Consider the following 57,671-nt stretch of genomic DNA (forward strand, 5'->3'; position numbering starts at 1 on the left):
CCAAAACAACCTCTGACATCCTTCTACTGCAATCTTTCAAATCTTCTTCACTGTATCTCTTTCAACTAACCCTTCCTCCGAAGCGGGATGCAAAAGTAACAAAAATAACCCACCCTGCAAACAATAATACCTTTATAATTGTATCAAACACCTAACTGCATGACCCACAGTGCACAAATCGTAAACACGAATTACTAAGGAAGACCTGATCCTAAAATCACAACTAAGCCCAGTGATAAAGACAATCTATGAACCCATTATCCGCCAATAATAATGAATAACTGAACTAAACCAGTTCCGGGACGGCAATAAGGATAAACCTGTAATACCTATATAGTATAGTCAAATGTTTAAAGCTAACAACAGCCTTTAAAAAGCAACAAATCGACGAAAGACTGTTATTCTACACCTTATATATACTTACAAAGACCCATCCTGGCTTCTGCCTCAAAATGCATAACGTTACTAATTGTAGAATAGACCAGTCGAGCTAAAAAAATACAGCACTAATACTGCCCTGTCGACAGTAAAACCAGTGTACAAGCTTCTACCGGCTCTATATTGTTTTCTTTCAAAAGAGTCTCCAGTTCTTCATTTTCTGTTCCCGGATTAAAAATCACTCTTTTAGGTTTGGTTTGAAGAATATAATCGTAGTACGTATGCTGTATATCTTCTCCTATATATAAGGTAATGGTATCTATATCCTCATGCAAAGTTCCGGGTTGTTCGATTGCTACTCCGGCAACCTCCCCTTTTTTTATGCCAACATTAATAATGGGATGCCCTTTTGCCTTCAACATGTGAGCAGCCTTATAAGCATAACGCATAGGATTTGGGGAAGCCCCGATAATTAATGTATTTTTCATGATGCAAATATTTAACGATAACAGTATTAAAAAAAGCTGGGTTAGCCCGATATTCCCAGGGAATTTACTCCGCAAAAAATCAAAAGAAATCAGCGGCAGGCTAAACTTATTAAAACCAGGTCAAATCATTTGAAATAAGTCTTCAGCCACCAGGAAGCAATACTCCCGACCAGATAAACAACAAAATCAAAGATCTGTTTCTACTAAGATATTTTAAGAATGGCATTTGCACAATTCACCCCGTCAATTGCGGCCGAAACAATACCACCTGCATAACCGGCACCTTCCGCACAAGGGAATAAACCTGCTACTTGCGGATGCTGATAAGTCTCTTTATCTCTTGGAATACGCACTGGCGATGAACTTCTACTTTCTACACCTACAAGGATTGCCTCATTGGTATAATAACCTTTCATTTTCTTACCAAAAAGAAGTAAAGCATTTCTTAAGCTTGAAGCTACAAAATCAGGTAACGTATCTTTTAGCATCACACTTTTCGTTCCTGGCAGATAAGAGTTTTTAGGCAAATCAATTGACACCCTATTTTCTACAAAATCTACCATCCTTTGTCCTGGTGCTACAAGATTACCTCCTCCTAACTGGAAAGCTGTCCGTTCAATCTCTGCCTGAAAATTCATCATCCTTAGTGGATCAGTTCCTTTTACATCATCCAGAGTGATCTGTACGACCGTTCCTGAATTTGCGAAAGGGTTATTTCTTTTAGAAGGAGACCAGCCGTTCACTACAATTTCATTTTCATGCGTAGCACAAGGGGCAATAATACCACCCGGGCACATACAAAACGAAAATACGCCTCTGCTTCCAACCTGTTCTACTAAACTATAATAAGCAGGAGGCAGAAACTCACTACGAATATCGCAGTGATATTGAGCGGCATCGATAATGGCCTGGGGATGTTCAATTCTAACACCCAATGCAAAAGGTTTCGCTTCAACAAGGATATTTTTACTGTTTAACAATTCATAAATATCTCTCGCGGAGTGACCGGTAGCCAGAATAACAGCATCAGCCATCAATTTCTCTTCGCCGTTTATCACCACCCCTTTGATCTTTCCGAAATTGATCAGGATATCCGTTACCTTCTGATCAAAGCGCACCTCACCACCGGCATTCAGGATACGTTCTCTAATCGCGGTTATAATTTGCGGAAGTTTATTTGTCCCAATATGAGGACGGGCATCCACTAAAATATCTTCTGTAGCCCCATGTTCCACAAAAACCTGTAATACCTTATTGATATCACCGCGTTTATTAGATCGGGTATAAAGTTTACCATCAGAATAAGTACCTGCACCACCTTCACCATAGCAATAATTGGATTCAGTATTCACGATACCCTCCTTATTGATGGCGGCCAAGTCCCTCCTACGCTGTTTCACATCCTTACCACGTTCCAAAACAATAGGTTTAAACCCATTTTCGATACATTGTAAAGCGGCAAACAGACCAGCTGGGCCGGCTCCGACAATAATCACCGGTTTTTTATCACTAACATTTGGGTAATTCACTTCAAAAACCTCATTTAAAGGTTCTTCATCAATAAACACCCTCACTTGAAGTCGAAAGATCACTCTTCTTGAACGTGCATCGATAGATCTTTTTAAGATCTTATATCCTTTAATTCGTGTGGTTTTTACTTCTAAGACCTCAGATAAGGCATTTTTTAATATCGCTTCCTGTTCAACATCTTCAGGAGCCAGGGTAATTTCTATTTCTTTCTGCATAAATACGTCAGGTATTTATCCTGAACCGCTACAAATATACAAAATCCTGAGGTGTTGTCAGAAATCATGATCCCGGGAAATAGCTAGTAGCTGAGCTTGAAAAGCGGCTAATGAACTGACAAAAATGCCGCTTAACCCCGAATTACAGGTTGATTCGTCATATTTATAAAAACCTGACCTATTTTTATACGGATTAGAAACAAAGGTACGGAAATTGAGTTCTTATGTGTAAATTAACACTTAGAAAACAAAACGCAAAACCTGAGCATAACAAGCGTTAACGATCAGGGCAATTAAAAACAGAAATTATGAAAAAAACAGTATTAGCAATAGTCGGTATTTTAGTTTTAATGGTATCCCTAAGCTCATGTGGCTATAATGGCCTGGTTAAATTAGATGAGGATGTTAAGGCGAAATGGAACCAGGTAGAAACTCAATACCAAAGACGTTCAGATCTAATTCCTAACCTTGTCAACACCGTTAAAGGTGCTGCTAAATTCGAGCAATCCACTTTAACTCAGGTTACAGAAGCCCGTGCTAAAGCTACTCAGGTAACTGTTGACCCTGATAAATTAACACCAGAGAACATTGAGAAATTCCAGGCTGCACAAGGACAGGTAAGTCAGGCTCTTGGACGCTTATTAATGGTGACAGAAAACTACCCTGAATTAAAAGCTACCGAACAATTCAGAGATGTTTCTGCTGAACTTGCAGGAACAGAAAACAGAATTGCAGTAGCGCGTAAAGATTTCAATGAAGCCGTACAGACTTTCAATACTAAAGTAAGGTCTTTCCCTACTAACCTAACTGCTGGCCTATTTGGTTTCAGTCAAAAAGCAGGCTTTAAAGCAGATGCAGGCGCAGAAAAGGCACCAAAAGTAGAATTCTAAAATACCGTCACAACATTTAAGGGTAATCAGTGTTTTAGTAAAAAAACGGATTACCCTTATCTTTATCCAGTCATCCTATTATGGGAATTTTCACAGAACAAGAACAAGAATTAATAGCCAATGCGATTTCAGAAGCTGAAAAAGCGACTTCCGGCGAAATCAGAATAGCAGTAGATAAACATTGCGAGGGCGATCCATTGGAGAAAGCAAAATCCTACTTTTCAAAACTAGGAATGGAAAAGACCTCCAGACACAATGGTGTCCTGATCTACCTGGCCTATATTGACCATAAATTTGCCATCATTGGCGATAGTGGTATTAATAAAGTAGTACCGGAAGATTTCTGGGAAACAACCAAGGTTGCGATGAAGGCACATTTCTCTGGCGGCAACCTGGTTCAGGGCATTATTGCCGGAATCGTACTCGCGGGCGAAAAACTGGCCACCTTCTTCCCATTTGAGGGGGGCGACATCAATGAATTACCTAATGAAATTATCTTTATGGACCAACATAAATCAGCAAAGCCATGAAGCAACTAATCATAGCTTTCTTATTTACACTAATGTCCGGTTTAGGTTTCGCTCAGGAATTCCCTCCGAAGCCAAACAAACTGGTTAATGACTATACAGGAACACTTACAGCCAGTCAGCTACAACAATTAGAGCAAAAACTCGTAGCCTTTGATGACTCCACATCTACACAAATCGCGATTGCTATCGTAAAATCGGTAGGCGATTATGATATCGGGGAATATGCATTGGAACTAGGCCGTAAATGGGGCGTAGGTGGTAAAAGTAAAAACAATGGTATCATGATCGTTGCGGCACTGGGGGATAGAAAAATCTCCATCCAAACAGGTTATGGTGTAGAAGGTGCACTTCCGGATTTATACGTCCGCAGAATTATAGACAACGATATCAAGCCTTATTTTAAAACTGGCGACTATTATGCCGGACTTCAGGCAGGTACCGATGCCATCATCCGCTATACTAAAGGCGAATACAAGAATGACAAACCTAAAGTTGGCCAAAATCAGGGAGGTGGTGCCGCTGGTATTATCATAATTATCATCATCGTTATTGTGGTCATCGTGATCCTTAAAAAAGGTGGTGGAAGCGGCGGTGGAGGTCAGGTTATCGGCGGTCGCGGCGTTGCAGATGCCCTATTCTGGAGTATGTTACTTAGCGGAGGCAGAGGATCTGGCGGAAGCGGTTTCGGTGGCGGCAGTAGTGGCGGCGGCGGATTTGGCGGTTTCGGTGGAGGTAGTTTTGGTGGGGGTGGTAGTAGTGGTAGCTGGTAAATCTTATGCTTAGAAGAGACTTAATGACTGCCGAGATGCAAAAACTTGCACAGGTACTCGCCCGGATTATGGGCCTAAAGCTGGAAGGTAAATTAGAAGAAGCCGACGATCTTTTCAAAGAATCCTTGTTAAAGGAATTTGAAATAACGGAGGAAGACCTGTTATCCGATTCCAATACTAAATTCAACACCTTACTTCAACAAAAAGAATATCCGGCTGAGAAGCTGGATACGCTGAGTCAATTTCTTTATGCAGACTTATCTCCTTCCCATGAACCGGAGCGGAATAAGTTGATTGCAGAGAAATTACTCTTGATTTATAAAATGCTGGAAGAGCAACATCATATCATCAGCATGGTCAATTTGGATCGGCAAAAAAAGATCCAACGATACCTTTAATCCCTAAAATGGAAATATTAAAATGGCAAAAGCTTTCATCAAACTACCTGGTGAAAGAAAAATGGGCAACCTTACGCGTAGACACTTGTGAGCTCCAGAATGGAACCACTAAAGATGATTATTATGTACTCGAGTACCCCAATTGGGTGAATGCAGTTGCATTAACAGCAGACAACGAAATCATTATGGTTCGTCAATACCGTCATGGTGCGGACATCATTTCACTGGAAATCCCGGGTGGGGTGATTGATGGCGATGAGAAACCAGAAGATGCGGTAAGAAGAGAATTACTGGAAGAAACCGGTTATACGTTTAAAACGATCAGTCATTTGGCAACGCTTTATCCCAATCCGGCAACATCAGACAATGTCACCTTTACCTACCTCCTTACCGGAGGCGTTAAAACACAGGAACAAGATTTAGATGAACATGAAATTCTAACGGTAGAGAAATACAGCATTCCAGCGGTCAAACAATTACTGATGGACAATCAGATTGCTCAATCTTTACATGCTTCAGCGCTATTTTATGGCCTGATGAAGCTGGAAGCGATTAAATAATAATAAAACCTTCCACAAAAAAAGCTCCCAAAAAGTACCGTACTTTTTGGGAGCTTTTTCATTAAACAACCTTTGGTTAGGTCATTTTAAGTTTCTTTTGAATATCATGGACATAACCTTTGAAATTCTTGTCTGTATCAATAAGATCTTCTACCGTCTGACAGGCATAAATCACGGTTGAATGGTCTCTACCACCAAAAAAAGCACCGATAGTTTTCAAAGAAGATTTAGTATGACTTTTAGAAAGGTACATCGAAATCTGCCTTGCCTGCACGATTTCACGTTTTCTGGTAGGAGATTTCACCATATCTACAGGAACCTCAAAATATTCACAAACTAATTTCTGAATATATTCCATAGAGATTTCCTTTGAAGTGTTTTTAATAAAGTTCTTCAACATCTGTTTCGCAAGATTCAGGTCAATATCTTTTTTATTTAAGGTAGAGTGTGCCAACAGAGAAACCATTGCACCTTCCAGCTCACGCACATTATTATCAATATTATGGGCTACATATTCTACTACTTCGTTGGGCAGTTCGATTCCATCAGCATACATCTTTTTCCTCAGGATGGCAATTCTGGTTTCCAAATCAGGAATTTGCAGATCGGCAGACAATCCCCATTTAAAACGGCTTAACAAACGTTCTTCTAGTCCGGCTAAATCTTTCGGGGCTTTATCAGAAGACAGGATCACCTGTTTCCCGGACTGGTGTAAATGGTTGAAAATGTGGAAGAATATATCCTGAGTTTTTTCTTTACCTGCAAAATTATGGACATCATCCATGATAATCACATCCATTGCCTGGTAAAAATTCACAAAATCATTGATGGTGTTATTTTTTAACGAGTCTACGAACTGCTGACAAAATTTCTCACAAGAAACATAGATCACCAGTTTATCCGGAAGGTTTCGTTTAATCTCATTGCCAATTGCCTGCGCCAAATGGGTCTTCCCCAATCCTACGCCGCCATAAATCATTAAAGGATTAAAGGAAGTGCCGCCGGGTTTAGCTGCAACCGCATATCCAGCGGAACGTGCCAAACGGTTACAATCACCCTCGATATAATTGTCGAACGTATAATTAGGATTCAATTGAGGATCTACCGTTAGCTTCTTCAATCCAGGAATAATAAATGGATTTCTGATGTCTTTATTGATAGAGACCGGAATGGGCATAGATTGGAACTTAGCTTCCGCGCCATTGCCGTTACTTGGCATATTGGTGGTATAAGGACTTTTCGAAGACTTGTCTACTACAATATTATATTCCAGTCTTCCCTCCTCACCCAATTGCTTCTTGACCGTCTTTCGGAGCAGTCCAACATAGTGTTCTTCCAGCCATTCATAGAAGAACAAACTCGGTACTTGTATTGTTAAAACATTGCCATCCAATTTGAGAGCGGATATCGGCTCGAACCAGGTTTTGAAACTCTGGCCGGGTATGTTATCCTTTATAATCTGGAGACAGCTTTTCCATACTTCGGTACAAGTTTTTTCCATTTTTATGATACAATTAGTTGGTTAACAGGGACGATACAGGCACATTGACTATGCCCTTTCGCGATACCGAATATTCAAAAAATTATCAACAAAAAAAACTAAAATCTCATATATTCAGTAAGCACCTAAACAGCAGATAATTAGCATAGTTAACCTGAATTTTTTATGTGGATAACTATTTTTTAACATACCGCTTAGTATTCCCCAAAAACACTACGTAAAACATCCGAGACCTCACCGAGTGTGGCATAGGCTTCTACAGCTACCAGAATAAAAGGCATCAGGTTCTCCGTCCCTTTAGCAGCAAGCAATAAATCGTTCAAAGCTTTTTCCACAGCTACCGCATCCCGTTCCGATTTTAGCTTATTTAACTTGTCTGTCTGAATGGTTCTTATCGATTCATCAATGGTAAATACATCATTGATCCCCTCCTTTTCCTGTGTAAATTTATTGACCCCAACAATTACCCTACTGCCATCTTCAATTTCCAGTTGATACTGGTAAGCGGCATTGCCGATTTCATTCTGGATATATCCGTTTTCGATGGCATTCACCGACCCGCCCATCGCATCAATCTTATCGATGTACACCTGTGCGGCAGTTTCAATTTCATCCGTCAGGTTTTCCACGAAGAAAGAACCGGCCAATGGATCAACCGTATCCGTGATTCCAGTTTCAAAGGCGATCACCTGTTGGGTACGCAGGGCGATTTTGGCTGCTGCTTCAGTGGGAAGCGACAAAGCCTCATCATAACCATTTGTGTGTAAGGACTGTGTGCCCCCCAGCACCGCTGCCATTGCCTGACTGGTTACCCTGATCACATTGTTCAAAGGCTGTTGTGCCGTTAGCGTAGAGCCACCCGTTTGGGTATGGAAACGTAACATCTGAGCTTTTTCATCTGTAGCGCCTAAATCTTTCGTGATTTTGGCCCACATCCTCCTTGCTGCGCGAAACTTAGCGATCTCTTCAAAGAAATTATTGTGACAATTGAAGAAAAATGAAAGTCGCTTTGCAAAAATATTGATATCCAGTCCTTTTTCTAAAGCCGCGTTTAAATAAGCCTTACCATTTGCGAGCGTAAAAGCTAGCTCCTGTACTGCTGTAGAACCTGCTTCCCGGATATGATAACCAGAAATAGAAATGGTATTCCATTTTGGCACCTCCTGACTACAAAATTCAAAAATATCGGTAATGATCCTCATGGAGGATTTTGGCGGATAGATATAAGTACCTCTTGCCGCATATTCCTTCAGGATGTCATTCTGTATTGTTCCGGAAATCTGTCTGATATCTGCGCCTTGCTTTTTGGCCAGGGCGATATACATCGCTAACAACACCGAAGCCGTGGCATTGATGGTCATTGAGGTGGTAATCTTCTGAAGTTCAATCCCATCGAATAAAATCTCAATATCTTTCAGAGAATCAATTGCGACACCAACCTTCCCTACTTCTCCTTCTGCCATTTCATGATCGGAATCATATCCAATCTGAGTAGGCAAATCAAAAGCCACCGATAAACCCATTGTCCCCTGTTTCAGCAGGTAATGGTAACGTTTATTCGACTCTTCGGCAGTAGAAAAACCAGCATATTGACGCATGGTCCACAAACGGCCTCTATACATATCCTTTTGAATCCCTCTGGTATAAGGAAATTCTCCGGGTAATTCCGTTACCGGTTTCGCAGTCGTATATAATTCTTTAATTTCTATACCTGAGGTCGTCGTAATCTTCTTCTCTTCCATAATTAAAACAATTGATGAATATCCTTTTTAATCAGATCCAGCGTCAAATCGTAAGGATTATCCGCAATTTCCGCCATATGTTGCAATACTTTTTTACTTAAATCCATGCCGGTAGCTTGTTCAGGTAATCCCTGTGCGCCATGATTTACCATGGCTAAGGTATCATCTTTAAGTTTACGGATCACATTCCATACCCTTTCAGACACATACAATTGCTGCGTCACATTATGTTGATACTCAGATCGGATTTCATTTGATACCAATGCCTGCAATTCCTTTACAGAAATGCCGGGTGTATACAGGCGCAGAAACAAATTAGCGGGGTTGATCCTTTCCACAAACACAATCAGGCGTTCATGCGCCTGGAGACGTAGGGCTAAGATCTGCGTTTTATCCTCTTTTTTGGGGGCAAACCTCAATCTAAAATATTTATCAATATCATTCTTGATCAGGTAATAACCTACCGAAACGGTGACTACGCCGGCAACTGTTATGGGTACTACTTCTATTAATAAAGACTCTATGCTCATTCCTTTGTTTAAATACCGTAATAATTAGCGATTAACCCGACAAAAATGTACATTTTATTTATATTTGTTCTTCCTAATTTTAAATAACATGAGTAATACAGTTGACACCGCATTTGCACCGGTTACCTTTACAGAAACTGCTGTGAAAGAACTTTTTAAGTTAAAAGACCAACAAGAAATCGCTGAAGACTTCGGCTTACGTGTAGGAGTAGAAGGTGGTGGCTGCTCAGGAATGAGTTATGTTTTAGGTTTCGATCAAAAGAAAGAAGGCGATCAGGAATTTATCATTGATGGCATTAAAGTTTTCATGAATAAAGCACACCAAATGTATTTGATGGGTATGCAGGTTGATTGGCAGGACGGATTAAATTCAAGAGGCTTTACCTTCAACAATCCAAATGCAACCAGTTCATGTGGTTGTGGCACTAGCTTTTCAGCATAAATAGATTTTTATACAGGGAGTTTATTTAGGCATCCTTTGTAACATTATAACAGGTCTCGTTGTCTTAACAACGGGACTTTTTATTTTTATCCCTTTAAGAATCTTATTTCTAAAGAATGACCTATACAGAAAACGTCAGAATTGCCCTACAATCTATAAAAAGTAATCGGTTACGTACCATGCTGACTGCCTTGATCATTGCGATCGGCCTATCTGCTTTAGTAGGAATTCTTACCACGCTGGATGCAGTAAAAACCAGTATGACAGAAGCTTTTTCGAGTATGGGTGCCAACTCCTTTACCATCAGAAACCGCGGTGTGGGTATCCGGATCGGCGGCGGCGGCAAAAGACCAAAGCCATTCAAGAGCATTCGTTACGAAGATGCAGTAGCCTTTAAGAATCAGCTCAATACACCGGCAAAAGTGGCCATTAACGTGATGGTAACTTACGGCGCTACCATCAAATATGGGGCGGAAAAAACCAATCCAAACATTAACATTCAGGGAATTGATGAGAACGGCTTGCCTTCCATGGGACTAGAGCTTACTGCAGGTAGAAATTTCAGTAAAACGGAAGTTGAAAACGGGAATAATGTCTGCATCATCGGAAGTGAGGTTAGTGAGAAGTTATTTAAGAAAGAATCTCCAATAGATAAGATCATTAATGTAGGCGGAAACCGGCTAAAAGTTATCGGGTTATTGGCTTCAAAAGGTTCCAGTATGGGATTCAGTGGAGACAGGGCTGTATATGTTCCGCTATTAAAAGCTAAGAAAATCAATTCCAACGGGAATCCTTCTTATAATATTGTGGTGATGGTTCCAAGCAATGACATGCAGGAAGACATCATTGGCGAGTCCACCGCACAATTCAGGAACATCAGAAAAGTTAAAGTTGCAGAGCCTAATAACTTCGAGATCATTAAAAGTGATGCCATAGCACAAACGCTGTTTGAGAACTTAAAATATGTGGTATGGGGTGGAATTGCGATTGGTGCGATTACCCTCATTGGCGCCTCTATTGGCCTGATGAATATTATGTTAGTTTCTGTTACAGAGCGAACAAGGGAAATCGGAATCAGGAAAGCGATAGGTGCAAATCCATCTGTGATTCGTAAACAGTTCTTAATTGAAGCCGTGATTATCTGTCTGATGGGGGGGGCATTTGGAATTTTCCTCGGCATTGCCATCGGGAATATCATATCGCTGGCGATGGGTGGTTCCTTTATCATCCCATGGTTATGGATCTTTGGCGGATTTGTACTTTGTGTACTCGTAGGAATTATGTCGGGTTATTATCCGGCTAAAAAAGCATCCAAGTTAGATCCTGTGGAAGCTTTAAGATATGAGTAATTAAAAACCGGTTATAAACAAGAAGGGCCATCTTTATAAAGATGGCCCTTCTTGTTTATGGTATATCTACTTATCTACCCTGATATTGGGTTTCATAGTAAGCTTTGTAGTTTCCAGAAGTCACATTAGAAAGCCATTCTTCATTTTCAAGATACCATTCTACTGTTTTCTCCAGTCCCTCTTCAAACTGAAGACTAGGCACCCAGTTTAATTTATTTTGCAATTTCGAAGAATCAATCGCATAACGTAAGTCGTGCCCCGCTCTATCGGTTACAAAAGAGATCAATTTAGCAGAGTCACCAGGCGTTCTATTCAGTTTACGGTCCATGATATCACATAGCAAATGGATCAGATCGATGTTTTTCCATTCGTTATGGCCACCGATGTTATACGTTTCACCAGTTGTTGCTTCATGAAAGATCACATCAATTGCACGTGCATGATCTTCTACCCAAAGCCAGTCTCTCACATTCTCCCCTTTTCCGTAAACAGGAACAGGCAAATTGTTTTTGATATTATTGATGGCTAATGGGATCAGTTTCTCTGGAAAATGGTGAGAACCATAGTTATTTGAGCAATTAGAAATTACAACATCCAGTCCATAAGTATCATGGTAAGCGCGCACAAAATGGTCAGAAGACGCTTTTGAAGCAGAGTAAGGACTATGCGGATCATAGGCGGTTGTTTCAGTAAACATTCCGGTTTCACCTAAAGCGCCATATACTTCATCAGTAGATACATGGTAGAAACGTTTCTTGTCATAATCACCTTTCCAATGTGCTCTTGCGGCATTTAAAAGGTTAACCGTACCGATTACATTGGTCATTACAAAAGCAGTTGGATCTGCAATAGAGCGGTCAACATGAGATTCGGCAGCCAAATGGATCACCGCATCAAAATTCTCTTGTTCGAACAAATCGTTCATAGCTACCGCATCCGTGATATCAGCCTTTACAAAACGATAATTCGGCAAATCTTCTACATCAGTTAAGTTGGCCAGGTTTCCGGCATACGTTAACACATCAAGATTCAGGATTTCATAATCCGGATAATTGCTCACAAACCGGCGTACCACATGTGAACCAATAAATCCAGCGCCACCTGTTATTAATATTTTCTTTTTCATTTCAATAGGTTTCATTTTTAAAACTTCGGACATCCCTTAAATCTCTTTAGGTAAGCCCAATTCTTCAGCAACAGGAGCTGTTTTATGTTCATATAATTTCGCCAGAACCTCATTAAATCCTTGTTTCAGGTCGAACTGAGTTTCTTCATGCATTTTCAGATACTTATTATATACTGAAAATACAGATTTAGCAAAGTAGATCATTAACTTTTCATTGAACTTATGCAACGTAGAAAACACACCCTCATTAAAATCAATGGGAATTCCTTTGAAAAGATGAATCCGTAATTCTATTTCGCTGTTCAAATCTTTAGTGACCTTAAAATGGTGGGTTATGCTTCCGTTTAGCTTTCTCATTTTAAGTAAAGCTTCTTTAGCATTCCTCCTTTTATTGAACATCAGCTCCTCGATTTCCTCGTCAATCTTTGCCGTCAGTTGCTCCTGTCTGTCCACCAAATCCTGCTCCCCTTCCATTAATAAAAAATGCAAGTGTTCCGTCAGGATTTTATCCTTCGCGATCAACCGGAGCAACAGCTTATCCTTTTCCTTTTCAGGAAGGGATTTAATTTCCAGCTTGAGGTCTTTATGCTCGCTTAGTAACATCTAAAAAGGGTTGTCTTTTAAGTATTTTTCCCAATTCCATGCAGAAGACATCATTACATTGATATCACGTTCAGCAGTCCAGCCTAAATCTCTTGCAGATTTAGTCACATCACCCCAAACTTTTTCGATATCACCTTCTCTTCTTGCACCAATAGTATAGCTTAATTTTTCGCCGGTTGCTTTTTCAAAAGCTTCAATTACCTGTAGTACGGTTGTACCTGTACCTGTTCCTAAATTGAAAACTTCATAATTAGTATCCGCTTTTTTGCTTTCCAAACGTTGGATTGCTGCAACGTGTGCTTTAGCTAAATCTACAACGTGGATATAATCTCTGATTGCACTACCATCCGGAGTATCATAATCATTTCCATAAACTGTAATCGGGCCACGTTTACCAATAGCCGACTGTGTAATGAAAGGAACCAGATTTTGAGGAACACCAATTGGCAATTCGCCGATTAATGCAGAATCATGTGCACCTACCGGGTTAAAATAACGCAGGGCGATTACATTCATTTCCGGAGTTACAGCACAACTTTCCTGCAAAATCTCTTCTGCGATCTGTTTGGTATTACCATAAGGTGATTCTGCTTTTTTAACTGGAGCAGCTTCGGTAACCGGTAATACATCTGGCTGACCATAAACTGTACAAGAAGAAGAAAATACTAAATTTATCTTGCTGTTAAAGCCATTGATGACATTAATCAGGGAGTAAAAATTGTTTCTATAGTATTTTAAAGGCTGTTGAACAGATTCTCCTACCGCTTTGAAAGCTGCAAAATGAATTACACCAGCGATATCAGTATTTGCTTCAGCGAAGGCTTTAACTTTTACTTCATCACATAGATCTAATTCTACAAATTCAGGAACTCTTCCAGAGATCGCTTCGATTTGTTTAAGGATTTTTGGATTAGAGTTAGAAAAATCATCAACGATCACTACATCATATCCTGCATTGTAAAGTTCAACCACGGTATGTGATCCAATAAAACCGGTACCACCAGTTACTAGTATTTTCGACATTATTATTTATTAACGGTTATAAGTTGTAAAATCTTTGTGTTCATTATTCACCAACGCTTCTGCTGGTAAAGACTTGAAATACTCGTAAGTAATTTTCAAACCTTCGGCCCTGCTCACTTTAGGCTCCCAGCCTAAAAGCTCACGGGCTTTCGTAATATCCGGACGTCTTTGTTTCGGATCATCCACTGGTAAATCGCGCAATACCAGTTTTTGAGTTGTACCGGTTAACTTGATAATTTCTTCACCAAATTGCTTGATGGTAATTTCATCAGGGTTACCAATATTCACTGGCATGGCATAATCGCTCAGTAGCAACCTGTAAATACCTTCTACTAAATCATCCACATAACAGAAAGAACGGGTTTGAGAACCATCACCAAATACGGTAAGGTCTTCACCACGTAAAGCCTGTCCGATGAAAGCAGGTAAAACCCGACCATCATTCAGTCTCATTCTTGGACCATAAGTATTAAAAATCCTTACAATTCTGGTTTCTAAACCATGGAAAGTATGGTAAGCCATCGTCATTGCTTCCTGAAAACGTTTCGCCTCATCGTATACCCCTCTCGGGCCAACAGGGTTTACATTACCCCAATATTCTTCCGGCTGAGGGTTTACATTTGGATCACCATACACTTCCGAAGTGGAAGCGATCAGCATTCTGGCATTTTTACTTTTCGCCAGACCTAATAAATTATGGGTTCCTAATGAACCTACTTTCAGCGTTTGAATTGGTATTTTCAAATAGTCAATCGGACTTGCCGGTGAGGCAAAGTGTAAGATATAATCTAATTCACCTGATACATAAACGAATTTTGAGATATCATGGTGTGCAAACTCGAAATTTTCCAGTTTAAACAAATGTGCAATATTCTCCAGATCTCCGGTGATCAGGTTATCCATTGCAATCACATGATAATCTTCTTTGATAAAACGATCACATAAATGTGAACCCAGGAAACCTGCGGCTCCGGTAATTAATACTCTTTTACGTCCCATTAAACTATTAATTTACGACCAATACTATTATAATAATACCCTAGCTCGATCATTTTCTCCAGGTCGTATAAATTACGTCCGTCAAAAATCACCTTATTGCTCAGGTTTTCTTCCATTCTTTCAAAATCAGGATTTCTAAAAACCGACCATTCTGTAGCGATTAATAAGGCATCTGCATTTTTTAAAGCTTCATACTGATTCGCTACGAAGCTGATTTTATCTCCTAAAAGACGTTTCACATTCTCCATTCCTTCCGGATCGAAGGCAGCAACTGTTGCGCCATGTTTCAGTAACTCATCGATAATATATAAAGCTGGTGCTTCACGGATATCGTCAGTTTCCGGTTTGAAAGCCAATCCCCATAAAGCAAAATGTTTGCCTTTCAGGTCGCCTTTATAATATTTAAGCAGTTTCTCTACCAGAACTGTCTTTTGTTTCTCATTTACATCCATCACCGCTTTCAGGATCTGGAAATCATATTGATGTTCATCGGCAGATTTAGCCAAAGCCTGAACATCTTTCGGGAAGCAGCTTCCACCGTACCCGATACCCGGGAAAAGGAAACGTTTACCGATTCTGGCATCAGAACCAATTCCTTTACGAACGGCATCAACATCTGCCCCTACAATTTCGCAAAGATTTGCCACCTCATTCATGAAGGTGATTTTTGTAGCCAGGAAAGAGTTTGCCGCATATTTTGTCAGCTCAGAAGAACGCTCGTCCATAAACAGGATTGGATTTCCCTGTCTCACATACGGGCCATATAATTCGGCCATCAGTTTCTGTGCTCTTTCACTTTTAGTACCGATCACTACGCGATCAGGTTTCATGAAATCTTCTACCGCTACGCCTTCACGAAGAAACTCAGGGTTAGACACCACATCAATTTCTATATCGGTATTGGCTTCAAAAACAGCACGTACTTTATCTGCTGTTCCAACTGGTACAGTAGATTTGTTGACGATTACTTTATATTCCGTAACTAATTTAGAAATATCCTTTGCTGCACCCAGGATATAAGAAAGATCGGCAGCACCATCACCACCCGGAGGCGTAGGTAACGCCATAAATATAATCTGTGCATCCTGAATACCATGTGCCAGATCAGTTGTAAAAGTTAACCTGCCCTGAGCGATATTTCTATGAAATAATACATCAAGTCCTGGCTCATAGATTGGCACCTCACCATCCTGCATTTTCTTTACCTTTGCAGCATCTATATCCACACAAATTACTGTGTTTCCTGTCTCTGCAAGGCAGGTACCAGTAACTAAACCCACATATCCTGTTCCAATAACAGCTATTTTCATATATTAATTACGTTTTAATTTTAATGAAGTATCTTCGGCTAAGATAATAAATAAACACACAAAATGCTTTGGCTTTATAATATAGGAATCTCTTTTTATGGATTAGTGGTGGGCGTATTTTCCTTATTTAATGAAAAGGCAAAACTGTTTATCAGGGGCAGATCCCAGCTTTTCCATCAGATAGAAAACACACTTGATCCTGCGAAAACAAACATCTGGTTTCATTTCGCCTCCCTTGGCGAATTTGAACAGGGAAGACCTGTTTTGGAAAAGATTAAAGAACAGTATCCGGCTAAGACTATAGTGATCACTTTTTTCTCTCCTTCGGGCTATGAAATCAGGAAAAACTATGCCCTTGCAGCGGGTGTTTTTTACCTGCCATTAGATACTGCGTCGAATGCCAGAAAATTCATTGCGGCAATCAAACCTGAAATCGCCATCTTCACCAAATACGAGTTTTGGTATCATTATTTCAACGTATTAAACCAGCAAAACATACCCTTATATATCATCTCCGGAATTTTCCGTCCGGACCAGCTATTTTTCAAATGGTACGGTTCCTTTCATCGGAAGATCCTGAGTTTCGTCACGCATTTTTTTGTGCAAAACCAACAGAGTGTCGACTTATTAAAAACCATCCAGCTGGAGAACGTGAGTCTTAGCGGGGATACCCGTTTCGACCGTGTTGCAGAAAACGCAGCATCGCCAAAAACGATTCCCGAAGTCGCAGATTTCTGCGGATCAAATCCGGTATTTATTGCCGGGAGCAGCTGGCCGGCCGACGAGCGTTTGATTGCTGGCCTGGTTGCGCAACATCCAGACTGGAAGTTCATCATTGCACCACATGAAACAGATGCCCAACATATCGAAGAAATCAAAAAACTTCTTCCCACAGCCCTTACCCATTCTTCCTTATTAAAAGAGCAGCACACCGATCTCTTAAAAACACAGCACAGCGAGGCTCAAACCTTAATCATAGACAACATCGGCATGCTTTCTTCCTTATATCAATATGGTACGATTGCTTATATCGGTGGCGGATTTGGCGTAGGCATTCACAACACCCTGGAAGCTGCTGCATTTGGAATCCCTGTTATTTTTGGACCTAAGTATGCTAAATTTCAGGAGGCCAAAGACCTCATTGAGCTGGGTGCGGCCATTAGTATTGAAACAGAAAGCGATCTTTCTACCGCTTTTCTAAAATTCCAAAAGAATGCAGCCGCGGGAAAGATCGCTCAGAAATATGTGGCGGATAAGACCGGTTCTACCCGACAAATCCTGGATTATATCAGTCGTAATTTTTAATTCTTTACCATAGCAACCAGTGCTTCGATAAATTTAGGGTCATCATTTAAGCTGGCTACCAATTGAACCTCTTCACCGCCAAGGGCTCTGAATTCTTCATGGTACTCCACGCTAACCTCATAAAGCGTTTCCAGACAATCGGCCACAAAAGCCGGACAAAATACCAATAGTCTTTTTTTACCTTTTCCGGCAAGGTCTTTTAAAACATCGCTGGTATAAGGTTGTACCCATGGTTCTTTACCCAATCTCGATTGAAAACAAACGGAATATTTTTCAGCAGGGATGTTCAGTTTTTTAGCGATCAATCTGGCGGTATCGTGGCATTGTGCAGAATAGCAAAACTTGTTAACATCTGTCAGAGTGCTACAGCAATCGTCTTTTTTCAGGCAATGTTGTCCGGTATGGTCACATTTCTTTAATTGTCTTTCCGGCAGGCCGTGAAAACTAAATAAAATCTGATCATAGCTTTCCGGCTGATACTTTTGTGCATTTTGAACGAACGTGTCGATCATCAATTCATTATCATGAAAAGAGTTAATGAAGCTGATTGGCGGAACAGTTTGCCATTTGCTCACCAGTTCCATCACTTTTTGCATCACAGAGCCTGTACTTGCAGAAGCGTATTGCGGGAACAAAGGAATCACCTGAATACTTTCTACCAGGCCTGCTTTCAATCTGTCTAAACCGGCATCGATAGAAGGATTCTGATAACGCATAGCCAGTTCTACCTGATATCCATCACCCAATTTCTCCTGAACCATTGCTGCCTGAATTTTACTGAAATACATGAGCGGCGATCCGTTTTCGTCCCAGATTTCTTTATATAATTTAGAAGTCTTAGGGCTACGGAAGGGAACGATAATTCCTTTCACTAATAAAGTTCTTTGAAAAGCGTTGATATCAATCACGCGCTCATCCATCAAAAACTCGTCAAGATATCTTCGTACATCACTTACTTCCGGACTATCCGGAGTTCCTAAATTTACCAGCAGTATGCCCTTTTTTCCCATAATTTTAGCAAAAATAATTAATCAATTGATTATAACCCCGTATCTCTAAGGGGAAAATCAATAATTACTTTTTAATGATGTTATAATGTATTAATAAGATTCTAAACTTGATTTCACCTGTTCCATTAGCCACATTGGTGTGGAGGTAGCCCCGCAGATTCCCACTTTATCATTTGCAGAAAACCAGTTCAGGTCAATTTCTTCCACATTGGAGATAAAGTAAGCATTGGGATTGAACTTTTTGCAGACATCGTATAAGACCTTACCGTTGGAAGATTTCTTACCGGATACAAAGATGATCTTATCAAAATCTACCACAAACTTCTCTAAATCGCCATAACGGTTAGAAACCTGGCGACAAATCGTATCATTTGCTTTCACTTCATAGCCCCTACTCAGCAACTCATCTTTGATGTGGTAAAACTTATCCGTGCTTTTGGTGGTCTGACTATACAAGGTGAATTTGGCAGGTAAATCTACGTTATCCAATTCTGCAAGGTCTTGAAACACGATTGCTTTCCCATCTGTTTGCCCTTGTAAACCGATAACTTCCGCATGGCCGTGTTTTCCGAAGATCAGAATCTGCTCCTCATCGTCATGCGAATTTTTAATCCTGTTTTGAAGTTTTAAAACTACCGGACAAGAGGCATCGATTAAGATCAGCTGATTTTCCATGGCCAGCTTATACGTTTCCGGAGCTTCCCCATGTGCCCTGATCAAAACCTTTTCATTTTTTAAAGTCAGCAGCTGTTCATGGTCGATGATACGAAGACCTTTAGCAGTTAAACGCTTCACTTCTTCATCATTGTGTACAATGTCTCCAAGGCAATACAGGTAATCCTCATGATCCAGAATATCTTCTGCCATGTCGATTGCATATACTACTCCAAAACAAAAACCTGATGCTTTATCTATCGTAACGGCTAAATCGTATTTCATAATTAATTGTATGGAACCTATTGAAGCTACAAAATTACATAAAAAGAGTTTGATATGCTATTTCTTCGGTTTAAGAACTGTAAGGAAGCGGTTCCAGCAGTGGTTAAGCAGCAACCAGGTGAGGCTGATCATTTGAAAAGGGTGGTACAAAATGTATGGAAAAGGCTTTTGGGCGGATAAGTAAGCGATCATCATTCTGGATAAAAAGATGAGACCAAAAGGCAGTACCAGAAATACCGGTGCTAAATTTAGCAACATCACGATAGGCCCGGCAATCACCAATGCCAGATAACCTAAGCCTACGATGGGTTGATTACTGAAATTGAGCATCAAACGTTTAGCGAAAACCGGAAGATCAAGGGTTGATGCTTCCTGGTAAATCAACTTATTTCCCAGCAACAGATCCGTTTTTAACTTTTCCTGTTTCAGGGCTTTCATCATTTCTATAGCGGCCTCCGTAGCGTCTTTACCTCTATGATCCCATTCGTAGCGTTGATAAACCGCAGCATCAAAGAATAAACAGGCCCCGTTAGCCATGGCAAAAGCCGGATGATTGATCAGCCGCACCAATCTTAAAGGGAATAGGTTTAACAAAACAAAATCGCTTAAGGGATAAATACAGCGGGCTAAAAAGCCGGAAATTTTAGGTGTTGGGATCACACTGAGCATGGCCAGATTAAAAACGGTACTCCGGTAAACCAGGCTTTTTATAAAACCCTTTTCAAGGATGGTATTCGCTTCGAGAAACAGCAGGTAGTTACCCTTAGCTTTTGCCGCCACATCAGGGCCATCAGCCGACTGAATCAGTACCTCATAATTCTGGTAATCCTGTGCGGCAATACTGGCCATCAGCTTTTCTGCTTCCTGTTTTTCTTGCAGCACGTTAACTACGATCACTACCTTCCCCGTAAAGGAGCGGCCATAATTCCCCATTTTAGGATTAGAAAGAAAATTAAACAGGGTAACTGAAAAACGCAGGACTAAAAATACGAGTACAATGTAGAGGAAAAAAATCATGCAGATTTTTTACTTTGTTTATGAATGGCTTCGTTATAATGTTTGTTATATTCTCTTTTCAGCAACTGTAAGCTGATGTACTCTTCCGCTACCCAGGCACAGAGATAACTTTTAGCTATCGGCTTCCTTTTGTCGAAATAATCAGTCAGGGTTGCAGAGAACACAATTTGAAACTTCTTCTTAGAGGCATTGATCAATTGCATCACGCCCTTTTCAAATGAAACATTATTGACATAACTGGTGTACAACCTTCCCTGAGGAAATAAAAGCACGAGATTCTTAGGATTGTCTAAGAGTTGTCCGGCATGAATCAGCGTTTCCACCACATCCTTACCTCTGGGTTTCGAAGCAAAAGCCCCCAGATATTTTAAGTACCATTGTCGCTGGTAATCTTCTTCCGTGACCAGCACATGAAAATCCTTTTTAAAGACAACCTTATTCAATTGAAACATTAAGAAACCATCCCACCAGCTAAAATGATTGGCAAGAAGCAATATTGCCTCCTCCTCCTTCAGCTGAAGCCGATCATAAGTATAGCTGGAAAAGTCCTTCTTAATGATATAAGCGATATACCAGGAAAAGAATTGAAAGATTAAATTGCTTTTGCGGGAAGGGTACATAGCTCTAAAATGAGAAAAATAACCCTTAAATGCAAGACTAACTTAAATAAACACGGTCTTCTTCACCTTCCACATCAATCACTACATCAACATGTTCCTTTAAAACGGTAGCCATCTGAAGGCCAACAAAATCCGTTGCAATAGGGAATATTTTATGACTTCTATCGACCAGTACTACAGTTCTGATCTTTTTATGCGGGGTATTCAGGAAAACGCCTAATCCGTAAGCCAATGTTTTACCACTATTGAGTACATCATCTACTAAAATGATCACTTTATTTTTCCAGTGACTTTCATCCAGATCTGTATTGGCAACCAACTTACTATTTAAGCGATCCAGCTCAATCTTCAACATCGTAATCTTCAGATCGGAAATCTTAGCCAATACTTTCTTTAGTCGCAGGGCAACTTTATAGCCACGGTCCCATATCCCAGCCAATACAATTTCCTTTTCATTCAGGTTATCTTCCAATATCTGATAAGCAATCCTGTTAATCTTTTGTTGTATCTGCTTTTTATCAAGAATAAGCAATTGAGATTCTGCCATTTGTTATTTCGTAGTTTATACTACAAAAAGAACGATTTTAAGGGGCATATTCAAATATTTAAAAAATAAAATAGAAATTCTGCAACGTTTAGCCAGGGATCGCGTCTAATCCCTGTAACCATAACTATAAATCGCCATGAAAAGCACCTTCCTATTTAAGACAGCCTTACCTGTACTCCTTGCATTTTCGTTAAATACGATCACTGCAAAGGCACAGCAAAATAAAAATATTGCCTTAACGAACTTCAGTGAGGTCACCGTTTCCAGTGGTATTGATCTATACCTGACCCAGAGCAATTCTGAAAATATTAAAGTTAGCGCCAGTAAAGAGCTTTTAGAAAATGTGGTGATTGAGAAAAGTGGCGCTTCACTAAACATCAAATACAAGGATAATCAGGGCTGGGGCAGAAAATTTAAAGGCCAGAGCATCAAAGTATACGTCAACTATAAAAACCTGACTAGCATTACGGCCAGCGGAGGTTCTGATGTTTTCGGGCAGAACACCCTAAAAACACCAAAATTAAACTTACGCGTTTCTGGCGGTTCAGATGTCACTTTAGACATCTTAGCGGATGATTTACAAGTGACCACGAGTGGCGGAGCAGATGCGAAGCTTAAAGGAAAAGTGAAAAACATGATTGTTCAGACCAGCGGTGGCAGCGATGTTGATGCTTATGAGCTAATCAGCGACTATGCCAAAGTAACTGCCAGTGGCGGTTCAGACGCAAATGTATATGTAAACAAAGGATTGGAAGCGAGTGCCAGTGGTGGTAGCGATATCAACTACAAAGGAGATGCAGCCTTGAATAAAACATCCTCCTCAAAAAGCGGAGATGTAACTCATATCAAATAATTTAGACCATTAGTTTTTAGTTATCCCTACACAGGTAGTTCCTGGTAGGGATTTTTTATGATCTTTTATTTCTTATATGGGTAGTAAATGAAATTTGCGCCTTCCGGAACAATCACAAATACACACATAAATTCTTGTGGTTTTTTATAGCTTTTCAAGAATAGTGCTTTCTTTTCAGGATTAATAATCCCTTTCTGCACAAACTCATCTAAAGTAGAAGCCTGAATAGTCCAATCGGTATTTAGTTCCGTTTTGTCCAGGATCATCTCCCCTATGGAAACCGTATGTTGGTGTGCAACAAAGATCGGATGCGTAGAAATCCCTTCATTGAGAATTGCAATGGAAACCTCTTTGATAGAATCTGAATACAATTCCAGGTCTTTCTCTAAGCTCAACAGCGGACTTATTTTCTTTTTCTCCTCAGATTTTCCTTCCGGATCCTGCAGCGGTAATAATTCTTCAATATCCATTTTTATCTCTAATTTTCTTCTGCTACTTCTACAGGCTTCAGACCGGTAAACTTTAACAAGACTACGTTTTCAACATGTTGTGTATGTGGGAACATATCAACCGGTTTAATACGCACTACTTCATATTTCTCTTTTAACAAGGCTAAATCTCTCGCTTGCGTAGCTGCATTACAACTTACGTAGACGATTTTCTCCGCTTCCATTTCTAACAATCTTGACACTACATCAGCATGCATCCCTGCTCTTGGTGGATCAGTGATCACCACATCAGGCTTACCATGTGTTCCAATAAAGTCAGTTGTTAAAATATCTTTCATATCACCTGCAAAGAAGGTGGTATTGTTGATTCCGTTTAAATCAGAGTTGAATTTAGCATCTTCAATAGCCGTAGGTACATATTCTACGCCGATAACCTGCTTTACACTACCTGCCACAAAGTTGGCAATCGTACCGGCACCAGTGTATAAATCGTAAACCAGTTCGTCTCCGCTGAAACCAGCAAATTCTTTTGTGATTTTATACAATTCAAGCGCCTGGTTAGAGTTCGTCTGATAGAATGATTTTGCACCGATTTTGAATTTCAGGCCATTCATTTCTTCGAAGATATGGTCTCTACCTGCGTAGGTAATCACATCCTGATCGAAAATAGTATCATTTTTCTTCTGGTTGATGATGTATAAAAGAGAAGTCACTTCAGGGAAGGTAACTTTCAGGTATTCCATCATACCGTCTACCTGTGTTTGTTCCACATAAGCAAAAACAACCACCACCATTACTTCACCTGTTGAAGAAGTACGGATGATCAGGTTTCTTAAGCTACCTTCATGGTTACGCAGGTCATAGAAGCTCATGTTATTTTCCAAAGCATAACTTCTCACTTTATTTCTCAAAGAGTTAGAAGGTTCTGCCTGTAAATAGCAATGCTCGATGTCTAAAATCTTATCAAAACGCAGGGGAACGTGAAAACCTAAAGCATTCATTTCCATTTCTGCCTTTTCAGGAGAAGGTACTGTTTCTACCGCTTCGGTTTGAGTTTCGTTTTCAGCAATTTCATCAGCTGCCACTTCTTCTTCGATAACCGGCATATCTGCCTTATTTAACCAGCGCTTATTAGAGAATGTATACTCTAACTTATTTCTATAGTATTTGTTTTCTGCTGATCCTAAGATCGGCTCCATTGATGAAGTATCAATTTTAGCCAGTCTTTGTAAAGCCGCTTCTACGTTTTTTTGTTTAAATGTCAGCTGCGCGCTATACTCCATGTGTTGCCATTTACAGCCACCACAAGTACCGAAATGCTGGCAGAACGGGTCTGTTCTCAGCTCAGATTTTTCATGTATAGTTTCAATTACAGCCTCAGCAAAATTCTTTTTCTTTTTTACGATACGCACATCAACGACATCGCCGGGTACAGCTTTATCCACAAATACCACCAATTCATCTGCTTTACCTACTCCCTTGCCTTCTTCAGCAATATCAATGATACTTAAATTGGGGATAATGGTTACCGTTCCGGATTTTCTATTTCTACTCATTATGCCGCAAATTTAAGTTTTTTTTCATTGCCTTGTAAATGTTTTTCAATGACTGGCAAAGCGGAACTGTAAAAACTAATTTTAGGACATACGATTTCCATGAGGCTGGAACAGCCAATTTAACAAGAAATCTAAATGTTATCTTTTACTTATCAAAAACACGCAGGATAAAACCAAAAACGCCTTCAACGAGATTAAAGCTCATGTCAAACTTCTCATCAACCAAAACAGAAATTTCTAAAACCTCTTTACTCATTGTCTTATACGTTGATAACTAGCCTAATTTAACAATTTCCATACCAAATACCAAAACGGTATATATTATCAATCTCCTATTTTTGAGTAGCAGCCTTTCCGCGCTTCCACCAGATCAAAAATCCGGTGACCGGTAATCCCGCAGCAATCAATCCGGCAAAAAAGGCCAGAATTTTTCCGGTAATGCCCAGTACGCTTCCGGTATGCAGGTCGTAATTGAGGGCAATCAGTTTATCCCCGGCAGACAGCTTTTCAAAACTTAAACCTTTGAGCAAAAGCTGACCGCTATACCTGTCGAACCGGTACTGTTGACGGTCGTACATATGCTTTTTGTCCGGATAAGCAGAAACGTTGACCGTTCCGCTTTTGGCGGCAGGGAAATTAAATAAGAAATAGGCCGTTTCAGGGGAAGCTTTTAAAGCCTGATCCATAATCGGGTCCATCGGAATCAACCCCGGCAATTGCGTGGTATCAGAAAACACCTTTACTTTCTTTTCTGTGGTTAATTCAAAAGACCACATCAATCCAGTTAATGCGATGATCATCAAGACCAGGAAACTATAAAAGCCGAAAACATTGTGCATATCGTAGTTCAGTCTTTTAAACTTCGCATTCCATTTAACCTGGAAACTTTTCTTCAGCTGTTTCAGCTTCCAGTTTTTCGGCCACCAAAGGACAATTCCGGAAAGCAATAAAATCACAAAACAAACCACCGACCAGCGGATGATAAAATGACCGACCAGGTCTCCCAACAGCAAATTCATGTGAAAAGCCAGCACCACCGTAAAAAACTCTGCTTTTGCATTCTCCTGAAACACCACTTTACCGGTATAAGGATTAAGGTAAACCTTATCAAAATACTGGTAATAGTTCCAATAACCGAAAGCCTTTTTATCGACTTTCAAGGCCCGGAACATATACGTACGGCCGGGAGCCTGGGAAAGTTCTGCGCGTGAAATTTTATGGTCTTTACCTATCGCCTCTACTGCGATTGGCAACAACACACTTAATGGCAAACGCGATTTCCCCGGTTCCACATACAAGCGGTCTTTATAAACCAGGTCTTTTATTTCGTACTGAAAAGCATAAGTAGCCCCCGTTATCCCCAATATAAACACCACCAGCCCGGAAGATAATCCGAGCCAGAGGTGTATTTGTCTAATTACTTTTTTAAAATCTGAACGTGACATTTGCAGCAAAAGTTCTTGGCATTTGTGGGCTCAACACCCCCTGACCTGTAAAATATAATTCATCCGCCAGGTTGTCCACTTTAAGTCCCAACCTATATTTTGGCTTGTCGTAAAACACCGTAGCGGTTGCCATCACATAGGCAGGCAAAATAAACACGCCTGTTTTTGCAGAGTTCCCCGTTAAGTGTTTCCCGATATAATTGACCCCGGTACCCAATCCCAATCCTTTCAATTGACCATGCGGTATGGCATAACTAAGCCAGGAATTGATCAGTGTTGCCGGGCCAGCGCCAGCTGGTCTGCGACCTTCCAATGCAGGGTCCGCATTCAGCATTTTGCTATAATTATAGCTGTATCCAGCGATGATGTTTAAACCTTCAATAGGATTGGCAATCAGTTCCAGTTCTACACCCTGACTCTTCTGCGTACCATTTTGTACGGTAATCAGGTAATTCTTCCCATTCACTTCCGTCATCTCCGTGTATAACGTATTCTCCACTTTAATATCATACAGACTGGCCGTAAAACTCAGCTTACCATCAAAAAGATCCGTTTTTACCCCGGCTTCAAACTGATTGGCATGTTCCGGTTTAAAAGTCCCGGAAGCGCCGGAGCCCTCTGGCTGTGTGATTGGCGCTACATTACTAAAGCCATTCATATAATTCCCAAACAGGGAAACCCGATCTTTCAGCAACTGGTATACCAGGCCTAACTTAGGTGATACTGCCGTTTGCATAAATACGCCGGTACGTTTCCCATCATTCAGATTCAAAGTACCTTTATTCTGAAAACGGTCCACCCGAAGACTCAACATCGTGATCAACCGATCCGTAACATTCAATACATTCGAGGCATAAACGCTGTAAACATTGTTTTCTGCCTTGTTCCTGCTGGGTAATAAAGTACTTGCAGCCAGTTTGGCCTCCACAGCTGCGCGCGAAATATTGAAGTAATTCGGATCCGCAGGGTTTGTTCCACTGATGTTGTCGAATACGATATTCGGAGAATTGTTGTTATGAATCGTCTGATTTAAATAATCTAAACCAACCACCATCCGGTTCCGCAGGCCAAACAGCTTGAAATCGCCATTAAAATTCTGCTGTAAATCTGTAGCTGTGTTTTTTGAATCCTGCAAAGAGATCGTACGCTCCAAAAACTCATCTGATGTTGCGCCACGCATAAATTGATATTGGTAGAAACCGTCTGATTTACGGTTATTTCCCGAGACAATAGTTTGTGAAGTCCATTGATCGGACAGCTTATAATTCACCTGCCCTTTAATATTAAAGGTTGGATTTTTCATCGTCAGGTCCTTACTGGTATATGAACGCTTCCAGTCGAAATGTAACTCTTCAGGCCTGGTGGCCATAAACTGACGCGTTCTTGGCAAAAAGATCACCGCCGGACTGGTGCTTTCCAGGTGGGAGAAGCTCGCATTTACGCTCACATTCAACCTTTCATTGAACCTGTATTCTAAGACTGGTGCCACAAAAACCGACTTCCTGAAACCCACATCCTGAAAACTGTTCTGATGCTGATAAGCCGCATTCATTCGGAAAAGAAGTTTCTTGTCTTTCGTTACCGGGCCGTAAACATCCGCAGAAAAACGGTTTAAGCCATAACTACCGGTGGTATAGCTGAGTTCCCCGCCTAAAGTATCTACAGGTTTTTTAGTCACAATGTTGATCAATCCGCCAAAAGAAACCACTGAAGCCCCAAACAAAGTTCCTGATGGACCTTTGATCAGCTCTACGCGCTCAATATTGGCCGGATCTATCTCGCCATTGGTTTGCGAAGGCACCCCATCAGCTAAAGCCGCCTCTACACGAAAACCGCGCATACTGTAAAAAGTAGCACCGCCCGTATTGATGCCTCTGCTCCCCTGGATTTTATAGACCCCAGGGCTATTTTTTAGCGCCATACTAAACTCCGTAACCATCTGTTCATTCAGTAATGCTTTCGGAATTGTGGTATAAACCTGTGGATTCTCCAGATTACCCAGTGGCATTTTTGCCGAGGTGGTTGTTTTCTTTACGGAAAACTTATTGATCCCTCCACCATTGATCACTACTTCATCCAGCTGCTCATTACTTTCCGCCAGGGTAAAATTGACGGAAACAGTTTCCCCAGCTATCACTTTTACCTCTTTCTGTTGAGCTGCCAATCCTACATAGGTAGCAATCAGCTTATAGGTTCCTGCTTCGAGATCTTTCAACAGGTAGTTCCCTTTTGAGTCTACCTGCACACTTTTTAATCCTTTGATCCCTACGGTCACAAACTCCGCAGGTTTTCCGTCTTTGGTTTTCACACTTCCCTTGATACTCCCTTTAGCTCCGGAAGTTTGTATCGTGATCTGTGTCCCATTAACGCTTAACCCTTTCAGCTGGCTCCCCAGTAATTCGGACAAAGCTTCATTCAGCGTCTTATTGTTAAAGTTCAGGCTTCGTTTTTTTTGTAAATCCAGTTGGGTACTGCTATAAGAAAATTGTACACCTGTAGCATCAGCAAGCACTTTTAATGCCTCGCTAAGGCTCACATTGTTCAGTTGTAGGGTCACTGGTTTTTCTAAAACCGACTTTTGCTGCGCATAGCTACTAGAGGGCAGATATAATATACTGAAAATGAATAGCAGTAATTTTACAAATTGTTTCTTTGGGGTACATCCTTTGTACATACTTTTGTTTGTTGTTAAATTGATGATGAGTTGATTTTTCAATAGCCCGGTGTGAAGTTGGCCGACTGAAACCGGGTTTATTTATAGACTAGTTTTGGGGATGATCAATAAAAGATAAAAGTTTGCTGGTCCTGCCTGTAATTGAATTTTACCGCAAAGCTCATACTTTCCAGTACCTGATTTAAGGTTGGATTCTTAAAATTACCGGTATAGCGTTCTTTAGCCAGCGCTGTGTTGCTGATCTTGATTTTCACATTATACCAGCGTTCCAGCGTCTCTGCAACTTCCGCTATCGTTAAATTATCAAGAAGGAGTTCGTTATTTTTCCAGGCGATGTATGCTCCTGTCTCTGCCTCCAGGGAGATCATCATTCGTGCTGATGGTGCAGATTGTTCAAAAACGCCGCGACGATTGGCAGTAAGGATAATTGGTTGTCCTCCGCGTTTCCCGGTAAAACGAACCTTTCCTTCAGCTACTACTACTGATGTACTGCTTTCGCTACCCAATGCCCGTAGGTTAAATCTGGTTCCTAATACCTGGACATTTGTTTTTGCGGTATGGATGACAAAGGGTTTTGATGGATCTTTAGCGACCTCGAAATAGCCTTCCCCGGAAAATTCCAGTTCCCGCTGCTTCCCTTCAAAACTTTCCGGAAAACGTAAAACGCTTTCAGAATTCAGCCATACCAGCGTTCCATCAGGTAACGTTACCTGTAACTTCTGCCCCTTTTTCGCTTTTACCATTTTATAAGCCGGTACCGCTTTAGCATGATGGAGCCCCTCCCGATTCAGCGCATAAAGCGTCGCTATACTGACGAAAACCAGGAAACAAGCGGCAAGCTGTAAAATACGGCGGTAATTGTTCCATTTAAAGGATTGGCTTGCCAGAGCTGGAATCGCCAAATTGTAACGACCAGCAATCTTCTTCCATCCTTTATCCTGCAAAGCAGTCAGATTTACCTGTGTTGGATAACTCATTTCTACCTCATCCGATTCCAGCCATTGTGCAATAGCCTCCTGTTCTTCCGGATTACATTGCCCCTGGTGATAACGTTCAATAAGTTCTTTAGTAATCTGCATAGTTATCGGGCGCTTTTAGCTGCCCATATATACTAAGCTGGATAAGTCGGGTTTTCTCCTGGGTCAATTTTGAAAATAAAACCGTTTATTTCATAACTAACTGTATTCCTGCAAATTATTTCTCAAATAATTCATAGCCTTGTACAGGTGGTATTCTACAGTTTTTTCTGAAATCAATAAGAGGGAAGCGATTGTTTTATTGTTTTTGCCTTGATCCTGGCTTAAACGGTACACTTCCCGACATCTGCAAGGTAACTCAGCCACCAATTGGTTGAGGTTCCCATTTAGTTCATTAAAGAAAACCTGCTCTTCTGTACAGTTTTTTGATCCGCAAATGCTTTTTAAGGCGCAATTGATATGCTCCCTATGGCTGTTGCTGGTCCGTAGATAGTCGAAGGCCTCCAGCTTTGCTGCCCGGTGTAAATATTGCTCAATCGTAGTTTTCAGGATGATTTTTTTCCGGCGTTCCCAGATGGAAGCGAATAAATCCTGACTAATCTCCTCCGCAATTTCTTCATCACGGGTATAATGAAAGATGATGCCATACACACTTTTCCAGCAATCTCTATACATAAGCGCAAAAGATTGCTCATCAATTTGATGTATATTCGTGGAAGTATGTCGATCCTGACTTGATGGAGATCCGGGCACAATGATTAATTTTGCTCAAAGCTAATTAATTACCTGGAACCAGTCTAAATAAAAGAATAATTTTATCAAATAGTTCTATTCCTGTACTTGTTTTGACAAGTAAGCTATCGGGGCCAATCCCTGGCCTTTCCCCGGTGTTGGCGGGGCCTTGACGGGCAGGGAAGCCCATCAACTCCGGCTCAAAATACCATCAGTCCTGCTGCAAATCAGCAGACCATACCATCCCTACCAAACCGCAGCAGCATATCTTTTTAAAATCAAGAAAGCAAGGGCAAAAAGAAAGCCCTCCCGAATGATTCAGAAGGGCTATATAACTATAGAATTCAGATCAGGTTTCCCTGTATCTCTACATATTAATCTTTACAAGGCTGCTTTCACCAGGAATGGCAGCAGTTCTTTTTGGAAGCTCACAAAGTTCTTTCTCACATCAGAATCACTCACCGAAGTAAAGGCAAAGGAGAATACGATGCTTTTGCTTGCTTTCAGTAAGAAGGCAAGTCCTTCTTTGCGGGAAGGGTTATTTTTGAAATGATCCAGTTCCAGGTAGGCAGAAAGTAATAATGATTCCAGCTGATCCGACAGGTGTTTCAAGAATTCCTGAGAGTTTGCATTCTCTCTGACGAAATCCCAACCTATAAATTCATTACAAACGGTATAGGTTAGCCTGCAAGTCTTCATTACCAATGCGGTAAGGTGTTCTTCTTCATTAGAAAACTGCGCCTTATTCTTTAGAATTTCGTGAAGGTTGGTATCCAGATAATCCATTAAAATGGCATCCAGCACCTGCTCCTTACTCTCAAAATACTTATATATGGTCGCTTTGGCTATTCTGGCTTTCTTCGCAATTTCGTTTACACTTGTTTTGTGGTACCCGTATTTTCTGAATAATTCCTTAGCAGCCCTGATTATACTTTCTTTAATTTTCTCTGGTTCCATCAATTAGATACGTTTATCAACCCATCGCTTCCAATAGAGGTGCGATATACCTTTAAATAACGAACAGCCGGCGCTTTCTGCGGACTTCCGTCAAGCAGTAAAAACTTGGCACCACTGCAAGGATCAGTAGCCGTAATGAGGTTATCATCCGGTACTACTTTACAGCGTTGGTCAGGGTTTACTGAACTACATTGATCAAAAGCGACATAACCGGATGGGCCTTGTTTAATAATCATTAAACCTGCTACTCCGATATTAGGTACCACTAGAATACCACTCTTTGCCTTGATGCTAAATTCTGCTTCAGATATCCGGTAATTGACCAGGACATTCGGGATATATACCCCATTATCCTTACCACAGCCTACAAATAGGAGTAAGATGACAAATGCGCCGGTTATCTTTTTGATCATTCAGATTATATCAACGATGTTTTATATTGTTTCAAAAAGCGTGCATCATTCTCTGAGAATAACCTCAGGTCTTTGATTTCGAATTTTAAGTTAGCGACACGTTCGATTCCCATTCCGAAAGCGAAACCGCTAAATTTCTTCGAGTCGATACCACAGTTTTCTAATACATTAGGATCTACCATACCGCAGCCCAGAATCTCTACCCAGCCACTTTGCTTACACAACTGACATCCGGCACCTTTACAAATGGTACAAGAAATGTCCATCTCAGCCGAAGGCTCTGTAAAAGGGAAGTAAGAAGGGCGGAAACGTACTTTTGTTCCTTCACCATATAATTCCTGTACAAAATAGAATAGTGTTTGCTTTAAATCTGCGAATGATACATTCTCATCAACATACAAACCTTCTATCTGGTGGAAGAAACAGTGTGCTCTTGCAGAAATTGCTTCGTTACGATATACACGCCCTGGCATGATGGCTCTGAATGGCGGTTTTCCTTCTTCCATCATTCTCACCTGAACAGAAGAAGTATGGGTACGCAAAGCGATATCCCCTTTTTCTCCACCTTTCCTAATAAAGAAAGTATCCTGCATATCACGTGCCGGATGCTCTTCAGGGAAGTTTAATGCAGAGAAATTATGCCAATCGTCTTCAATCTCCGGACCTTCCGCAACAATAAAACCTAATTTATTAAAGATTTCTACGACTTCTCTTCTCACCAATGCCAGTGGATGACGGGCACCGATCTCGAAACCTTCACCAGGTAACGTCAGGTCTAAACCCAGATCTTTAGTCGTTTCAGTAACTTCAGTTTGATCTTTAAGCGTTTGGTATTTAGCTTCCGCTAATTGCTTAAACTCGTTTAAAACTTTACCCAGGACTCTTTTTTCCTCAGGTGAAACAGCTTTAAACTCATCAAAAATATCTTTGATGATTCCTTTGGTACCAAGGAATCTGATGCGGAATTGCTCTAACTCATCAGCGTTATCCGTAGAAAACGCATTTATTTCAGCAGTATATTGTGTTATCTTCTCTTGTAACATGAGGCCAAATATACAGCTAATTATATAATATTTTTATAATCGCTGAGTCCAAAAATGAACTTGAATAGGATGTCCGTGTAGAAATTGGACTCAGCGATTAAGTTTTAGATTACACCAAGTGCTTTACCTACTTTCGTAAATGCAGCAATCGCTTTATCTAAATGGTGTTGCTCATGAGCAGCAGAAAGCTGTACGCGGATTCTCGCTTTGCCTTGTGCCACTACAGGATAGTAGAAACCAACTACATAAATGCCTTCTTCCAGCATTTTAGCCGCAAATTCCTGCGCCAGTTTAGCATCATAAAGCATTACCGGAACAATCGGGTGAACACCTTCTTTGATATCGAAACCAGCTTCAGTCATTTTCTTGCGGAAATAAACCGTGTTGCTTTCTAATTTATCTCTTAGATCAGTAGTCTCACTTAACATATCTAATACTGCAACAGAAGCACCTGCAATTGCCGGAGCCAATGTGTTAGAGAATAAATATGGACGTGAACGCTGACGTAACATGTCAATAATTTCTTTTTTACCAGCAGTAAAACCACCTGATGCACCACCTAGTGCTTTACCTAAAGTACCAGTAATGATGTCTACTCTGTCCATTACGTTAAAATGTTCGTGAGTTCCACGACCGGTTTTACCGATGAAACCAGTACAGTGTGATTCATCAATCATCACTAAGGCTTCATATTTATCTGCTAAATCACAGATTTTATCTAATGGAGCGATTACACCGTCCATAGAAAAAGCACCATCAGTAACGATGATACGGTGTCTTGCATCTTTAGCCGCAATTAATTGTTGCTCCAGATCAGCCATATCTGCATTTTTATACCTGAAACGTTTTGCTTTACACAAACGCACACCATCAATGATAGACGCATGATTCAATTCATCAGAGATGATTGCATCCTGGTCATTTAAAAGCGGTTCGAAAACACCACCATTCGCATCAAAAGCCGCAGCATATAAAATGGTATCTTCTGTACCTAAGAATTTAGATAATTTCTCTTCTAACTCTTTATGTACATCCTGAGTACCACAGATAAAACGAACTGATGACATCCCGTAACCGTATTTATCAATGGCTTGTTTAGCCGCTTCCGTTACACGTGGATCAGAAGATAATCCCAAATAGTTGTTTGCACAGAAGTTGATCACTTCCTGGCCAGTACTAATTTTGATATCTGCACCCTGTGGGGTTACAATCACACGTTCACGTTTAAATAAACCGTCTTTTTCTATTTGCTCCAATTCTTGTTGAAGAACAGGTTGTAATGTTTTATACATACTATTATTTGCTTGTTGCAACCAAAGTTATAAAAATATCGTCTACCCCGAACAACCTTGTTCAATACCCTTTAACAAACTTTAACAAAAGTTTGCTGTTAACTAAGAATACTTACCCGATATTTAGGCTTTAATCCATCTATGAAGAGAATCCAACTCACGCTTTTACTGATACTTGTGGCAACCAGCGCCCTATTTGCTCAGGATTTTAAATTAAAAGGAAATATTAAAGATACAAACGGAGAAGTCGTTCCTTTTGCCTCTGTTTATGTGAAGAACACTACAAAAGGTACTTCGGCCAATGTCGATGGTATCTACGCACTCTCCCTTCATCAAGGTGCTTTTGTGATTGTTTATAAAGCGATTGGTTATAAAGCCGTCGAAAAAAACCTCAGTATTACCGAAGAAACCACTGAAAACGTGGTCTTAACACCAGAGTCTTATACCCTGTCCGGCGTCACCATTGATGGAAATGCAGAAGATCCAGCTTATGAAATCATCCGCCAGGCGATCAAAACCAGGAAACAACACCTGACTGAAGTCCCGGCTTATACCGCAGATGTCTATATTAAAGGCGTACAGAAATTAGTTGGCGCCCCTAAAAAATTCTTCGGAAGAGACATTCAGAAAACTTTAAACCTGGATACCAACAGAAGAGGAATCCTTTACCTATCGGAATCTACCTCTATATTTTCGTTCGAACTTCCGGATAAAATACATGAAGAGATGATCTCTTCTAAAGTAGCGGGCAGGAACAATGCTTTTAGTTTCAATAAAGCTTCAGATCTGATCATCAATTTCTATCAGAACATACTTTTAGAAAACACCTTGAGCGCCCGTGGATTTGTATCACCGATTGCGGATAATGCCTTATCTTTTTATACATATAAGCTCCTGGGTGTGGCTACTGAAAACGGAAATACCGTCAATAAAATCCAGGTGATCCCAAAAAGAGCTTTTGATCCCGTGTTTAGCGGTGTCATTTACATCATAGACGATACCTGGAACCTGGTGAATGCCGATGTGTACCTGACCAAAAGCTCAGGCATCAACTTAATTGATACGCTGAAAATCTCCCAGCAATTTCTAAAGGTCGAAAATGCCTATATGCCTTCTAACATCAATTTCCAGTTTAACGGAGATGTATTGGGCTTTAAATTTGAAGGGTATTACGCGGGTGTTTACAGCAATTACGACATCCACCCTAAATTTCCTAAGAACTATTTTAACGGGGAGATTTTAAAAGTGACCAAAGCGGTTAATAAGAAAGATTCGCTATTCTGGTTAAACAACAGACCGATCCCACTTACCGCTGAGGAAAGTCGGGATTACATCCGGAAAGACAGCATTGCTGCGCTAAAATTATCGAAACGCTACCTGGATTCCTTAGAAAAAGAAAACAACAAACCGGGCCCATTTAAACTCCTCATTGGTGGTTATACCCTAAACAACCGCTATGATAAAAAAAGTTTAAGGTTTGATCCGATCTTACCGGCCTTATTATACAATACGGTAGAAGGCTTTGGTATGAAGTATGGCGTCACTTATACGAAACGCCTGGAGTATGGCGAATTTTATCAGATCAGGCCGGAAGTACGCTATGGTTTATCCAACAATGAACTGACCGCCTCCCTGAGCGGAACTTACTATTATGACGCCGTTAAACGCGCCAGCATTTCGGCCAGTTTCGGTTCCGGGATCTTCGACCTGAATAATCTGGGAACCATGAGTTTATTAGGAAACTCAGTCAACTCCCTGCTTTTTGAAACCAATTACTCCAAATTTTATAAGAAAGAATTTGCGAACATCGGAACCAGCAGAGAATTAACCAATGGCTTAATGGGAAGTATCAGGGTTAATTACACGAAAAATCACAACCTGGTCAATACCACCAGTTTCACAATAAGGGACCTAAAAGAAGAAGCATTCACGTCCAATAACCCTTTTAGCCCAGATACAGAAACACCTTTATTCCCTACCTACGAATCCTTCACTATAGATGCGTCCTTAAAATATACCTTCGGACAAAACTACATGACGATGCCGGATCAGAAAATCTACCTGCCATCGAAATACCCAAGCATCAGTTTATCTTATAAAAAAGGGATCAAAGGAGTAATGAGTAGCGATGTGGATTACGACCTGATTACTGCGGAGATTTTCCAGGACAGGATTAGCTCCGGATTATGGGGCTATACTACCATAGTAATCGGTGCTGGTAAATTCTTAAACAACAAGCAAATCTATTATCCGGAGTTCAAGCATTTCAGAGGTAATAACTCTTTGTTTGGCTTACCAAATATAAGGAAATTCCTATTCCTTGATTTCTACCTGTTCAGTACAGACCGCGAATATTTCGAAGCACATTTTGAACATAACTTCTCCGGCAGGTTTAGCAGTAAAATACCTATCCTGCGTAAGTTAAAGTTGGAAGAATTGGTTGGCGTGAGCTACCTGAGTCAACCTTTAAAAAGAAACTATACGGAGTTTTACTTCGGGTTACAACGCCTGATCTTCAGAGCCGCTTATGGTTTTGCTTATGACGGTAATAAAAGAATCAATCATGGTTTTAGATTCTCTTACGGATTCTAAAGACCTCTGCTTTTAAAAAGCCTGCCTGTACTTTTTTTAGTATAGGCAGGCTTTTCTGTTAAACAGGTATCAACTCCTGTTGATGCAGGATGCTCATGATCAGTTCAGGTGGGAAATACCGGTAATCCTTATTCTTAATGGTAACCTCTACGGGCAGCACTTTCCAGCCCTCATCCCCTACGATCCGGAGCTCATGAATCACATGAACACATTCGAGCAGTTTCTCCAGATGTTCGTGCATCGGAAAGGAAACATGGCCGTTTTCGCATTCATCAGCCATTGGCGTCTTCGCAAGGCTATAAAACATCACCATATCCAGCTCATCCTGCCATTCCGCTAAAGATTTATAAAGGAATAGCTTTTCAAATACCAACCTGACATTGTTGACTTCCTCGTCCTCTAATACCCGGCAGTATTTCATTTTATCATTTTTCATTCTTTTGTCTACCTCAATAAAGCCTCCCCTTCTCCACATGCCATTAGTTTGAAATAGTGGATTTCCTTCCTTAATCAGCAGGTCAATGTTTTCATTTTTCTGAATCAGCCAGGCCATTTCCAGAAAGCGTGTCAGTACCTGATGGACGCTAATCTGCCTCGAAGCCTCATGGGTTTTCCCGTTTTTATAGGCCTCATTATTAAAGGCAAGCGCAAAAAACATCCGGAGCTCCTGTCTGAATAATTCCAGGTCTATAGACTCAAAGAACTCCTCCGCCACCAAAAGCGGGTTTTCTATCTCATCATCCTGCAAATACCGGAACCCGGGTATCCCCATCATGTCATACCTTCTTCTCATAATACATTTAAATTAATTTATAGTGCAACTGATAAACTTTAAAATATTATATTAGCTAAATAATTAACACAATTCTACGTATAATTAATCAAAAGACAAACTAATTTGCATAAAAATTAAAGCTATGAGGAAAAACATTTATACAGAGAGCGATCAAACCGGCGCCAGACTCAGGGAAATACGTTTCGCGAAACAAATGACCTTATTAGAATTCTATCTTCCCATCACGAAACACATTGGAAATTGCTCTTCCATAGAAAGCGGGAGAAGGAAAATCGGGAAAAGGCTGTCGAAAGACATCATGGATTTCCATAAAATCAACCCAAGATTCCTGAACACGGGCATGGGGGAGATGTTTTTAAAAGGATCAGAGGGAGATGCCAATTTGCCGCAACTGGAAGAAGGGGTGCCTTATTTTAATGTAAACCTTACTGAACTTACGGTAGGAAACCTGAATGTATTTCAGGAGCCACCGGAATACTATGTGAATTACCGTCCCTTTAATGATTGCGATGCTTACCTCCCCGTTTATGGAGATAGTATGTATCCCAAATTTACCAATGGGGAAATCATTATTGTCAAAGAGATAAAAAACAGGGAGATCATTCAATGGGGCGAGGCGTACCTGGTGATTACCGATGAAGTTTCTAACAACATCACCACCGTAAAATTGCTATTTCAGCATCCAGATCCGGAGCTGATTCTCTTACGTTCCTTAAATCCGGAGTATATCGGGGATACGGTATTGAAAAGGAAATCTATTAAACGGATATTTCTGGTAAAGGGCAAAGTGACCCGGAGTCATTTATAGAACTCCGGTTTTAATGGATGTAGATTTCCGGATTTACAGGGCATAAACTTCCGGATTTACCGGAAATGGAATCTCTTCTCCCTTTAGACCTGCGATCACATTTTTGGCCGCCAGGACAGACATGGCCGCGCGGGTTTCCTGTGTAGCAGAGCCAATATGCGGAAGTACGGATACATTGGGCAGCTTTAAGAGCGGATGGTCTGGTCTCATAGGTTCAGGGTTGGTGACATCCAATCCTGCGCCCCAGATCGTTCCTGCTTCCAATGCTTGTAACAAATCATCTTCCTGATGAATGGCCCCCCTTGCGGTATTGATAAAAATCGCGGAGGACTTCATCAGCTGAAATGCGGCCTGATCAAATTTTCCTTCCGTTTCAGGAGTTAAGGCGGTATGCACGGATACGACGTCACTTTGTTGCAGTAATGCTTCAAAAGGCAGCCATTTTGCACCCAACTCTAGTTCCGCAGCCTCATTTCTGGTTCTGTTGTGGTAAATCACTTTCATGCCGAAGGCTGCTTTACAGCATCTGGCCATTTCCAAACCTATTTTCCCCAATCCGAAAATACCAAGGGTCTTACCCCTGAGTTCTATCCCTAGATTAGCGGTAGGCTCAAAAAATCCCCAGTCGCCTTTTTCAATACTTTTATGTAGGTAAAATGCTTTTCTGGAAGTAGCCAGCATCAGCAAAAAAGCAGTATCTGCGGTGGCATTGCTCAATACGCCAGGCGTATTTCCAATGGGAATATTCAGGGCAGTAGCGGCTTCTATATCCACATGGTCGAATCCTACAGAATGCAAGGCAATTACTTTTAAATGTGCAGCAGCTTTCAGGAAATCAGCATCCAATCTCGTGCTTACACTCAAAAGGGCATCAGCTGTTGAACAGTTCAAGATTAATTCTTCCTGTGTTAATGCTCGTTTTTCTTTCCATTCCTGGATTTCAATTCCTGCTTCTGCTAATAATTTTCTGCCTTCTTCCGGAATTACCCGCGTTATAAATACCTTCATAAATATCATTTACTATATAAAATCAACAACCACTTCCCGCCAAATGTTCTGGAAATAAAAAAGGCGGTCCAAAACTGGAACCGCCCTTTCTGCTATCTTTAACGAATTAAAGACTAAGTTTCTTACGAATATCCGAAGGAAGACCTTTTTTATTTAACAGGAACGCTGTGGTTTTGAATTTCACAAAGTTCTTGCTTACATATAGGTAGCCTTTATAGTCGTTAGTTACACCCCATGAGTTTTTCACGATGTAATATTCTTTACCGTTTTGATCTTTCGCGATACCAGTAATCTGCATACCGTGATCATCAGTAGTTTTGTAGTTATCAAAAGCTTCCTGACGCATCTCTACTGTGATTTCTTTTTCTGGTTTAGGACCATTAAACATCGTAGTCTGCTCCTCTTTAGTCATGTTTTCGAAATCTTTTTCCGGAACAAAGGCAACACCATTTTTCCAGCTAAAGCCTTTTTCACTTACATCTGTAGCCCAGGCCACCGTGTAACCTTTTTTCAAGGCATTGTCGATCACCTTAGTGATGTCGTCCATTTGTACATTGTAAACCTGATCGTATGACCAGTTATCCGGCACCATCAATACTGCTTTAGAATAGTAAGGAGCTGAAGTGAAAGAAGAAAGTTCCACATAATCCGCTGGATTGATTCCTACCACTTCTTTAGCGAAAGTTTTTGGCGTATATTCTTTTCCTTCGAAAGTGAATTTCTCAGGAACTGCACCTAAACACGAATCGATAGTAGCGATGTATTTCTTTTTCCAGGAAGCATCAAACTTTCCTGATGGTGCATTTACTGCATTCTCAAGAATGGTTTTAGTCAGCTTGTTCATATCGTCAGATTTGTTCGCCGGAGTTCCGTAGTTTCTACCGTTATAAACTTCCTGTGGCAATGCGCCATATAAAGCGAACATATTGATTACATCATGACAAGCACCACCATCACCTAAAGTTAAGGCACCATGCATACGTACATAGTTGATTCCTTTTTCAATATAAGCATTACGGGCAGTGAAGATATCAGCAAGATCTACTGGTTTTTTACCTGCACGAATCATTTCTGATTCTAAGAATGAGTTGGTACTATAGCTCCAGCATGTTCCTGAAGACTTTTGATTTTTTACGTCAGTTGTTTCTGCATTGATCACTTCTGTAAAAGTGAAGCTGTTTTTACTGTCTTTACTGTGGTTGCTGTTCAAGGCATTTACCAGGTTGTCCTGAGCAAATCCAGTACCTGCGCTAAGTAAAAGGCCTGCGGCCAATAGCACTGGTTTCATAGAAATTTTGGTCATTTTGTATGTTTAAATTTAATCCGTCTCACAAATCACCCGCTGATTTATAATGACGAAGGCAAACTTAACAATATTCCAATAACCCAACAACAGCATAAAAACATTGTTACCTCATTTTTCTTTATTAACTTTGCAGCACGTTAAACGCTGTATGCAACAGTATCAATGCTGATATGAAAAAATTCAAGACCATACTTTATTATTGCTATAGTCCTATAGCAAACGCAGAACAATTTGCTGCCACACACCTTACTTTTTGTAAATCTTTAAACCTTGTAGGCCGTATTATCGTGGCTGATGAAGGTCTGAACGGTACCGTTTCGGGAGATTCAGCGGATGTGGATGCCTATATGGCGGCCATTCATGCCGACGAACGTTTTGCCAAAACAGAATTTAAGATCGACGAAGTTGAAGAACCTTCTTTCCTGAAAATGCACTGCCGTTATAAAGACGAGATTGTGCATTCCGGATTAAAAGATCCGAACATCATCAACCCAAATCAACGTACAGGTAAACACCTGGAGCCGGTAGAATTTCAAAAGATGATCAAGGAAGAGGATGTAATTATCCTTGATGTGCGTTCTAACTACGAACATAACTTAGGCAGATTTAAAAACGCCATTACCTTAGATATTGAAAACTTCAGGGATTTCCCGGAGCAAATCGCCGAACTGGAAAAATACAAAGACAAGAAAGTACTAACCTACTGCACAGGTGGTATCAAATGCGAAAAAGCATCTGCCCTCCTGTTACACCACGGTTTCAATGACGTATACCAGCTACATGGCGGAATCATCAAATACGGTAAAGAAGCCGGAGGAGAAGATTTTGACGGTAAATGTTATGTTTTTGACAACAGAATCGCAGTGGATGTGAACTCGGTAAACCCGAGTATCGTTTCTACCTGTTACTCTTGTGGTGTGGTTACTCCAAAGATGATCAACTGTGCAAATCCGGAATGTAATGAGCACATCACCCAATGTGATGCCTGTGGAGAAGAACTTCAAGGCTGTTGTTCTGTTCCTTGTACTACAAATCCAAGAAAACGTCCGTACGACGGCACCGGATACTACGTTAAAGTACCTCAACAGGTAAACGTTTCCACAAAATAACCAGCGAAGCTATTCCAGCTCGCTTTTAGCTATAAAAATCCCTACTTTACCTTCCGGAGAACCCGGATAGGTAAAGTATGTCTAAACCATTTGAAACCGATACACATGAAGCGATTTTACACCTTACTTTTCTTACTAACCCTCAGTTTCCACCTGGCTACGGCACAGCAAAAACCTGCTTTCTGGAAAGAAATACAAGAATTTAAACAGCAGGACAGTTTAGCTATGCCTGCAAAAAACGGGATCTTATTCGTAGGCAGTTCTTCTTTTGAAAAGTGGAAAGACCTGGAAACTGTTTTTAAAGCATACGGCGCGATCAACAGAGGCTTTGGTGGTTCTACCCTTGCCCAGGCCAATTACTATGTAGCAGATCTGGTATTTCCTTATGAACCCAGACAAGTGGTTATTTATAGCGGAGAAAACGACATCGCCATGGATGGCAAAAGTGCCTTAGAAACCATGAATCGCTTTGCCGCATTTTTTACCAACATCAGGAATAAATTCCCTAATGTTCCGGTTTTATATGTGTCTATCAAAAACAGTCCATCCCGGACTAAGTTTTCCGCAGCAAATGAGCATACCAATCTGCTGATTAAAGACTACTTAAAACACTATCCAAACACTAATTTTGTAGATGTAAACCGTAAAATGTTGCGTCATAAGGCCCTTAGACCGGAATTATTCCTGGAAGACCAGCTACATATGAAGCCGGAAGGATATGAAATCTGGATTAAAGAAATCACCCCTTACCTGATCAAATAAGCAGGTACTACGGGGGGATTCCCACAAAAATCCCCCGTATAAAAACACCATTAATCCAGTATTTCGTTACTTTTAAATGCCTGTCAAATTGTTTAAGTTTGAATTATGAGCCGCATCAAGACAACCTTCTCCCTCCTACTCCTGGTTTGTAGCCTGGGTTTAAAAGCGCAGGATTTTAAGAAATATGATAAAGGAAGCTTTATCAAAGGCAAAGACAGTATTTACTATCGTATACTCTTTCCCGAGAATTTTTCTGCGGATAAGCAGTATCCGATCCTGTTCTTTTTACATGGAAGCGGGGAGCGCGGCAACGACAATGAGAAACAATTGACACATGGCGGAAAGCTATTCCTGAAACCAGAGCTCCGGAAGCAATTTCCGGCCATCATAGTTTTCCCGCAATGTACAGAAGACAGCTTCTGGTCTAATGTGAAGTTTGATCAAAACGCGCAGGGAAACCGGGTTTTCAATTTTCAAAAGAGAGGAAAACCGACAAAATCAATGAAAGCTTTGCTGAGGATGATTGATAACTTTTTAGACAAGCCATATGTGAACAAGGATCAGGTTTATGTTGGCGGTCTTTCTATGGGTGGTATGGGTACTTATGAATTGTTAAGACGTAAGCCTAAGCTATTCGCAGCGGCGATAGCCATTTGTGGTGGCGATAATGTAGCCAACGTCCAGAAATATAAAAATGTTCCTTTATGGATCTTTCACGGGGAGAAAGATGAGGTTGTGCCGGTGGTATTTTCTACCATGATTTCCGATCAGCTGAAAGTATTGGGAAAAGAGCCGAAGCTTACTTTGTATCCAGATGCCCATCACAACAGTTGGGACGCTGCATTTGCAGATCCCAAACTCTTGCCATGGTTATTTTCTAATCAAAAGAAACAATAGCGGTTATTATTCCGCCATATTGTGATAAACGGCCTGAACGTCATCGTCCTCTTCCAGTTTATCAATCAGCTTGAATACATCTGCTGCCTGCTCTTCTGTAACCGGAATGGTAGATAAAGAAATACGCTCTAATTTCGCGCTTTTCATTTCTACACCGATATCTTCCAGTGCTTTTTGCATTTTTCCGAAGTCTTCGAAAGCAGTTTGAACTACTGCAATTTCATTTCCTTCTTCGTCAGCTTCCAGATATAATTCTTCCAGACCTGCGTCAATCAATTCAAACTCCAATTCTTCCAGGTCTTTATCACCAGGGATAAAGCGGAAAACCGACTTGCGGCTAAAGATGAAGTCTAAAGAACCTGTTTTACCTAAAGTACCACCGGTTTTATTGAAATAACTACGGATGTTAGCTACCGTTCTATTGGTATTATCCGTTGCCGTTTCAATCAGGATAGCCACACCATGTTGTGCGTATCCTTCATAAACAAACTCTTCATAACCATTCTCATCTTTGTTGGATGCTCTTTTAATTGCTGCTTCCACAGTATGTTTCGGCATATTCACTGCTTTCGCATTCTGAATTGCGGTACGCAAACGGGAGTTGGTATCCGGCGAAGGGCCATTATCTTTAACAGCCATTACAATCTCTTTACCTATCCTGGTAAATTGTACGGCCATTTTAGCCCAACGTTTAAATTTCCTTTCTTTTCTGAACTCAAATGCTCTACCCATTGTATCTTTTATTTAAGGAATTTCCTTATTAATGATTATTCTGTAAGTTCGTTAACATATCTGTTGTCATCTTCGACAAATCAAACTCCGGCTTCCATCCCCAATCTTTTTGAGCGAAGCTGTCGTCGATAGAACGAGGCCAGCTGTTGGCAATTGCCTGGCGTGGATCATTCTCCGTGTAAGTTAATTTAAAATCCGGAATATGTTTTCTGATTTCTGAAGCTAATACTTCCGGAGTGAAATGTACACCACCGAAGTTATAACTAGAACGGATAGAGATTTTACTGGCTTCAGCGTCCATCAGTTCGATAGTACCGCGGATGGCATCATCCATGTACATCATTGGCAATTCTGTTTCTGCGTTTAAGAAAGAAGCATAGCTACCTTTTGTTAAAGCATCATGGAAAATATGGATGGCATAATCTGTGGTTCCACCACCTGGTGCAGCTTTCCAGCTGATCAATCCCGGGTAACGGATACTACGTACATCTAAACCAAATTTCTGGTGGTAATATTCGCACCAACGTTCACCTGCCAGTTTACTGATACCATAAACCGTATTCGGGTCCATTACACAGTATTGTGGGGTTAAATCTTTTGGAGAATTAGGGCCGAATACGGCGATAGAACTTGGCCAGTAAACTTTTGCTGTTTTATAAACGATAGCAAGGTCTAAGATATTCAATAAGCCATTCATGTTCAGATCCCAGGCTAATTTAGGATTCTGCTCACCGGTAGCGGATAATAATGCCGCTAATAAATAAACCTGAGTCGGCTTATACTTTTGAAATATGCTATTTAAAATGTCCTTTTCAAGTACGTTAACGAACTCAAAAGGGCCTGAATTTTTGATGTCATAATCAGGTCTGCGGATGTCACAAGCGACTACATTACTTTCACCGTAAGTCTTACGTAAAGCGGTTACTAATTCAGTGCCGATCTGACCGTTAGAACCTAATACTAATATTTTCTCAATCATGAATTTTTGTATGGATTTTGACAAAGTTAAAAAAACGAAACAAACCTCTATAAAATGTTTATGATTTATATGTTTTTGTATTTTCCCGGCGTGTTTTTAATCGCCATTTATGGGTAAAAAAGGGCTGAAATGCCCGGAAAAACAAATAAAGAACGAGGTTAAAAATAAGATTGAACTAATTTCTCTGAAATAACGTTTTAGGAGTACAATGAACTGTTAAAAACCACGTTAAATACGCTGCATTTTCTGCACATTTTCAGCTTCTGAACAAGAAAAAGTTGATTAAGTAACAAAAACATGATATATTAGAATTATTGTGTATTTCACACACTAACCATTATTTTTTGCTTATTATTACAAAACAAAACACACTTTAACCATATAAAAACACCTAAACAGCCTAGTATGAACAGAAGAGACGCAGTGAAAAATGTTGCCTTTTTAATGGGAGGCGCATTGTCTGCAACTACTATTGCCGTATTTTTAGATAGTTGTACTTCAACATCTAATAAATCAGCAGCAAACTTACTTTCCGCCGATCATGAGAAGGTTATCACGGAAGTTGCGGATATCATTATCCCTACTACAACTACGCCGGGTGCCAAAGCAGCAGGAGTTGGCCCATTCATCGCCATGATGGTGAAAGAATGCTACCCTGAAGATGCGCAGAAAGCATTTGTGAAAGGCCTGGAGGATCTGGAACAACAGTCTCAGGACACCTTCAAAAAATCATTCCTTGAAATTTCTGTACCGCAGCGCCAGGAGCTCTTAAACAAAGTTAGAGAGACTACGATTGCCGCAAATAAAACAGAAAAAGAGGCTTTAGAGAAACAACAAGAAAACGTCACTCAGAAAAAATCTGAAAAGGAAGCTCCGGGCAACGCAATGACGCCAAAGGACAAACCTAAAACAACACCTCAATTCTTCGCCATCATCAGGGACTTAACCTTACTGGGTTATTTTACTTCAGAAATTGGTGCTACCAAAGCTATGGCTTATGTAGAAATCCCGGGCCGTTACGACGGCGATGTGCCTTTAAAACCAGGTCAAAAAGTTTGGTCATAAACCCTTTTAGAAATTAAACGATGAGCAATTTAAATACGAAAGCAACTGCGCAAAACACTTATGATGCGATTGTTGTAGGATCAGGAATCAGTGGTGGCTGGGCTGCAAAAGAGTTAACAGAGAAAGGTTTAAAAGTTCTGATGCTGGAAAGAGGCAGGAATGTTGAACACATCAAGGACTATACTACGGCGATGAAAAAGCCATGGGAATTTGAGCACCGTGGTAGATTAACGGAAGCACAAAAAGAAACTCACCCTGTACAAAAAAGAGATTATCCTTATCAGGAATTTAATGAAAGCTTCTGGGTAAATGACCTGGAATGCCCATATACTGAGGTTAAACGTTTCGACTGGTACCGTGGTTTCCATGTAGGTGGTAAATCATTGATGTGGGGCCGTCAGAGTTACCGTTTAAGTGACCTGAATTTTGAAGACAATGCAAAAGATGGTCATGGTACAGATTGGCCAATCAGATATAAAGACATTTCGCCATGGTATGATTATGTAGAGAAATTTGCAGGAATCAGCGGCCAGGCAGAAAACTATCCCCACTTCCCTGACGGGCAGTTCCTTCCTCCGATGGATATGAACGTGGTGGAGAAAGATGTCAAGAAAAGAATTGAAAGTAAATGGAATAAATCCAGAATCCTGACCATTGGTCGTACAGCGAATTTAACTGTAGAACATGGCGGAAGAGGTAAATGTCAATACCGTAACCTTTGTAGCAGAGGATGTCCGTTTGGCGCTTATTTCAGTACACAATCTTCTACCCTACCTGCTGCTGTGGCAACGGGCAACTTAACGCTTCGTCCTTACTCCCTGGTGAACACCATCATCTATGATAAAGAAACACAGAAAGCGAAAGGTGTAGTGGTGATTGATTCTGAAACTAATGAGCACATCGAATACTTTGCAAAAATTGTATTCGTGAACGGTTCTACTTTAGGTTCTACGTTCTTATTGTTAAACTCTACTTCTCCTGAACATCCAAATGGATTAGGTAATGGTAGTGGTGAACTTGGACACAACCTGATGGATCACCATTTCCGTTGCGGTGCTTCGGGAAGAGCGGAAGGTTTTGATGACAAATACACTTTCGGCAGAAGAGCCAATGGTATTTACATTCCAAGATATAGAAATATTGGTAATGACAAACGTGATTACGTAAGGGGCTTCGGTTACCAGGGTGGCGCAAGTCGCGGAAACTGGCATGCTGATGTTGCTGAAATGGCATTTGGTGGTGAGTTTAAAGACCAGATGACGGTACCAGGTTCATGGAATATGGGCTTAGGTGGTTTCGGAGAATCTCTTCCTTACCATGAAAACCGTGTGTATATCGATCAGAGTAAAAAAGATAAATGGGGACAACCTGTTTTGGCAATTGATTGTGAATTCAAGGATAACGAGCAGAAAATGCGCGTAGACATGATGAACGATGCTGCTGAAATGTTAGAGGCCGCAGGCATGAAAGATGTAAACACTTACGATAACGGTTCTACGCCAGGTATGGCTATCCATGAAATGGGTACTGCACGTATGGGTCTTGATCCAAAAACGTCGGTATTAAACAAATGGAACCAGATGCACGAAGTGAAAAACGTATTCGTAACTGATGGTTCTTGTATGCCTTCTGCTGCTTGTCAGAATCCTTCATTAACGTATATGGCATTGACCGCAAGGGCTTGTGATTTCGCAGTTTCTGAACTTAAAAAAGGTAACCTTTAATATTAGCCTGCATATTGGTAAAAGCCAGTATGCAGGTTTTATGTTTAAACCTTGCTAAGTCGGTTTAGACACTTTAAAATCAACAAAAAACAAAATATTCTGATGAACAACAGAAAGATGAGAATGGGTATGATCGGTGGTGGCAAAGATGCCTTCATCGGAGCCGTTCACCGCATTGCGGCAAACATGGATGGTCAGGTTGAATTTTGCTGTGGCGCGTTAAGCGTTAACCCTGAAGTTGGCAGACAATCCGGAAAAGAACTTTTCCTGGATGACGATCGTATTTATGCGACTTACCAGGAAATGATTGAAAAAGAAAGTCAGCTTCCTGCCGATAAACGTATGGATTTCGTAACCATCGTGACCCCTAACTTTGCCCACTTTGCTCCGGCAATGCTGGCTTTAGAAAATGGTTTCAACGTAGTGATTGAAAAACCAATCACTTTATCTCTTGAAGAAGCGAAACAATTACAGGAAAAAGTAAAAGAAACAGGTCTTGTATTGTGTCTTACCCATACGTATTCCGGTTACCCGATGGTGAAACAAGCCAAAGCAATGGTAAAAGAAGGAAAACTGGGCGCCATTAGAAAAGTAATGGTAGAATATCCTCAGGGATGGTTGAGCACCTTAACAGAACGCGAAGGCAATTCCGGCGCTGCATGGCGTACCGACCCCACTAAAAGTGGTAAAAGCGGTTGCATGGGCGATATCGGAACACATGCCGCTCAACTGGCAGAATATATCTCTGGTTTAAAAATCAGTAAGCTTTGTGCAGATTTAAATATTGTAGTTCCGGGACGTGGTTTAGACGATGACGGTAACGTCTTGTTAAAATTCGACAATGGCGCTAACGGTGTTTTAATTGCTTCTCAAATTGCAGCAGGTGAAGAAAACGCTTTGAAAATTAAAGTATATGGTGAAAAAGGAGGCTTAGAATGGCACCAGATGGAACCAAATACCTTAATCGTAAAATGGTTAAACGAACCGGCACAAATTTACCGTGCGGGACAAGCTTACCTTTCAGACGCAGCGAAACACAATACCCGTGTTCCTGGTGGTCACCCGGAAGGATACTTAGAAGCTTTCGCTAATATTTACAGAAACTTCGTATTAACGATCGGCGCGATTAGTCAGGGCGAAGAACCTACCGCAGCAATGCTTGATTTCCCTAAAGTGGAAGATGGCGTAAGAGGCATGGCCTTCATTGAAAATGTAGTCGCTTCTTCAGCATCTGATCAAAAGTGGTTCGATTTTAAAATATAAACATCATGACAACAATTAAAGGCCCCGGAGTTTTTCTGGCTCAGTTTATCGGTGATGAAGCCCCATTCAATTCTTTGGATAACATTTGTGAATGGGCAGCAGGATTAGGATTTAAAGGTATTCAGATGCCAACGCTTGATTCCAGATTCATCGATTTGCAAAAAGCAGCAGAAAGCAAGACTTATGCGGATGAGTTAAAAGGAAAAGTAGCGTCATACGGATTGGAGATTACAGAATTATCTACGCACCTGCAAGGGCAACTGGTCGCTGTAAACCCTGCTTACGACCTTGCTTTTGACGCATTTGCTCCGGATCAATATAAAAACAACCCTGCTGAAAGGACCAAATGGGCCGTTCAGCAATTGAAATATGCGGCAAAAGCTTCACAAAACCTGGGCTTAAATGCACATGCTACATTTAGCGGTTCCTTGTTATGGCATATGTTTCACCCCTGGCCACAACGTCCGGAAGGATTGGTAGACGCCGCTTTTACCGAACTGGCTAAAAGATGGTTGCCGATTCTGAACGAATTTGACAACTGTGGTGTAGATGTATGTTATGAGATTCACCCGGGTGAAGATCTGTTTGACGGGATCACTTACGAGATGTTCCTGGAAAAAGTGAACAATCACCCTCGTGCCTGTCTGCTATACGATCCATCACACTTTGTGTTACAACAACTGGATTATATCCAATATATCGATTTCTATCATGAGCGCATCAAGGCATTCCATGTGAAAGACTCTGAGTTTAATCCTACGGGAAAACAAGGAACTTTTGGTGGTTACCAAAGTTGGGCAAACCGCGCCGGAAGATATCGTTCTCCAGGCGACGGACAGGTAGATTTCAAAACCATTTTCAGCAAGCTTGCGCAGTACGATTACAGTGGCTGGGCAGTAATGGAATGGGAATGTGTGATTAAAGATGCACAGGTTGGTGCCAGAGAAGGTGCTGAATTGATCAGCAAACTGATCATTCCGGTAACGGACAGGGCATTCGACGATTTCGCTGCTTCCGGTGGAAATGACGAATTTAATAATAAAATACTAGGCTTATAATACCTGAAAACATCATCAGTTTAGTGCTTTTAAAGGCTAAGCTGATGATCGCTTCATCATTCATAAAAACAATTTATTCCAATGAAAAACACACTATTTATCCTTGCCTGCTTTATTCTGGCTTTTGCTTCCTGCTCAAGCCCGGAATCAAATTCTACCAGTACCACAGCAACTACCGAAAGCACACCAGCAGCTAGTACTGCAACTGAAAAACACCCTGGAGAGAAACTAATTGCAACTTCTGACTGTATCGGTTGCCACAATAAAGTAACGAAAGTAATCGGCCCAACATACGAAGAGATTGCGGCTAAATACACCCTTGATGATGCAACAGTTGAGCAACTGGCGAAAAAGATCATTGATGGTGGTAAAGGCGTTTGGGGAGAAATTCCAATGACTCCACATGCTACCCTATCACAAGACGATGCCAAAGAAATGGTACGTTACATTCTATCCCTGAAGAAATAACCTGAACCACAGAACCAAATATAAACCATGGAAGAAACCAACAAGAACCAGGAAACTTCGTCAAGACGAAGTTTCCTTAAAACTACCGCAATTGCAGCTTCGGCATTTATGATTGTACCCCGTCATGTTTTAGGCGGACCAGGATTTATAGCGCCTAGTGACCGCCTGATTATCGCCGGAATCGGTGCAGGAGGTAAAGGACAATCAGATATTGCCAATTTCTACAAAAGCGGGAAAGCTGACATCGGCTTTCTATGTGATGTACACGATTCGAGGGCTGCGGCCAGCGTAAAGGCATTCCCAAAAGCAAAATACTACAGGGATTACCGTGAATTGTTCGACAAAGAGCACAAGAATTTCGATGCGGTGTCGGTTTCGACCCCCGATCATAGTCATGCGATTATTGCTTTAGGTGCCATGCAACTGGGTAAACACGTGTATGTTCAGAAGCCTTTGGCTCATGATATTCACGAAGCCCGCGCTTTAACCGCAGCAGCGCAGAAATACAAAGTGGTTACCCAAATGGGAAACCAGGGTGCCTCAAATGATGGCCCGCGACAAATGAAAGAATGGTATGATGCAGGTTTAATTGGCGATGTGCATACGGTTTATGCCTGGACAGATCGTCCGGTATGGCCACAGGGTATTCCATGGTCTGCAAATAAAGCAGAAGTGCCTAAAGACCTGGATTGGGATTTATGGTTAGGTACTGCTCCTTACAAAGATTACGTCAACAAACTGGTTCCTTTTAACTGGAGAGGCTGGTGGGATTATGGAACAGGTGCATTGGGCGATATGGGTTGTCACCTGTTGGAAGCTCCATTCAGCATGCTGAACCTGAAATATGCTACGGAAGTTCAGGCCAGTGTAGGCTCTGTCTATGTGGATGAATTTAAACGTGGATATTTCCCTGATAGTTGTCCTCCTTCTAGTCACGTTACGTTAAAATTCCCTAAAACCAATAAAACTAAAGGTGATGTTGTAGTTCACTGGATGGACGGCGGTATTCAGCCGGAAAGACCAGAAGAACTGGAAGCAAATGAAGTTTTTGGCGATGGTGGAAACGGTACTTTATTTATCGGTACCAAAGGAAAAATGATGGCCAGCACTTATAGTGCAGATCCACGTTTATTACCATTGAGTAAAAACAAAGACATTAAGGTTCCTGCGAAATTTGCACGCGTTCCTGGTGGTTCTGATGGCCATTATGCCCAGTGGGTAGAAGGTTGTATTGCCGGTTATGGCAAGAAAGAGCTAAGTTCTCCTTTTGAAATTGCAGGCCCGCTGACGGAAGCTTTACTAATGGCAAATCTGGCCATCAGAGGAACGGATGTTCAGGTGAAAAATGACAAAGGAAGAGCAACTTTCCCTGGTAGAGATATCAAGTTAATGTGGGACAATGACAATATGAAAGTCACCAATTTTGATGCGGTAAACCAGTTTGTAAAACGCGATTACCGTAAAGGTTGGTAATAAATTCAACTTAAATAGAAAACTATGAAACCATATATTTTTTCAGCGATGCTGCTTAGCGCAGTACTCGGTGCAGGCAATAGTAATGCGCAGTCTGACAGTAAAGGATTTACGAAACTGTTTGATGGCAAAACGACTAAAGGCTGGCATACTTACGGTGAGCAAACCGCAGGAGCGAAATGGAATGTCGCTGATGGTGCCATTCATTTTAACCCTAAATCAGGGAAAACTGGTGGTGGCGATTTAGTGACCGATAAAGAATATGGCAATTTCCATTTGAAATTAGACTGGAAAGTAGCACCTAAAGCCAATAGTGGCGTCATCTTTTACGTTCAGGAAGATCCGGCTAAATACCATGCTACGTATAGCACTGGCTTAGAAATGCAGGTGCTCGACAATGATGGTCATCCGGATGGAAAGATTACTAAACACCGAGCAGGAGACCTTTATGACCTGGTTAAAAGCAGTTCAGAGCCGGTTAAACCTGTTGGAGAATGGAATACTTCGGAAATCATCAGCAAAGACGGCAAGTTAACACTTAAATTAAACGGCGTAAAAGTAGTGCAGACTACCCTTTGGGACGATCAGTTTAAAGCATTAGTTGCCGGCAGTAAATTTGCAAAATGGCCGGGTTTTGCTACATTCAAGACTGGAAAGATTGCACTTCAGGATCATGGTGATGAGGTTTGGTACCGCAACATCCTGATTAAAGAATTGTAAGCGGATTCTGCGCAGCGATGCGCGCAAGCCAGACCATGCCCGAACTGGCATGGTCTGGCGTTTTTAACGCAAAAAATTACACCAAAATATAAAAACACGAGATAAACAATGAACCTTAACAACCGCATCAAATTGTCATTCATGATGTTCCTGGAATTTTTCATCTGGGGCGCATGGTTTGTGACACTGGGTACTTTCCTGGGGAACAACCTCAGCGCTACAGGAAGCCAGTCGGCATCTGTATTTTCTACCCAATCCTGGGGAGCCATCATCGCTCCTTTCATCATTGGTTTGATTGCTGACCGTTACTTTAACGCAGAAAAGATCCTGGGCGTGCTGCACCTGATTGGTGCTGTACTTATGTATCAAATGTATAATGCCACAGACATCAATGTATTCTATCCCTATGTACTGGCTTACATGATTCTGTTTATGCCTACCCTGGCCTTAGTGAACTCGGTTTCCTTCAATCAAATGAAAGATCCGGAAAAAGAATTCTCTACCATCAGGGTATTCGGTACCATCGGATGGATTGTTGCTGGTTTATTAATCAGTTTCTATTTCCACTGGGATTCTGCCGAAGGCGCTAAAGATGGATTGCTTAAAAATACTTTCCTAATGGCAGGTATCGCTTCTGTAATCTTAGGATTATTTAGTTTCGCGTTACCAAAAACACCTCCTAAAGCGGTTGCCGGTGATAAAGTTAAGGTATCAGAAATCTTAGGATTAGATGCTTTAAAATTATTAAAAGATAAAAACTTCGCGATTTTCTTTGTCTCTTCTATCCTGATCTGTATCCCTCTGGCTTTCTATTACCAGAATGCACACCCCTTCCTATCTAATGTAGGCGTGGCAGATCCAACAGGAAAGATGACTATCGGACAGATTTCTGAAGTATTGTTCCTGTTATTACTTCCTGTATTCTTTACCAAATTTGGCTTTAAGAAAACAATCCTTGTGGGTATGTTGGCCTGGGCTTTACGTTATGCCCTTTTCGCTTATGGAAACGCAAGTGATTTAGGATTTATGCTGATCATCGGTATCGCCCTTCACGGGGTTTGTTACGATTTCTTCTTTGTATCCGGACAAATTTACACCAACTCTATTGCTGGTGATAAATACAAAAGTTCTGCACAAGGATTGATCACTTTAGCAACTTACGGTGTAGGTATGTTAATCGGATTTGAAGTAGCAGGATACATCACCGATACCTATAAACTTGCAGATGGAACTGTGAACTGGAAAATGGTCTGGATCATTCCTTCAATAATTTCATTAGTAGTCTTCTTACTCTTCACTGTTTTCTTTACAGATAAGAAAAAAGAGGAAACTCAATTCACGGCCTAATGGCTGAGGAACTGAGCAGAAGAACTGCCTTAAAAAACATCGTTGCCGGAACCGCCGCTTTAGGCGTTTCGGCAGCATTGCCAACCTTCGCTATGGAGCCTTATCAATCTACTGCTTTGAAAGGAAATGTGAACCATTCGGTATGTGCCTGGTGTTTCGGAGATATGGAGTTAGACGCCCTTTGCGTAGAAGCCAAAAAGATCGGAATTAAAGCGATCGACCTTGTTGGTCCGGCAGGATGGCCTACCTTAAAAAAGCACGGTTTAGACTCTTCCATGTGTAATGGTGCAGAAATAAACCTTGTGGATGGCTGGAATGACCCTAAATTTCATGCTACGCTGATCAAAAACTACACGGAAATGATCCCTAAAGTTGCTGCAGCGGGTTATAAACAATTAATTTGTTTTAGCGGAAACCGCCGTGGAAAAGACGACGAAACCGGACTTAACAATTGCGTGGAAGGCTTGAAACAAGTGATCGGTATTGCTGAGAAAAACAATGTGGTTTTAGTGATGGAGTTGTTAAACAGCAAAGTTGACCATACTGATTACCAGTGCGACACCACCAAATGGGGTGCAGAACTGGCCAAAAGATTGGGCTCGGAAAACTTCAAATTGCTGTATGACATTTACCACATGCAGATTGATGAAGGTAATGTGATTGCCAACATCAAAAAGTACCATCCTTACATCTCACATTACCATACTGCCGGCGTTCCCGGAAGAAATGAGATAGATGATACGCAGGAGTTGTTTTATCCGGCGATTATAAAAGCTATATTAGCAACCGGATTTAAAGGTTATCTGGCTCAGGAATTCATTCCTAAGTATAAAGATAAAATCAAATCGCTGAGAGACGCAGTAAATATTTGTGACGTATAAAATCAAATCTATGAACTCGAGAAGAACATTTATAAAAAACGCAGGTATGATGGCCGCAGGAGCATTCCTGTTTCCTTCATTTGCGCACGCATTTGCTAAAGTAAAACCAGTAGGCTTACAACTGTACACTTTGAGAGAAGTGATCGGTAAAGACCCTAAAGGTGTAATTGAGAAAGTGGCTAAAGCAGGCTATAAAGAAGTTGAAACTTACGGATACTCTGCAAAAGGTGGTTATTTCGGTATGGACGCTAAAGCTTTCAAAAGCCTGTTGGATAACAACGGTCTGAAAGCACCAAGTGGACACTTCGGTTTGGATTCTTTCTTAAAAGACGGAAATCAGGACGAGTTGAAAATCGCTATCGAAGGCGCCAAAGGATTGAATATGGAATTCCTGACCATTCCATGGATGGGCGAAAGTTTAAGATCAAGCCTTGATGATTACAAGAAAGTTTCGCTGCGTCTGAACCAGGCAGCTGAAATCTGTAAAAAATCAGGATTGAAACTGGCTTACCATAACCACGATTTTGAATTCAAGAAATATGATGGCAAAACCGGATATGAGGTGATGCTGGAAGAAACAGATAAAAACCTGGTGAAGTTCGAAATGGACTTATACTGGGTAGTTAGATCAGGTAATGATCCGATTGCTTTCTTTAATAAATACCCTGGACGTTTCCCAATGTGGCACGTAAAGGATATGGACAAAGCAAACCATACCATCAATACAGAAGTAGGAACTGGTACAATTGATTTTAAACCTTTCTTTAAACATGCCAAACAGGCAGGATTGAAGTATGCTATCGTGGAACAAGAGAATTTCTCTAAGGATCCCTTTATCAGCATCAAGCAAAGCTTTGATTACGTAAGTCGCGAATTGGTTTAAGCATAACAGCTTAAAATATCAAGGGAAGTGGTTTACGAAACTACTTCCCTTTTTTTATGCCCTTCGCCCGGCTCCGCTGCTCCATGAGCAATAGCCGCTGTAATACCAGCTCCTGAGGAGCTTTAAAGCGCATTAAAATGCAAGTTTTGAGTACTTTAGCCATAAAAAGCACAAAAATTTCACCATATTTGAAAAATATGGGCGGAATAAGCCCGGAAAGCCAGAGAACTTATTACCAAAAACTGAATACTATAAATTAATAAGAACTATAAAAAACCAATTAAAAAAATGAAAATTGCAGTTGTAGGCGCCACCGGTCTGGTAGGTACCGTAATGTTAAAAGTGTTAGAAGAGCGTAACTTCCCGTTAACCGAATTGATTCTGGTTGCATCTGAGAAAAGTGTAGGTAAAGAAATCACTTTTAAGGGTAAGAAGCACGCTATTGTAAGCATGGATACTGCAATTTCAATGAGACCTGATATCGCTTTGTTCTCTGCAGGTGGCAGCACCTCTTTAGAACATGCCCCACGTTTCGCTGAGGCAGGAACCACAGTAATTGACAATTCATCGGCATGGCGCATGGACCCATCTAAGAAATTAGTAGTTCCGGAAGTAAATGCTCATGAACTATCTCTTGATGATAAGATCATTGCTAATCCAAATTGTTCAACTATTCAAATGGTAGTGGCTTTAAAACCATTACATGATAAATATAAGATCAAACGTGTTGTTGTTTCTACTTACCAGTCTGTAACAGGTACGGGTGTAAAAGCAGTAGAGCAAATGATGAATGAACGTAACGGTATCACTGATGGCCCTATGGCTTATGCTTACCCGATCGATTTAAACGTAATTCCTCAGATTGATGTTTTCGAAGCAAACGGATACACAAAAGAGGAAATGAAAATGATCAATGAAACACGCAAAATCATGAGCGACGATAGCATCCGTTTAACGGCTACTACTGTTCGTATTCCGGTAATGGGTGGACACTCTGAATCGGTAAACATCGAGTTTGAAAACGACTTTGATGTGATCGAACTTAGAGAATTATTGGCTACTACGCCAGGAATTGTTGTTGTTGATGACATTGCCAACCTGAAATACCCAATGCCTAAAGATGCTCATGAGAAAGATGAAGTATTTGTTGGAAGAATCAGACGCGATGAATCTATGCCGAACTCAGTAAACCTTTGGATCGTTGCAGATAACCTTCGTAAAGGTGCAGCAACCAATGCGGTTCAGATTGCAGAATACCTGGTGAATAAAGACCTGGTTTAATTCTCCTTCTATAAAAAAATGATTGAGGTATGGAACGCTATAAAAAGCAATCTGTACCTCTTTTTTTCGTTAATAGCTATTTAGCTTCAAATAAATCTCTTCATGAATATCGTCAGAAAAGTTGCCCTGTTATCCCTTATCTTTTTACAACAACTAGCCCAGGCGCAAAGTCCGGTAGAAAAACTGGAACAAGCGTATCAGGTATTGAAAGACGATAGTCAGGCGAAACATGCAATTATCGGTCTTTGCGTATTAGATGCCAATACCGGTCAGTTGTTGCTGGGCAAAAATGAAGAGCTGGGATTA

The 57,671-nt window shown here is 40.9% G+C and carries 57 protein-coding genes (1 of these 57 running past the window's edge); 26 read left to right on the forward strand and 31 right to left on the reverse strand.

Annotated elements, in window-relative coordinates; genetic code table 11:
* Window positions 1-506 precede the first annotated feature (506 nt).
* Both R2Q66_RS03500 and R2Q66_RS03505 read right to left on the reverse strand, forming a co-directional pair.
* Window positions 507-866 carry a CoA-binding protein gene (locus R2Q66_RS03500; protein ID WP_316746615.1) on the reverse strand — a complete coding sequence of 120 codons (360 nt, stop codon included), beginning with the start codon at window positions 864-866 and terminating at the stop codon, window positions 507-509.
* Window positions 867-1,069: 203 nt separating this feature from the next.
* Window positions 1,070-2,611 carry an NAD(P)/FAD-dependent oxidoreductase gene (locus R2Q66_RS03505; RefSeq protein ID WP_316746616.1) on the reverse strand — a complete coding sequence of 514 codons (1,542 nt, stop codon included), beginning with the start codon at window positions 2,609-2,611 and terminating at the stop codon, window positions 1,070-1,072.
* 308 nt (window positions 2,612-2,919) lie between these two features.
* On the opposite strand from R2Q66_RS03505, the gene R2Q66_RS03510 reads away from it, so the two are divergent.
* From R2Q66_RS03510 to R2Q66_RS03530, 5 genes are all read left to right on the forward strand, one after another.
* Complete coding sequence (locus R2Q66_RS03510) at window positions 2,920-3,501, forward strand: LemA family protein (protein WP_316746617.1); 582 nt, start codon at window positions 2,920-2,922, stop codon at window positions 3,499-3,501.
* An 80-nt stretch (window positions 3,502-3,581) separates the two neighbouring features.
* Window positions 3,582-4,031 carry a TPM domain-containing protein gene (locus tag R2Q66_RS03515; protein ID WP_316746618.1) on the forward strand — a complete coding sequence of 150 codons (450 nt, stop codon included), beginning with the start codon at window positions 3,582-3,584 and terminating at the stop codon, window positions 4,029-4,031.
* Entirely contained in the window at window positions 4,028-4,801 is a 774-nt protein-coding gene (locus R2Q66_RS03520) for a TPM domain-containing protein (protein ID WP_316746619.1), read from the forward strand. Before R2Q66_RS03515 ends, R2Q66_RS03520 begins: the two co-directional genes overlap by 4 nt.
* A 5-nt stretch (window positions 4,802-4,806) precedes the next feature.
* The gene (locus R2Q66_RS03525; RefSeq protein WP_316746620.1) at window positions 4,807-5,199 is read left to right on the forward strand and encodes a hypothetical protein; all 393 of its coding nucleotides are present in this window, start codon (window positions 4,807-4,809) and stop codon (window positions 5,197-5,199) included.
* 8 nt (window positions 5,200-5,207) lie between these two features.
* Window positions 5,208-5,759 (forward strand): NUDIX hydrolase, encoded by a 552-nt coding sequence (locus tag R2Q66_RS03530; protein WP_316746621.1) that lies wholly within the window; start codon window positions 5,208-5,210, stop codon window positions 5,757-5,759.
* A gap of 76 nt (window positions 5,760-5,835) precedes the next feature.
* Here R2Q66_RS03530 and dnaA read toward each other — a convergent pair whose 3' ends face one another.
* The 3 genes from dnaA to R2Q66_RS03545 all read right to left on the reverse strand — a co-directional run bounded on the left by dnaA (window position 5,836) and on the right by R2Q66_RS03545 (window position 9,532).
* Window positions 5,836-7,260, reverse strand: a complete 1,425-nt coding sequence (gene dnaA, locus R2Q66_RS03535; protein WP_316746622.1) for a chromosomal replication initiator protein DnaA — start codon at window positions 7,258-7,260, stop codon at window positions 5,836-5,838.
* A 194-nt stretch (window positions 7,261-7,454) separates the two neighbouring features.
* Complete coding sequence (locus R2Q66_RS03540; RefSeq protein WP_316746623.1) at window positions 7,455-9,002, reverse strand: methylmalonyl-CoA mutase; 1,548 nt, start codon at window positions 9,000-9,002, stop codon at window positions 7,455-7,457.
* 2 nt (window positions 9,003-9,004) lie between these two features.
* Window positions 9,005-9,532 (reverse strand): hypothetical protein, encoded by a 528-nt coding sequence (locus R2Q66_RS03545; RefSeq protein ID WP_316746624.1) that lies wholly within the window; start codon window positions 9,530-9,532, stop codon window positions 9,005-9,007.
* An 88-nt stretch (window positions 9,533-9,620) separates the two neighbouring features.
* Here R2Q66_RS03545 and R2Q66_RS03550 point away from each other — a divergent pair, with 88 nt between their 5' ends.
* Both R2Q66_RS03550 and R2Q66_RS03555 read left to right on the forward strand, forming a co-directional pair.
* Complete coding sequence (locus tag R2Q66_RS03550) at window positions 9,621-9,974, forward strand: iron-sulfur cluster assembly accessory protein (protein ID WP_316746626.1); 354 nt, start codon at window positions 9,621-9,623, stop codon at window positions 9,972-9,974.
* 116 nt (window positions 9,975-10,090) lie between these two features.
* Window positions 10,091-11,323, forward strand: a complete 1,233-nt coding sequence (locus tag R2Q66_RS03555) for an ABC transporter permease (protein WP_316746627.1) — start codon at window positions 10,091-10,093, stop codon at window positions 11,321-11,323.
* Window positions 11,324-11,393: 70 nt separating this feature from the next.
* Here the strand turns inward: R2Q66_RS03555 and rfbB are convergent, their stop codons facing one another.
* The 5 genes from rfbB to R2Q66_RS03580 are packed head-to-tail and all read right to left on the reverse strand — an operon-like array spanning window position 11,394 to window position 16,384.
* On the reverse strand, window positions 11,394-12,449 hold the full coding sequence (gene rfbB / locus R2Q66_RS03560; RefSeq protein ID WP_316746628.1) for a dTDP-glucose 4,6-dehydratase: 1,056 nt from the start codon (window positions 12,447-12,449) through the stop codon (window positions 11,394-11,396).
* Window positions 12,450-12,485: 36 nt separating this feature from the next.
* On the reverse strand, window positions 12,486-13,052 hold the full coding sequence (locus tag R2Q66_RS03565) for a hypothetical protein (protein WP_316746629.1): 567 nt from the start codon (window positions 13,050-13,052) through the stop codon (window positions 12,486-12,488).
* Window positions 13,053-14,075, reverse strand: a complete 1,023-nt coding sequence (gene galE / locus R2Q66_RS03570) for a UDP-glucose 4-epimerase GalE (RefSeq protein ID WP_316746630.1) — start codon at window positions 14,073-14,075, stop codon at window positions 13,053-13,055.
* A gap of 9 nt (window positions 14,076-14,084) precedes the next feature.
* The gene (locus R2Q66_RS03575; RefSeq protein WP_316746631.1) at window positions 14,085-15,074 is read right to left on the reverse strand and encodes a UDP-glucuronic acid decarboxylase family protein; all 990 of its coding nucleotides are present in this window, start codon (window positions 15,072-15,074) and stop codon (window positions 14,085-14,087) included.
* The gene (locus tag R2Q66_RS03580; RefSeq protein WP_316746632.1) at window positions 15,074-16,384 is read right to left on the reverse strand and encodes a UDP-glucose/GDP-mannose dehydrogenase family protein; all 1,311 of its coding nucleotides are present in this window, start codon (window positions 16,382-16,384) and stop codon (window positions 15,074-15,076) included. Before R2Q66_RS03580 ends, R2Q66_RS03575 begins: the two co-directional genes overlap by 1 nt.
* A 63-nt stretch (window positions 16,385-16,447) precedes the next feature.
* Between R2Q66_RS03580 and R2Q66_RS03585 the strand changes: the two genes are divergently transcribed.
* A complete protein-coding gene (locus R2Q66_RS03585; protein ID WP_316746633.1) occupies window positions 16,448-17,689 on the forward strand; it encodes a 3-deoxy-D-manno-octulosonic acid transferase in 1,242 nt (413 codons plus the stop codon).
* On the opposite strand, the gene hemH is transcribed toward R2Q66_RS03585, so the two are convergent.
* The 5 genes from hemH to R2Q66_RS03610 form a co-directional block, all read right to left on the reverse strand.
* Window positions 17,686-18,699 carry a ferrochelatase gene (gene hemH / locus R2Q66_RS03590; RefSeq protein ID WP_316746634.1) on the reverse strand — a complete coding sequence of 338 codons (1,014 nt, stop codon included), beginning with the start codon at window positions 18,697-18,699 and terminating at the stop codon, window positions 17,686-17,688. The genes R2Q66_RS03585 and hemH overlap by 4 nt on opposite strands.
* Before the next feature lie 90 nt (window positions 18,700-18,789).
* The gene (locus R2Q66_RS03595; protein WP_316746635.1) at window positions 18,790-19,638 is read right to left on the reverse strand and encodes a 4-hydroxy-3-methylbut-2-enyl diphosphate reductase; all 849 of its coding nucleotides are present in this window, start codon (window positions 19,636-19,638) and stop codon (window positions 18,790-18,792) included.
* 57 nt (window positions 19,639-19,695) lie between these two features.
* Window positions 19,696-20,655, reverse strand: a complete 960-nt coding sequence (locus R2Q66_RS03600; protein ID WP_316746636.1) for a hypothetical protein — start codon at window positions 20,653-20,655, stop codon at window positions 19,696-19,698.
* Complete coding sequence (locus R2Q66_RS03605) at window positions 20,652-21,275, reverse strand: 1-acyl-sn-glycerol-3-phosphate acyltransferase (RefSeq protein WP_316746637.1); 624 nt, start codon at window positions 21,273-21,275, stop codon at window positions 20,652-20,654. The genes R2Q66_RS03600 and R2Q66_RS03605 overlap by 4 nt, the downstream gene beginning before the upstream one ends.
* Before the next feature lie 37 nt (window positions 21,276-21,312).
* A complete protein-coding gene (locus tag R2Q66_RS03610; protein ID WP_182961830.1) occupies window positions 21,313-21,822 on the reverse strand; it encodes a phosphoribosyltransferase family protein in 510 nt (169 codons plus the stop codon).
* A 136-nt stretch (window positions 21,823-21,958) separates the two neighbouring features.
* On the opposite strand from R2Q66_RS03610, the gene R2Q66_RS03615 reads away from it, so the two are divergent.
* Window positions 21,959-22,675 (forward strand): head GIN domain-containing protein, encoded by a 717-nt coding sequence (locus tag R2Q66_RS03615; RefSeq protein ID WP_316746638.1) that lies wholly within the window; start codon window positions 21,959-21,961, stop codon window positions 22,673-22,675.
* Between the two features lie 65 nt (window positions 22,676-22,740).
* Here the strand turns inward: R2Q66_RS03615 and R2Q66_RS03620 are convergent, their stop codons facing one another.
* The 11 genes from R2Q66_RS03620 to kbl all read right to left on the reverse strand — a co-directional run bounded on the left by R2Q66_RS03620 (window position 22,741) and on the right by kbl (window position 34,213).
* Window positions 22,741-23,145 carry a hypothetical protein gene (locus tag R2Q66_RS03620; protein WP_316746639.1) on the reverse strand — a complete coding sequence of 135 codons (405 nt, stop codon included), beginning with the start codon at window positions 23,143-23,145 and terminating at the stop codon, window positions 22,741-22,743.
* Window positions 23,146-23,153: 8 nt separating this feature from the next.
* Window positions 23,154-24,680: a 23S rRNA (uracil(1939)-C(5))-methyltransferase RlmD gene (gene rlmD / locus R2Q66_RS03625; RefSeq protein ID WP_316746640.1), complete on the reverse strand. Its 1,527-nt coding sequence runs from the start codon at window positions 24,678-24,680 to the stop codon at window positions 23,154-23,156.
* A 145-nt stretch (window positions 24,681-24,825) separates the two neighbouring features.
* The gene (locus R2Q66_RS03630) at window positions 24,826-24,936 is read right to left on the reverse strand and encodes a phenylalanyl-tRNA synthetase subunit alpha (RefSeq protein ID WP_182961826.1); all 111 of its coding nucleotides are present in this window, start codon (window positions 24,934-24,936) and stop codon (window positions 24,826-24,828) included.
* Window positions 24,937-25,012: 76 nt separating this feature from the next.
* Complete coding sequence (locus R2Q66_RS03635) at window positions 25,013-26,125, reverse strand: PepSY-associated TM helix domain-containing protein (RefSeq protein WP_316746641.1); 1,113 nt, start codon at window positions 26,123-26,125, stop codon at window positions 25,013-25,015.
* Complete coding sequence (locus R2Q66_RS03640) at window positions 26,106-28,841, reverse strand: TonB-dependent receptor (RefSeq protein WP_316746642.1); 2,736 nt, start codon at window positions 28,839-28,841, stop codon at window positions 26,106-26,108. The genes R2Q66_RS03635 and R2Q66_RS03640 overlap by 20 nt, the downstream gene beginning before the upstream one ends.
* A gap of 62 nt (window positions 28,842-28,903) precedes the next feature.
* Window positions 28,904-29,878 (reverse strand): FecR family protein, encoded by a 975-nt coding sequence (locus tag R2Q66_RS03645; RefSeq protein WP_316746643.1) that lies wholly within the window; start codon window positions 29,876-29,878, stop codon window positions 28,904-28,906.
* 96 nt (window positions 29,879-29,974) lie between these two features.
* Window positions 29,975-30,451 carry a sigma-70 family RNA polymerase sigma factor gene (locus tag R2Q66_RS03650; RefSeq protein ID WP_316746644.1) on the reverse strand — a complete coding sequence of 159 codons (477 nt, stop codon included), beginning with the start codon at window positions 30,449-30,451 and terminating at the stop codon, window positions 29,975-29,977.
* Window positions 30,452-30,889: 438 nt separating this feature from the next.
* Complete coding sequence (locus R2Q66_RS03655) at window positions 30,890-31,465, reverse strand: TetR/AcrR family transcriptional regulator (protein ID WP_265843108.1); 576 nt, start codon at window positions 31,463-31,465, stop codon at window positions 30,890-30,892.
* A complete protein-coding gene (locus R2Q66_RS03660) occupies window positions 31,465-31,878 on the reverse strand; it encodes a hypothetical protein (RefSeq protein WP_316746645.1) in 414 nt (137 codons plus the stop codon). The genes R2Q66_RS03655 and R2Q66_RS03660 overlap by 1 nt, the downstream gene beginning before the upstream one ends.
* Window positions 31,879-31,883: 5 nt before the next feature.
* The gene (gene pheS / locus R2Q66_RS03665) at window positions 31,884-32,921 is read right to left on the reverse strand and encodes a phenylalanine--tRNA ligase subunit alpha (RefSeq protein WP_316746646.1); all 1,038 of its coding nucleotides are present in this window, start codon (window positions 32,919-32,921) and stop codon (window positions 31,884-31,886) included.
* Between the two features lie 104 nt (window positions 32,922-33,025).
* Window positions 33,026-34,213: a glycine C-acetyltransferase gene (kbl, locus tag R2Q66_RS03670; RefSeq protein ID WP_265843111.1), complete on the reverse strand. Its 1,188-nt coding sequence runs from the start codon at window positions 34,211-34,213 to the stop codon at window positions 33,026-33,028.
* A 141-nt stretch (window positions 34,214-34,354) separates the two neighbouring features.
* Here kbl and R2Q66_RS03675 point away from each other — a divergent pair, with 141 nt between their 5' ends.
* The gene (locus tag R2Q66_RS03675; protein WP_316746647.1) at window positions 34,355-36,805 is read left to right on the forward strand and encodes a DUF5686 and carboxypeptidase regulatory-like domain-containing protein; all 2,451 of its coding nucleotides are present in this window, start codon (window positions 34,355-34,357) and stop codon (window positions 36,803-36,805) included.
* 58 nt (window positions 36,806-36,863) lie between these two features.
* On the opposite strand, the gene R2Q66_RS03680 is transcribed toward R2Q66_RS03675, so the two are convergent.
* On the reverse strand, window positions 36,864-37,598 hold the full coding sequence (locus R2Q66_RS03680; protein WP_316746648.1) for a hypothetical protein: 735 nt from the start codon (window positions 37,596-37,598) through the stop codon (window positions 36,864-36,866).
* Window positions 37,599-37,722: 124 nt separating this feature from the next.
* Between R2Q66_RS03680 and R2Q66_RS03685 the strand changes: the two genes are divergently transcribed.
* Window positions 37,723-38,409 carry a helix-turn-helix transcriptional regulator gene (locus R2Q66_RS03685; protein ID WP_316746649.1) on the forward strand — a complete coding sequence of 229 codons (687 nt, stop codon included), beginning with the start codon at window positions 37,723-37,725 and terminating at the stop codon, window positions 38,407-38,409.
* A gap of 33 nt (window positions 38,410-38,442) precedes the next feature.
* Here the strand turns inward: R2Q66_RS03685 and R2Q66_RS03690 are convergent, their stop codons facing one another.
* Together R2Q66_RS03690 and R2Q66_RS03695 are read right to left on the reverse strand one after the other, a co-directional pair.
* Window positions 38,443-39,417 carry a D-glycerate dehydrogenase gene (locus R2Q66_RS03690; RefSeq protein WP_316746650.1) on the reverse strand — a complete coding sequence of 325 codons (975 nt, stop codon included), beginning with the start codon at window positions 39,415-39,417 and terminating at the stop codon, window positions 38,443-38,445.
* A gap of 106 nt (window positions 39,418-39,523) precedes the next feature.
* On the reverse strand, window positions 39,524-40,720 hold the full coding sequence (locus R2Q66_RS03695; protein WP_316746651.1) for an aminopeptidase C: 1,197 nt from the start codon (window positions 40,718-40,720) through the stop codon (window positions 39,524-39,526).
* A gap of 173 nt (window positions 40,721-40,893) precedes the next feature.
* Here R2Q66_RS03695 and R2Q66_RS03700 point away from each other — a divergent pair, with 173 nt between their 5' ends.
* The 3 genes from R2Q66_RS03700 to R2Q66_RS03710 all read left to right on the forward strand — a co-directional run bounded on the left by R2Q66_RS03700 (window position 40,894) and on the right by R2Q66_RS03710 (window position 43,491).
* Window positions 40,894-41,832 carry a rhodanese-related sulfurtransferase gene (locus tag R2Q66_RS03700; protein ID WP_316746652.1) on the forward strand — a complete coding sequence of 313 codons (939 nt, stop codon included), beginning with the start codon at window positions 40,894-40,896 and terminating at the stop codon, window positions 41,830-41,832.
* 105 nt (window positions 41,833-41,937) lie between these two features.
* Window positions 41,938-42,594 (forward strand): GDSL-type esterase/lipase family protein, encoded by a 657-nt coding sequence (locus tag R2Q66_RS03705; RefSeq protein ID WP_316746653.1) that lies wholly within the window; start codon window positions 41,938-41,940, stop codon window positions 42,592-42,594.
* A 105-nt stretch (window positions 42,595-42,699) separates the two neighbouring features.
* On the forward strand, window positions 42,700-43,491 hold the full coding sequence (locus R2Q66_RS03710; protein WP_316746654.1) for a prolyl oligopeptidase family serine peptidase: 792 nt from the start codon (window positions 42,700-42,702) through the stop codon (window positions 43,489-43,491).
* A gap of 6 nt (window positions 43,492-43,497) precedes the next feature.
* Here R2Q66_RS03710 and R2Q66_RS03715 read toward each other — a convergent pair whose 3' ends face one another.
* Both R2Q66_RS03715 and R2Q66_RS03720 read right to left on the reverse strand, forming a co-directional pair.
* Window positions 43,498-44,223, reverse strand: coding sequence for a YebC/PmpR family DNA-binding transcriptional regulator (locus R2Q66_RS03715; RefSeq protein ID WP_316746655.1), 726 nt, complete (start codon window positions 44,221-44,223; stop codon window positions 43,498-43,500).
* A gap of 28 nt (window positions 44,224-44,251) precedes the next feature.
* Window positions 44,252-45,202: an NAD-dependent epimerase/dehydratase family protein gene (locus tag R2Q66_RS03720; RefSeq protein ID WP_316746656.1), complete on the reverse strand. Its 951-nt coding sequence runs from the start codon at window positions 45,200-45,202 to the stop codon at window positions 44,252-44,254.
* A 405-nt stretch (window positions 45,203-45,607) separates the two neighbouring features.
* On the opposite strand from R2Q66_RS03720, the gene R2Q66_RS03725 reads away from it, so the two are divergent.
* The 12 genes from R2Q66_RS03725 to dacB form a co-directional block, all read left to right on the forward strand.
* The gene (locus R2Q66_RS03725; protein ID WP_316746657.1) at window positions 45,608-46,267 is read left to right on the forward strand and encodes a gluconate 2-dehydrogenase subunit 3 family protein; all 660 of its coding nucleotides are present in this window, start codon (window positions 45,608-45,610) and stop codon (window positions 46,265-46,267) included.
* Window positions 46,268-46,287: 20 nt separating this feature from the next.
* Window positions 46,288-47,991, forward strand: a complete 1,704-nt coding sequence (locus tag R2Q66_RS03730) for a GMC family oxidoreductase (RefSeq protein WP_316746658.1) — start codon at window positions 46,288-46,290, stop codon at window positions 47,989-47,991.
* Window positions 47,992-48,093: 102 nt separating this feature from the next.
* Window positions 48,094-49,254, forward strand: coding sequence for a Gfo/Idh/MocA family oxidoreductase (locus R2Q66_RS03735; RefSeq protein ID WP_316746659.1), 1,161 nt, complete (start codon window positions 48,094-48,096; stop codon window positions 49,252-49,254).
* Window positions 49,255-49,259: 5 nt separating this feature from the next.
* Window positions 49,260-50,312, forward strand: coding sequence for a sugar phosphate isomerase/epimerase (locus R2Q66_RS03740; RefSeq protein ID WP_316746660.1), 1,053 nt, complete (start codon window positions 49,260-49,262; stop codon window positions 50,310-50,312).
* Between the two features lie 81 nt (window positions 50,313-50,393).
* Complete coding sequence (locus tag R2Q66_RS03745; protein WP_316746661.1) at window positions 50,394-50,780, forward strand: c-type cytochrome; 387 nt, start codon at window positions 50,394-50,396, stop codon at window positions 50,778-50,780.
* 27 nt (window positions 50,781-50,807) lie between these two features.
* Window positions 50,808-52,253: a Gfo/Idh/MocA family oxidoreductase gene (locus tag R2Q66_RS03750; protein WP_316746662.1), complete on the forward strand. Its 1,446-nt coding sequence runs from the start codon at window positions 50,808-50,810 to the stop codon at window positions 52,251-52,253.
* 24 nt (window positions 52,254-52,277) lie between these two features.
* Window positions 52,278-52,973 (forward strand): DUF1080 domain-containing protein, encoded by a 696-nt coding sequence (locus R2Q66_RS03755; protein ID WP_316746663.1) that lies wholly within the window; start codon window positions 52,278-52,280, stop codon window positions 52,971-52,973.
* 108 nt (window positions 52,974-53,081) lie between these two features.
* Window positions 53,082-54,320 (forward strand): nucleoside permease, encoded by a 1,239-nt coding sequence (locus R2Q66_RS03760; protein ID WP_316746664.1) that lies wholly within the window; start codon window positions 53,082-53,084, stop codon window positions 54,318-54,320.
* Window positions 54,320-55,201: a hydroxypyruvate isomerase family protein gene (locus R2Q66_RS03765; RefSeq protein ID WP_316746665.1), complete on the forward strand. Its 882-nt coding sequence runs from the start codon at window positions 54,320-54,322 to the stop codon at window positions 55,199-55,201. Before R2Q66_RS03760 ends, R2Q66_RS03765 begins: the two co-directional genes overlap by 1 nt.
* Window positions 55,202-55,211: 10 nt before the next feature.
* Window positions 55,212-56,084 (forward strand): sugar phosphate isomerase/epimerase, encoded by an 873-nt coding sequence (locus R2Q66_RS03770; protein WP_316746666.1) that lies wholly within the window; start codon window positions 55,212-55,214, stop codon window positions 56,082-56,084.
* Between the two features lie 288 nt (window positions 56,085-56,372).
* Complete coding sequence (locus R2Q66_RS03775) at window positions 56,373-57,365, forward strand: aspartate-semialdehyde dehydrogenase (protein WP_316746667.1); 993 nt, start codon at window positions 56,373-56,375, stop codon at window positions 57,363-57,365.
* 102 nt (window positions 57,366-57,467) lie between these two features.
* Window positions 57,468-57,671: the beginning of a D-alanyl-D-alanine carboxypeptidase/D-alanyl-D-alanine-endopeptidase gene (dacB, locus tag R2Q66_RS03780; RefSeq protein ID WP_316746668.1), read on the forward strand. Its footprint extends 1,212 nt past the window's final position; only the first 204 of its 1,416 coding nucleotides appear in the window; it begins with the start codon at window positions 57,468-57,470; its stop codon lies beyond the right edge, outside the window.

Origin of the sequence: Pedobacter gandavensis, assembly GCF_032677645.1 — a bacterium.
GTDB lineage: Bacteria > Bacteroidota > Bacteroidia > Sphingobacteriales > Sphingobacteriaceae > Pedobacter > Pedobacter gandavensis_A.

Coding starts and splice junctions, on each gene's coding strand:
- R2Q66_RS03500 (WP_316746615.1), bottom strand. CDS start 866: ATGAAAAATACATTAATTATCGGGGCTTCCCCAAATCCTATGCGTTAT.
- R2Q66_RS03505 (WP_316746616.1), bottom strand. CDS start 2,611: ATGCAGAAAGAAATAGAAATTACCCTGGCTCCTGAAGATGTTGAACAG.
- R2Q66_RS03510 (WP_316746617.1), top strand. CDS start 2,920: ATGAAAAAAACAGTATTAGCAATAGTCGGTATTTTAGTTTTAATGGTA.
- R2Q66_RS03515 (WP_316746618.1), top strand. CDS start 3,582: ATGGGAATTTTCACAGAACAAGAACAAGAATTAATAGCCAATGCGATT.
- R2Q66_RS03520 (WP_316746619.1), top strand. CDS start 4,028: ATGAAGCAACTAATCATAGCTTTCTTATTTACACTAATGTCCGGTTTA.
- R2Q66_RS03525 (WP_316746620.1), top strand. CDS start 4,807: ATGCTTAGAAGAGACTTAATGACTGCCGAGATGCAAAAACTTGCACAG.
- R2Q66_RS03530 (WP_316746621.1), top strand. CDS start 5,208: ATGGAAATATTAAAATGGCAAAAGCTTTCATCAAACTACCTGGTGAAA.
- dnaA (WP_316746622.1), bottom strand. CDS start 7,260: ATGGAAAAAACTTGTACCGAAGTATGGAAAAGCTGTCTCCAGATTATA.
- R2Q66_RS03540 (WP_316746623.1), bottom strand. CDS start 9,002: ATGGAAGAGAAGAAGATTACGACGACCTCAGGTATAGAAATTAAAGAA.
- R2Q66_RS03545 (WP_316746624.1), bottom strand. CDS start 9,532: ATGAGCATAGAGTCTTTATTAATAGAAGTAGTACCCATAACAGTTGCC.
- R2Q66_RS03550 (WP_316746626.1), top strand. CDS start 9,621: ATGAGTAATACAGTTGACACCGCATTTGCACCGGTTACCTTTACAGAA.
- R2Q66_RS03555 (WP_316746627.1), top strand. CDS start 10,091: ATGACCTATACAGAAAACGTCAGAATTGCCCTACAATCTATAAAAAGT.
- rfbB (WP_316746628.1), bottom strand. CDS start 12,449: ATGAAAAAGAAAATATTAATAACAGGTGGCGCTGGATTTATTGGTTCA.
- R2Q66_RS03565 (WP_316746629.1), bottom strand. CDS start 13,052: ATGTTACTAAGCGAGCATAAAGACCTCAAGCTGGAAATTAAATCCCTT.
- galE (WP_316746630.1), bottom strand. CDS start 14,075: ATGTCGAAAATACTAGTAACTGGTGGTACCGGTTTTATTGGATCACAT.
- R2Q66_RS03575 (WP_316746631.1), bottom strand. CDS start 15,074: ATGGGACGTAAAAGAGTATTAATTACCGGAGCCGCAGGTTTCCTGGGT.
- R2Q66_RS03580 (WP_316746632.1), bottom strand. CDS start 16,384: ATGAAAATAGCTGTTATTGGAACAGGATATGTGGGTTTAGTTACTGGT.
- R2Q66_RS03585 (WP_316746633.1), top strand. CDS start 16,448: ATGCTTTGGCTTTATAATATAGGAATCTCTTTTTATGGATTAGTGGTG.
- hemH (WP_316746634.1), bottom strand. CDS start 18,699: ATGGGAAAAAAGGGCATACTGCTGGTAAATTTAGGAACTCCGGATAGT.
- R2Q66_RS03595 (WP_316746635.1), bottom strand. CDS start 19,638: ATGAAATACGATTTAGCCGTTACGATAGATAAAGCATCAGGTTTTTGT.
- R2Q66_RS03600 (WP_316746636.1), bottom strand. CDS start 20,655: ATGATTTTTTTCCTCTACATTGTACTCGTATTTTTAGTCCTGCGTTTT.
- R2Q66_RS03605 (WP_316746637.1), bottom strand. CDS start 21,275: ATGTACCCTTCCCGCAAAAGCAATTTAATCTTTCAATTCTTTTCCTGG.
- R2Q66_RS03610 (WP_182961830.1), bottom strand. CDS start 21,822: ATGGCAGAATCTCAATTGCTTATTCTTGATAAAAAGCAGATACAACAA.
- R2Q66_RS03615 (WP_316746638.1), top strand. CDS start 21,959: ATGAAAAGCACCTTCCTATTTAAGACAGCCTTACCTGTACTCCTTGCA.
- R2Q66_RS03620 (WP_316746639.1), bottom strand. CDS start 23,145: ATGGATATTGAAGAATTATTACCGCTGCAGGATCCGGAAGGAAAATCT.
- rlmD (WP_316746640.1), bottom strand. CDS start 24,680: ATGAGTAGAAATAGAAAATCCGGAACGGTAACCATTATCCCCAATTTA.
- R2Q66_RS03630 (WP_182961826.1), bottom strand. CDS start 24,936: ATGAGTAAAGAGGTTTTAGAAATTTCTGTTTTGGTTGATGAGAAGTTT.
- R2Q66_RS03635 (WP_316746641.1), bottom strand. CDS start 26,125: ATGTCACGTTCAGATTTTAAAAAAGTAATTAGACAAATACACCTCTGG.
- R2Q66_RS03645 (WP_316746643.1), bottom strand. CDS start 29,878: ATGCAGATTACTAAAGAACTTATTGAACGTTATCACCAGGGGCAATGT.
- R2Q66_RS03650 (WP_316746644.1), bottom strand. CDS start 30,451: ATGTATAGAGATTGCTGGAAAAGTGTGTATGGCATCATCTTTCATTAT.
- R2Q66_RS03655 (WP_265843108.1), bottom strand. CDS start 31,465: ATGGAACCAGAGAAAATTAAAGAAAGTATAATCAGGGCTGCTAAGGAA.
- R2Q66_RS03660 (WP_316746645.1), bottom strand. CDS start 31,878: ATGATCAAAAAGATAACCGGCGCATTTGTCATCTTACTCCTATTTGTA.
- pheS (WP_316746646.1), bottom strand. CDS start 32,921: ATGTTACAAGAGAAGATAACACAATATACTGCTGAAATAAATGCGTTT.
- kbl (WP_265843111.1), bottom strand. CDS start 34,213: ATGTATAAAACATTACAACCTGTTCTTCAACAAGAATTGGAGCAAATA.
- R2Q66_RS03675 (WP_316746647.1), top strand. CDS start 34,355: ATGAAGAGAATCCAACTCACGCTTTTACTGATACTTGTGGCAACCAGC.
- R2Q66_RS03680 (WP_316746648.1), bottom strand. CDS start 37,598: ATGAGAAGAAGGTATGACATGATGGGGATACCCGGGTTCCGGTATTTG.
- R2Q66_RS03685 (WP_316746649.1), top strand. CDS start 37,723: ATGAGGAAAAACATTTATACAGAGAGCGATCAAACCGGCGCCAGACTC.
- R2Q66_RS03690 (WP_316746650.1), bottom strand. CDS start 39,417: ATGAAGGTATTTATAACGCGGGTAATTCCGGAAGAAGGCAGAAAATTA.
- R2Q66_RS03695 (WP_316746651.1), bottom strand. CDS start 40,720: ATGACCAAAATTTCTATGAAACCAGTGCTATTGGCCGCAGGCCTTTTA.
- R2Q66_RS03700 (WP_316746652.1), top strand. CDS start 40,894: ATGAAAAAATTCAAGACCATACTTTATTATTGCTATAGTCCTATAGCA.
- R2Q66_RS03705 (WP_316746653.1), top strand. CDS start 41,938: ATGAAGCGATTTTACACCTTACTTTTCTTACTAACCCTCAGTTTCCAC.
- R2Q66_RS03710 (WP_316746654.1), top strand. CDS start 42,700: ATGAGCCGCATCAAGACAACCTTCTCCCTCCTACTCCTGGTTTGTAGC.
- R2Q66_RS03715 (WP_316746655.1), bottom strand. CDS start 44,223: ATGGGTAGAGCATTTGAGTTCAGAAAAGAAAGGAAATTTAAACGTTGG.
- R2Q66_RS03720 (WP_316746656.1), bottom strand. CDS start 45,202: ATGATTGAGAAAATATTAGTATTAGGTTCTAACGGTCAGATCGGCACT.
- R2Q66_RS03725 (WP_316746657.1), top strand. CDS start 45,608: ATGAACAGAAGAGACGCAGTGAAAAATGTTGCCTTTTTAATGGGAGGC.
- R2Q66_RS03730 (WP_316746658.1), top strand. CDS start 46,288: ATGAGCAATTTAAATACGAAAGCAACTGCGCAAAACACTTATGATGCG.
- R2Q66_RS03735 (WP_316746659.1), top strand. CDS start 48,094: ATGAACAACAGAAAGATGAGAATGGGTATGATCGGTGGTGGCAAAGAT.
- R2Q66_RS03740 (WP_316746660.1), top strand. CDS start 49,260: ATGACAACAATTAAAGGCCCCGGAGTTTTTCTGGCTCAGTTTATCGGT.
- R2Q66_RS03745 (WP_316746661.1), top strand. CDS start 50,394: ATGAAAAACACACTATTTATCCTTGCCTGCTTTATTCTGGCTTTTGCT.
- R2Q66_RS03750 (WP_316746662.1), top strand. CDS start 50,808: ATGGAAGAAACCAACAAGAACCAGGAAACTTCGTCAAGACGAAGTTTC.
- R2Q66_RS03755 (WP_316746663.1), top strand. CDS start 52,278: ATGAAACCATATATTTTTTCAGCGATGCTGCTTAGCGCAGTACTCGGT.
- R2Q66_RS03760 (WP_316746664.1), top strand. CDS start 53,082: ATGAACCTTAACAACCGCATCAAATTGTCATTCATGATGTTCCTGGAA.
- R2Q66_RS03765 (WP_316746665.1), top strand. CDS start 54,320: ATGGCTGAGGAACTGAGCAGAAGAACTGCCTTAAAAAACATCGTTGCC.
- R2Q66_RS03770 (WP_316746666.1), top strand. CDS start 55,212: ATGAACTCGAGAAGAACATTTATAAAAAACGCAGGTATGATGGCCGCA.
- R2Q66_RS03775 (WP_316746667.1), top strand. CDS start 56,373: ATGAAAATTGCAGTTGTAGGCGCCACCGGTCTGGTAGGTACCGTAATG.